At 70.3% G+C, this 56201-nt stretch carries 52 protein-coding genes (1 of these 52 running past the window's edge); 27 read left to right on the forward strand and 25 right to left on the reverse strand.

All coding sequences use genetic code 11. The features are described 5' to 3' along the window. Positions 1-281 precede the first annotated feature (281 nt). Both ABTX78_RS21650 and ABTX78_RS21655 read left to right on the forward strand, forming a co-directional pair. Entirely contained in the window at positions 282-2240 is a 1959-nt protein-coding gene (locus ABTX78_RS21650; RefSeq protein WP_352208415.1) for a GTP-binding protein, read from the forward strand. Positions 2241-2408: 168 nt separating this feature from the next. Continuing rightward, the gene (locus tag ABTX78_RS21655) at positions 2409-3914 is read left to right on the forward strand and encodes a glutamate synthase subunit beta (RefSeq protein WP_352208416.1); all 1506 of its coding nucleotides are present in this window, start codon (positions 2409-2411) and stop codon (positions 3912-3914) included. Between the two features lie 93 nt (positions 3915-4007). Here the strand turns inward: ABTX78_RS21655 and ABTX78_RS21660 are convergent, their stop codons facing one another. Both ABTX78_RS21660 and ABTX78_RS21665 read right to left on the reverse strand, forming a co-directional pair. Further along, a complete protein-coding gene (locus tag ABTX78_RS21660; RefSeq protein WP_352208417.1) occupies positions 4008-5393 on the reverse strand; it encodes a diacylglycerol/lipid kinase family protein in 1386 nt (461 codons plus the stop codon). 16 nt (positions 5394-5409) lie between these two features. Further along, positions 5410-6024: a histidine kinase gene (locus tag ABTX78_RS21665; RefSeq protein WP_352208418.1), complete on the reverse strand. Its 615-nt coding sequence runs from the start codon at positions 6022-6024 to the stop codon at positions 5410-5412. 221 nt (positions 6025-6245) lie between these two features. Between ABTX78_RS21665 and ABTX78_RS21670 the strand changes: the two genes are divergently transcribed. Further along, positions 6246-7214 (forward strand): zinc-binding dehydrogenase, encoded by a 969-nt coding sequence (locus tag ABTX78_RS21670; RefSeq protein WP_352208419.1) that lies wholly within the window; start codon positions 6246-6248, stop codon positions 7212-7214. A 130-nt stretch (positions 7215-7344) separates the two neighbouring features. Here ABTX78_RS21670 and ABTX78_RS21675 read toward each other — a convergent pair whose 3' ends face one another. After that, the gene (locus tag ABTX78_RS21675; RefSeq protein WP_352208420.1) at positions 7345-7923 is read right to left on the reverse strand and encodes a YdeI/OmpD-associated family protein; all 579 of its coding nucleotides are present in this window, start codon (positions 7921-7923) and stop codon (positions 7345-7347) included. A gap of 145 nt (positions 7924-8068) precedes the next feature. On the opposite strand from ABTX78_RS21675, the gene ABTX78_RS21680 reads away from it, so the two are divergent. Beyond that, positions 8069-8791 (forward strand): DUF2470 domain-containing protein, encoded by a 723-nt coding sequence (locus ABTX78_RS21680; RefSeq protein ID WP_352208421.1) that lies wholly within the window; start codon positions 8069-8071, stop codon positions 8789-8791. Between the two features lie 24 nt (positions 8792-8815). Here ABTX78_RS21680 and ABTX78_RS21685 read toward each other — a convergent pair whose 3' ends face one another. Both ABTX78_RS21685 and ABTX78_RS21690 read right to left on the reverse strand, forming a co-directional pair. Beyond that, positions 8816-9787, reverse strand: a complete 972-nt coding sequence (locus tag ABTX78_RS21685; RefSeq protein ID WP_352208422.1) for a TIGR03557 family F420-dependent LLM class oxidoreductase — start codon at positions 9785-9787, stop codon at positions 8816-8818. 126 nt (positions 9788-9913) lie between these two features. Beyond that, positions 9914-10849, reverse strand: coding sequence for a lytic polysaccharide monooxygenase auxiliary activity family 9 protein (locus ABTX78_RS21690; RefSeq protein WP_352208423.1), 936 nt, complete (start codon positions 10847-10849; stop codon positions 9914-9916). Between the two features lie 191 nt (positions 10850-11040). Here ABTX78_RS21690 and ABTX78_RS21695 point away from each other — a divergent pair, with 191 nt between their 5' ends. Then, on the forward strand, positions 11041-11487 hold the full coding sequence (locus tag ABTX78_RS21695) for an SRPBCC family protein (RefSeq protein WP_352208424.1): 447 nt from the start codon (positions 11041-11043) through the stop codon (positions 11485-11487). A gap of 125 nt (positions 11488-11612) precedes the next feature. Continuing rightward, positions 11613-12572, forward strand: coding sequence for an endonuclease/exonuclease/phosphatase family protein (locus ABTX78_RS21700; RefSeq protein WP_352208425.1), 960 nt, complete (start codon positions 11613-11615; stop codon positions 12570-12572). Between the two features lie 331 nt (positions 12573-12903). Here the strand turns inward: ABTX78_RS21700 and ABTX78_RS21705 are convergent, their stop codons facing one another. After that, positions 12904-13344, reverse strand: coding sequence for an SPW repeat protein (locus ABTX78_RS21705; RefSeq protein ID WP_352208426.1), 441 nt, complete (start codon positions 13342-13344; stop codon positions 12904-12906). 173 nt (positions 13345-13517) lie between these two features. Here ABTX78_RS21705 and ABTX78_RS21710 point away from each other — a divergent pair, with 173 nt between their 5' ends. From ABTX78_RS21710 to ABTX78_RS21735, 6 genes are all read left to right on the forward strand, one after another. Continuing rightward, complete coding sequence (locus tag ABTX78_RS21710; RefSeq protein WP_352208427.1) at positions 13518-14510, forward strand: aldo/keto reductase; 993 nt, start codon at positions 13518-13520, stop codon at positions 14508-14510. A 242-nt stretch (positions 14511-14752) separates the two neighbouring features. Further along, positions 14753-15499 carry a hypothetical protein gene (locus ABTX78_RS21715; RefSeq protein WP_352208428.1) on the forward strand — a complete coding sequence of 249 codons (747 nt, stop codon included), beginning with the start codon at positions 14753-14755 and terminating at the stop codon, positions 15497-15499. Continuing rightward, a complete protein-coding gene (gene cseB, locus ABTX78_RS21720; protein WP_352208429.1) occupies positions 15499-16212 on the forward strand; it encodes a two-component system response regulator CseB in 714 nt (237 codons plus the stop codon). Before ABTX78_RS21715 ends, cseB begins: the two co-directional genes overlap by 1 nt. 1 nt (position 16213) lies before the next feature. Then, positions 16214-17458 (forward strand): sensor histidine kinase, encoded by a 1245-nt coding sequence (locus ABTX78_RS21725; protein ID WP_352208430.1) that lies wholly within the window; start codon positions 16214-16216, stop codon positions 17456-17458. Positions 17459-17527: 69 nt separating this feature from the next. Further along, entirely contained in the window at positions 17528-19435 is a 1908-nt protein-coding gene (locus tag ABTX78_RS21730) for a transglycosylase domain-containing protein (RefSeq protein WP_352208431.1), read from the forward strand. Between the two features lie 188 nt (positions 19436-19623). Continuing rightward, the gene (locus ABTX78_RS21735) at positions 19624-20229 is read left to right on the forward strand and encodes a hypothetical protein (protein WP_352208432.1); all 606 of its coding nucleotides are present in this window, start codon (positions 19624-19626) and stop codon (positions 20227-20229) included. 511 nt (positions 20230-20740) lie between these two features. Here the strand turns inward: ABTX78_RS21735 and ABTX78_RS21740 are convergent. Then, positions 20741-21211, reverse strand: coding sequence for a GlcG/HbpS family heme-binding protein (locus ABTX78_RS21740; protein ID WP_352208433.1), 471 nt, complete (start codon positions 21209-21211; stop codon positions 20741-20743). Between the two features lie 166 nt (positions 21212-21377). Continuing rightward, positions 21378-22589: an MFS transporter gene (locus ABTX78_RS21745; protein WP_352208434.1), complete on the reverse strand. Its 1212-nt coding sequence runs from the start codon at positions 22587-22589 to the stop codon at positions 21378-21380. A gap of 337 nt (positions 22590-22926) precedes the next feature. On the opposite strand from ABTX78_RS21745, the gene ABTX78_RS21750 reads away from it, so the two are divergent. The 4 genes from ABTX78_RS21750 (at position 22927) to ABTX78_RS21765 (ending at position 29165) form a co-directional block, all read left to right on the forward strand. Further along, complete coding sequence (locus ABTX78_RS21750; protein ID WP_352208435.1) at positions 22927-24207, forward strand: ricin-type beta-trefoil lectin domain protein; 1281 nt, start codon at positions 22927-22929, stop codon at positions 24205-24207. Beyond that, positions 24204-25589: an RICIN domain-containing protein gene (locus ABTX78_RS21755; protein ID WP_352208436.1), complete on the forward strand. Its 1386-nt coding sequence runs from the start codon at positions 24204-24206 to the stop codon at positions 25587-25589. Before ABTX78_RS21750 ends, ABTX78_RS21755 begins: the two co-directional genes overlap by 4 nt. 142 nt (positions 25590-25731) lie before the next feature. Beyond that, positions 25732-27900, forward strand: coding sequence for a pectate lyase-like domain-containing protein (locus ABTX78_RS21760; protein WP_352208437.1), 2169 nt, complete (start codon positions 25732-25734; stop codon positions 27898-27900). Between the two features lie 35 nt (positions 27901-27935). Beyond that, positions 27936-29165 (forward strand): ThuA domain-containing protein, encoded by a 1230-nt coding sequence (locus ABTX78_RS21765; protein ID WP_352208573.1) that lies wholly within the window; start codon positions 27936-27938, stop codon positions 29163-29165. Between the two features lie 54 nt (positions 29166-29219). On the opposite strand, the gene ABTX78_RS21770 is transcribed toward ABTX78_RS21765, so the two are convergent. After that, positions 29220-30110 (reverse strand): LysR family transcriptional regulator, encoded by an 891-nt coding sequence (locus ABTX78_RS21770; protein WP_352208438.1) that lies wholly within the window; start codon positions 30108-30110, stop codon positions 29220-29222. A gap of 143 nt (positions 30111-30253) precedes the next feature. On the opposite strand from ABTX78_RS21770, the gene ABTX78_RS21775 reads away from it, so the two are divergent. The 4 genes from ABTX78_RS21775 (at position 30254) to ABTX78_RS21790 (ending at position 34017) form a co-directional block, all read left to right on the forward strand. After that, positions 30254-31189 carry a DMT family transporter gene (locus tag ABTX78_RS21775; RefSeq protein ID WP_352208439.1) on the forward strand — a complete coding sequence of 312 codons (936 nt, stop codon included), beginning with the start codon at positions 30254-30256 and terminating at the stop codon, positions 31187-31189. A gap of 239 nt (positions 31190-31428) precedes the next feature. Beyond that, the gene (locus tag ABTX78_RS21780; RefSeq protein ID WP_352208440.1) at positions 31429-31713 is read left to right on the forward strand and encodes a DUF485 domain-containing protein; all 285 of its coding nucleotides are present in this window, start codon (positions 31429-31431) and stop codon (positions 31711-31713) included. Further along, positions 31710-33326: a sodium/solute symporter gene (locus tag ABTX78_RS21785; protein ID WP_352208441.1), complete on the forward strand. Its 1617-nt coding sequence runs from the start codon at positions 31710-31712 to the stop codon at positions 33324-33326. Before ABTX78_RS21780 ends, ABTX78_RS21785 begins: the two co-directional genes overlap by 4 nt. Positions 33327-33504: 178 nt before the next feature. After that, entirely contained in the window at positions 33505-34017 is a 513-nt protein-coding gene (locus ABTX78_RS21790) for an SRPBCC family protein (protein WP_352208442.1), read from the forward strand. Between the two features lie 339 nt (positions 34018-34356). Here the strand turns inward: ABTX78_RS21790 and ABTX78_RS21795 are convergent, their stop codons facing one another. The 3 genes from ABTX78_RS21795 to tdh form a co-directional block, all read right to left on the reverse strand. After that, on the reverse strand, positions 34357-35271 hold the full coding sequence (locus ABTX78_RS21795) for a LysR family transcriptional regulator (protein WP_352208443.1): 915 nt from the start codon (positions 35269-35271) through the stop codon (positions 34357-34359). A 22-nt stretch (positions 35272-35293) separates the two neighbouring features. Next, entirely contained in the window at positions 35294-36475 is a 1182-nt protein-coding gene (locus ABTX78_RS21800) for a glycine C-acetyltransferase (protein ID WP_327677729.1), read from the reverse strand. Positions 36476-36672: 197 nt separating this feature from the next. Continuing rightward, the gene (tdh, locus tag ABTX78_RS21805) at positions 36673-37701 is read right to left on the reverse strand and encodes an L-threonine 3-dehydrogenase (RefSeq protein ID WP_352208444.1); all 1029 of its coding nucleotides are present in this window, start codon (positions 37699-37701) and stop codon (positions 36673-36675) included. A 313-nt stretch (positions 37702-38014) separates the two neighbouring features. Here tdh and ABTX78_RS21810 point away from each other — a divergent pair, with 313 nt between their 5' ends. Next, a complete protein-coding gene (locus ABTX78_RS21810) occupies positions 38015-39013 on the forward strand; it encodes an ArsR/SmtB family transcription factor (RefSeq protein WP_352208445.1) in 999 nt (332 codons plus the stop codon). Positions 39014-39256: 243 nt separating this feature from the next. On the opposite strand, the gene ABTX78_RS21815 is transcribed toward ABTX78_RS21810, so the two are convergent. After that, positions 39257-40132, reverse strand: coding sequence for a glycosyltransferase family 2 protein (locus tag ABTX78_RS21815; protein ID WP_352208574.1), 876 nt, complete (start codon positions 40130-40132; stop codon positions 39257-39259). Positions 40133-40361: 229 nt separating this feature from the next. Between ABTX78_RS21815 and ABTX78_RS21820 the strand changes: the two genes are divergently transcribed. Then, positions 40362-40679 carry a hypothetical protein gene (locus ABTX78_RS21820; protein WP_340476984.1) on the forward strand — a complete coding sequence of 106 codons (318 nt, stop codon included), beginning with the start codon at positions 40362-40364 and terminating at the stop codon, positions 40677-40679. Between the two features lie 13 nt (positions 40680-40692). On the opposite strand, the gene ABTX78_RS21825 is transcribed toward ABTX78_RS21820, so the two are convergent. The 8 genes from ABTX78_RS21825 to ABTX78_RS21860 form a co-directional block, all read right to left on the reverse strand. Beyond that, positions 40693-41175: a response regulator gene (locus ABTX78_RS21825; protein WP_352208446.1), complete on the reverse strand. Its 483-nt coding sequence runs from the start codon at positions 41173-41175 to the stop codon at positions 40693-40695. Between the two features lie 513 nt (positions 41176-41688). After that, on the reverse strand, positions 41689-42630 hold the full coding sequence (locus ABTX78_RS21830; RefSeq protein ID WP_352208447.1) for a DUF6397 family protein: 942 nt from the start codon (positions 42628-42630) through the stop codon (positions 41689-41691). Positions 42631-42749: 119 nt separating this feature from the next. Further along, complete coding sequence (locus ABTX78_RS21835) at positions 42750-43154, reverse strand: roadblock/LC7 domain-containing protein (protein WP_313942622.1); 405 nt, start codon at positions 43152-43154, stop codon at positions 42750-42752. 78 nt (positions 43155-43232) lie between these two features. Beyond that, positions 43233-43838, reverse strand: coding sequence for a GTP-binding protein (locus ABTX78_RS21840; protein ID WP_352208448.1), 606 nt, complete (start codon positions 43836-43838; stop codon positions 43233-43235). Between the two features lie 499 nt (positions 43839-44337). Continuing rightward, on the reverse strand, positions 44338-44745 hold the full coding sequence (locus tag ABTX78_RS21845; protein WP_352208449.1) for a DUF742 domain-containing protein: 408 nt from the start codon (positions 44743-44745) through the stop codon (positions 44338-44340). A gap of 39 nt (positions 44746-44784) precedes the next feature. Further along, positions 44785-45207 (reverse strand): roadblock/LC7 domain-containing protein, encoded by a 423-nt coding sequence (locus ABTX78_RS21850; RefSeq protein WP_352208450.1) that lies wholly within the window; start codon positions 45205-45207, stop codon positions 44785-44787. After that, positions 45204-47855 carry a nitrate- and nitrite sensing domain-containing protein gene (locus tag ABTX78_RS21855; RefSeq protein ID WP_352208451.1) on the reverse strand — a complete coding sequence of 884 codons (2652 nt, stop codon included), beginning with the start codon at positions 47853-47855 and terminating at the stop codon, positions 45204-45206. The genes ABTX78_RS21850 and ABTX78_RS21855 overlap by 4 nt, the downstream gene beginning before the upstream one ends. A 55-nt stretch (positions 47856-47910) precedes the next feature. Further along, positions 47911-48795 (reverse strand): MHYT domain-containing protein, encoded by an 885-nt coding sequence (locus tag ABTX78_RS21860; protein WP_352208452.1) that lies wholly within the window; start codon positions 48793-48795, stop codon positions 47911-47913. Positions 48796-48957: 162 nt separating this feature from the next. On the opposite strand from ABTX78_RS21860, the gene ABTX78_RS21865 reads away from it, so the two are divergent. Further along, the gene (locus ABTX78_RS21865; RefSeq protein ID WP_352208453.1) at positions 48958-49557 is read left to right on the forward strand and encodes a class I SAM-dependent methyltransferase; all 600 of its coding nucleotides are present in this window, start codon (positions 48958-48960) and stop codon (positions 49555-49557) included. Here the strand turns inward: ABTX78_RS21865 and ABTX78_RS21870 are convergent. Then, a complete protein-coding gene (locus tag ABTX78_RS21870; protein ID WP_352208454.1) occupies positions 49548-50309 on the reverse strand; it encodes an alpha/beta fold hydrolase in 762 nt (253 codons plus the stop codon). The genes ABTX78_RS21865 and ABTX78_RS21870 overlap by 10 nt on opposite strands. Before the next feature lie 140 nt (positions 50310-50449). On the opposite strand from ABTX78_RS21870, the gene ABTX78_RS21875 reads away from it, so the two are divergent. The 3 genes from ABTX78_RS21875 (at position 50450) to ABTX78_RS21885 (ending at position 52374) form a co-directional block, all read left to right on the forward strand. Continuing rightward, a complete protein-coding gene (locus tag ABTX78_RS21875; protein WP_352208455.1) occupies positions 50450-50977 on the forward strand; it encodes a PadR family transcriptional regulator in 528 nt (175 codons plus the stop codon). Between the two features lie 163 nt (positions 50978-51140). Next, entirely contained in the window at positions 51141-51389 is a 249-nt protein-coding gene (locus ABTX78_RS21880) for a hypothetical protein (RefSeq protein ID WP_352208575.1), read from the forward strand. Positions 51390-51564: 175 nt separating this feature from the next. After that, a complete protein-coding gene (locus ABTX78_RS21885; RefSeq protein WP_352208456.1) occupies positions 51565-52374 on the forward strand; it encodes a hypothetical protein in 810 nt (269 codons plus the stop codon). A 245-nt stretch (positions 52375-52619) separates the two neighbouring features. Here ABTX78_RS21885 and ABTX78_RS21890 read toward each other — a convergent pair whose 3' ends face one another. The 3 genes from ABTX78_RS21890 to ABTX78_RS21900 all read right to left on the reverse strand — a co-directional run bounded on the left by ABTX78_RS21890 (position 52620) and on the right by ABTX78_RS21900 (position 54653). Then, positions 52620-53162, reverse strand: a complete 543-nt coding sequence (locus ABTX78_RS21890; protein ID WP_352208457.1) for an MOSC domain-containing protein — start codon at positions 53160-53162, stop codon at positions 52620-52622. A gap of 72 nt (positions 53163-53234) precedes the next feature. Next, positions 53235-53417, reverse strand: coding sequence for a tail-anchor membrane protein (locus ABTX78_RS21895; protein WP_352208458.1), 183 nt, complete (start codon positions 53415-53417; stop codon positions 53235-53237). A gap of 129 nt (positions 53418-53546) precedes the next feature. Continuing rightward, positions 53547-54653, reverse strand: coding sequence for a fatty acid desaturase family protein (locus ABTX78_RS21900; RefSeq protein ID WP_352208459.1), 1107 nt, complete (start codon positions 54651-54653; stop codon positions 53547-53549). A gap of 322 nt (positions 54654-54975) precedes the next feature. Between ABTX78_RS21900 and ABTX78_RS21905 the strand changes: the two genes are divergently transcribed. After that, positions 54976-56201, forward strand: partial view of an SCO1167/SCO6262 family helicase gene (locus ABTX78_RS21905; RefSeq protein ID WP_502993930.1) — the beginning only. It continues 1606 nt past the right edge of the window; 1226 of the gene's 2832 nt are visible here — the first part of the coding sequence; it begins with the start codon at positions 54976-54978; its stop codon lies beyond the right edge, outside the window.

Raw genomic sequence — 56201 nt, forward strand, 5'->3', positions numbered from 1 at the left:
GAGAGCACCGTTCCGGGGTGCGTGATCTGACGGTGTCACGGGCACGCGAAGTGTCATGGGACATCTGAAGCGGTGGGAACAGGCCCCCGGGCCACTTCGTCCTGTGCCCGTGGCGCCACCGCGTAAATCGGTTGCCCGACGACACCGGCCGCTGCTGGAATTGCCCGGCGAACGACGGTCGAACGGCCGTCGACACCGAACGACCGAGGAGACGGTTATGCGCGGAACTCTCATGTCCATCGAGAAGGGAATTTCCATCTACCCAGAGGGCATGACAGTTCGTGCGTACGTTGAACTTGGGAATTCTGGCGCATGTCGACGCAGGTAAGACCAGCCTGACCGAGCGGCTTCTGCACGCCGCCGGTGTCATCGACGCCATCGGCAGCGTGGACGACGGCAGCACCCAGACCGATTCACTCGACCTGGAACGGCAGCGCGGCATCACCATCAAATCCGCCGTCGTCTCCTTCGCCGTGGACGACATCACGGTCAATCTGATCGACACTCCCGGCCACCCGGACTTCATCGCCGAGGTCGAGCGGGTGCTGAGCGTGCTCGACGGAGCGGTGCTCGTCGTCTCCGCCGTGGAAGGGGTCCAGGCGCAGACGCGGGTGCTGATGCGGACCCTGCGACGGCTGTGCATTCCCACCCTTGTCTTCGTGAACAAGATCGACCGCGGTGGCGCGGCTCCCGGGCGGGTGCTGCGGGACGTCTGCGAGAAGCTGACCGAGGCCGTGATCCCGATGGGGGTCGTCGGGGCTGCGGGCACGGGTGACGTCTCCTTCACCCCGTGCACGGCGGCCGACCCTGCCTTCACGACCCGGCTGGTCGATCTGCTCTCCGGGCAGGACGACGCACTGCTCGCGGAGTATGTGCGAGACGAGACAGCGGTGTCCTACGACCTGCTCCGTACAGAACTGGCCGCGCAGACCGCACGGGCACAGGTCCATCCGGTGTTCTTCGGATCGGCCATCACGGGCACCGGTGTGGACGCGCTGATCGCCGGGGTGCGCGAGCTGCTGCCGGCCGGCGAGGGCGGCGGCGACGGGCCGGTGTCCGGCACGGTGTTCAAGGTGGAGCGCGGCCCGGCAGGCGAGAAGATCGCGTACGTCCGGATGCTGTCGGGCACCGTGCGGACGCGGGACCGGTTGCCGGTCGGGTCCGGCGCGGAGGGCAAGGTGACCGCGATCGAGGTGTTCGACCGAGGGCCGGCCGTACGCGGCCCTGCCGTCACGGCCGGGCAGATCGGCAAGCTGTGGGGTCTGCACGACGTCCGCATCGGTGACGCGATCGGCTCCCCGCCCGCCTCCCCCGCGAGCGGCCACCACTTCGCCCCGCCGACGCTGGAGACGGTTGTGGTGCCGGTCCGGGCCGCGGACAAGGGCGCGATGCACGCGGCGCTCAGCCGGCTCGCCGAGCAGGATCCGCTGATCGGTCTGCGCCAGGACGATCTGCGCCAGGAGGTCGCGGTCTCGCTCTACGGTGAAGTGCAGAAGGAGGTCGTCCAGGCGACGCTGGCCGCCGATTTCGGCGTCGACGTGACCTTCCGCGAAACGACCACCATCTGTCTCGAACGACCGGCCGGCGCGGGCTCCGCACTTCAGATCATCGACAAGGATCCCAACCCTTTCCTGGCGACGATCGGTCTGCGGATCGACCCGGCGCCGATCGGATCCGGTGTGGAATTCCGGCTGGAGATCGAACTCGGATCGCTGCCCTATTCCTTCATCACGGCGGTCGAGGAAACCGTTCCTGAGACATTGCGGGAGGGGATTCACGGATGGGAGGTCACCGACTGCACGGTCACGATGACGCATTCCGGCTACTGGGCGAGGCAGAGCCATTCCCACGCAGTTTTCGACAAGGGCATGTCCAGCACGGCGGGGGATTTCCGCAATCTGACGCCGCTGGTTGTGATGAGCGCCCTGCACGAGGCCGGTACGCGGGTGTACGAGCCGATGCACCGGTTCCGGCTCGAATTCCCGGCTGATCTGCTGGGGCAGGTTCTGCCGGTGCTGGGCCGCTTGCGGGCGAACCTGAACACGCCTGTGCCGCGGGGGATGTCCTACGTACTGGAGGGCGAGATCCCGGCGGCGTCCGTGCACGCGCTGCACCGGCAACTGCCCGCCCTGAGCCGGGGAGAGGGGGTGCTGGAGACGGAGTTCGCGCGCCACCAGCCGGTGGTGGGCACCGTGCCGACCCGGCCGCGGACGACTCCGGATCCGTTCGCCCGGGCGTAGCTCCGGCCGAGGCGGTAGATCGCCCCCGGGGCCCGGCCTTCACGGCCGGGCCCCGCGGGCCGTGTCGCCCTTCCGGCTTTCGGGCGGCGGACAGCTGAAAGCGGCACAAAGCAGGCGTACGCTGGCGAGAAGGCCGTAATGCACCGCGTGTGCGCATGGAGGCGGCGCATGACCGATCCTTTCGGCTTCCTCAAAATTCCCCGCCGGCCCGTCCCCCCGCGCCCCGTGACAGAACGGCTGAACGACTGGGACGAGGTGTACGCCGGGCAGTCACAGCTGCCGCTCGTCGCCGAGCAGGCCGGACGCTGCATGGACTGCGGCATACCGTTCTGTCACAGCGGCTGCCCGCTCGGAAACCTGATCCCGGAGTGGAACGCCTACGCGGCCCGCGGCAGCTGGCGCGACGCGGCGGAAAGGCTGCACGCGACGAACAACTTCCCGGAGTTCACCGGACGGCTGTGCCCGGCGCCCTGCGAGGACGCCTGCGTACTGACCATCAACGCCGACCCGGTGACGATCAAGAATGTCGAGAACGCCATCGCCGACGAGATCTGGGCCCGCGGCTACGCCACCCCGCAACCGCCCGAGCGTCTCAGCGGGAAGACGGTGGCCGTGGTCGGCTCGGGGCCGGCGGGGCTGGCGGCGGCGCAACAGCTCACGCGCATCGGTCACACCGTCGCCGTGTACGAGCGCGCCGACCGCATCGGCGGACTGCTGCGCTACGGCATCCCCGCGTTCAAGATGGAGAAGCAGCACCTGGACCGGCGGCTCGGCCAGATGCGGGCGGAGGGGACCAAGTTCCGTACGGGCGTGGACGTGGGCGGCGATCTCGACGCCACCGAACTCCTCAGGCGGCATGACGCCGTGATCCTCGCCGTGGGGGCGCGCGAGCAGCGTGAGCTGCCCGTCCCCGGCCGGGAGCTGTCGGGCATCCACCAGGCGATGGACTACCTCACCTTCGCCAACCGGGTCTGCGAGGGCGACTACGCCGCACCTCCCGTCACGGCCGCCGGCAAGCACGTGGTGATCATCGGTGGCGGGGACACCGGCTCCGACTGCCTGGGCACGGTCCTGCGCCAGGGCGCGGCCTCGGTCGTACAGCTGGACATCAATCCGGAGCCCGGCGAGGCGAGACGTGCCACGGAACCCTGGCCCGTGTACCCGAAGGTGTACCGGATCTCCCACGCGCACGAGGAGGCCCGGGGTCGTGAGGGCACGGACCCGCGTGTCTTCTCCTCCGCCACCCTGCGCTTCGACGAGGGCCGGGCGGGGCAGGTGGGCGCGCTGCATCTGACGGAGGTGGAGCCGACGGCCAGACAGCCACGCCCGGACACCGAGCAGAGGATCCCCGCGGACCTCGTCCTCCTCGCCCTGGGCTTCTCCGGTCCCGAGCGGGGCAGCGGCCTGATCGCGCAACTCGGGCTGACGCTGGACGACCGCGGCAACTTCGCCAGGAACGCCTGCTTCGCGGCCGAGACAGTGGAGCGGACCGAGCCGGCACGCTCACGGGCGGACGGGGTCTTCGTCGCCGGCGACGCGGGGCGCGGGCAGTCCCTCGTGGTGTGGGCCATCGCGGAGGGCCGCTCGGCCGCGGCGGCGACGGACAGCTATCTGAGCGGTTCCACCGTGCTGCCGGCCCCGGTGGCACCTCAGGACCGGCCGCTGGTGGCGTGACGGTGACGAGCCTCGCGCAGAGGCCGGACTCCGCGTCCCCGCAAGGAATCCACAGCGCTACACCGGCGCACCGCCGCGTTCGGCACGCCCCGGCTACGGCTTCTCGCCGCTCCCGTCGGGCGCACGGCCCACGCACACCGCGACGAGCGCGGCGACGGTCGACCGTGAGAGCAGATGGACCGCCCGGCCCGCAGGTGAGACGCCGACCGCGTGCCGGGGCACCCGCAGGCGCAGAGCACCCGGCAGTACGGCGAAGACGACGGGCGGCTCGAACGTCACCGCCTCACCGTCGACTCCGACGTCCAGCGGGCCGTCCGAGCGCACCTCGAACCGGTCCGCGGTCCACTGGCGCCAGCCCGGGAACCGCCGGATCTGCCCGGTCGCCTGGAGGGTGGTGAACCGTACGGCTTCGGAGGCGTCGCGGATCGTCAGCGTCACCACGCCGAGACGCCCGGAATCCATGCGCTCACGCGTGCCGAGGCCTTCGAGGCGGTCGAGCAGATAGGGGCCGTTCGAGACGAGGATCAGCTGCGCGGTGGAGAACTCGGTGCCGTCGGGTCCCGTGAACCGCAGATCAGGCGGGACGGCGTCCGGGCCGAGGACGTCGGGCATCGCCTCGACGGCGGTTCTGAGCTTGGCATCGCGGTAGCGCGGTGTCCGCACCACGTGCGCGTACAGGCCGAGTGAGGCGTTGTTGACGAAGACGCGGCCGTTGACGCTCGCCAGGTCGATCCGCCGCTCCGTCCCGTCGCTGAACGCGTCGAGCGCGCCGACCACGTCGTCACGGTTCAGTCCGAGGTCGAGCGCGAGGTGGTTGCGTGTGCCCGCGGGGACCACGACGTACGGAATCCCGTGCCGTGCCGCGACCTCCGCGGCGACCGCGTGCGAGCCGTCCCCGCCGGCCATGCCGATCGCGTCGGCGCCTCGCGCGACGGCTTCCTCGGCGAGTTCTCGCAGGTCGTCCCCGGGCCGCAGCGGGACTGCCTCGATGCCGCGGCGGCGGCATTCGTCCGCCAGCCCGAACCGCTCGGCCTTGCCGCCGCCGGACCTCGGGTTCATCAGCAGGACCGGCCGGGCAGGCCGCGGCGCGGGGCGGGTGACCGTCGCGGTCCTGGCACGTCGGCGCAGTGCGATGCGCGCCGTCGCCGCGGACAGCGCGATCAGTACGAGGATCACCGCGACGCGCGACAGGTCGAGGTCCGCGAGAATCCCGGCGGCGAGCAGGACGACGAACGCGAGAGCGGCGACCAGGCCGGCTGCGGCGCGCCGCAGGCCCTTGCGTGTGACGACGTGCCAGCCGGCGATCACGGCGACGAGGAGCGCCACGACGGCCGCCAGCAGGGCTGCCCAGTTCCTGAAGGCTCCGACGACGAGGATGATCAGCGCTGCGGGCAGCGCCACCAGGGCGACGGACGCGGCAAGACGCTCGACGGGGCGCGGTCGGCGCGTACCGTCGTCCCGGTCCGCCGCGGTAGGCATCGGGGCGCGGCTGCCGTCAGGAGCCCTGGTGGTGGAAGAGCGCGCCGACCTTCTCCCGGAATTCCGTGCCCCGGCTCTCCCGATGCTGTCTGCGCGCCTCCCGCACCGCCGTGGCGGCGGCGTCCTGGGCGGCTCTCACCTCGGCGGTCACCTCCTCTGCCGGGATCCGAACGACCGTGCCGCCGAGGCGCGCGGCCATGGTGTCGACGACGGCGGGGTCCGGCTCGGTCATGCCGACGATCAGGACGTTGGTGCCGTCGGCGACACCACGGCTGAAGTAGGTGAGGCTGTCGACCGAGTCCGTGGCGTCGTCGTTGTCGGCCACCATTCCGATCATGGTTCCCGCGCCCCAGCCGAACAGCAGCCCGACCGGGCCACCGAGCAGGCCGAGCAGCGCGCCGATCGATCCGCCGAGGAGCGTGGAGCGGCCGGCGGACGACGTATAGCTCTCGGGCACCGACAGAAAGCCGGCCGGGGAGCGCTCCATGATCGCCGCCTGGTCCACCCCGGGAAGCTCGGTGACGAGGTGAAAGGCCTCGTAGGCGTGGCTGGGATCCCCGAAGGTGAGGAAGAGAACCTTGTCGTCGGGGGAATCGGAGGCCTCGGGCGACACGGAGGAGTCATGGGACATGGTCTTTCCTTTCTCGGCGCTCACCCAGCGGATCACGGTCGAGGAGCGCCCACCACTCGCATGCTCATTCTGCTCGCACCCTCCTTTCACCGCCCGGCGTCCGCGTCCCGGATACGGGAGGCGCTGAGAGGGTGCCTTGACCTCAAGCGCGGTTGACGTTCGAGACTCAACCAGACACAGCGCCGGGGCTCCCGGCCGCAACCGAGGTGAGGTGTGACCGCATGCGCGCGATCCGAGTAGACGGGTACGGGGGTCCCGAGGTGCTCGTGCCGGTGGAGCGGCCGGACCCCGTCGCGGGGCACGGGGAGGTCGTCGTAAGGGCCGAGGCAATCGACACCATCTTCGTCGAGACGCAGATCCGTGGCGGCTGGGGCGAGGCGTTCGACATCACCCCGCCGTACGTGCCGGGAGGCGCCGCGGCCGGAATCGTCGTCTCCACCGGCCCCGGGGTCGACCCGTCGTGGACCGGGCGCCGGGTGCTGGCCGGGCCGGGCACGAGAGGTACGTACGCCGAACTCGTCCGCACCGGGGTCGACCGGCTGGTGCCCGTTCCCGACGGCCTCGGCCCGCGAGAGGCAGCCGCGCTCGCCCACGACGGTGTGACCGGCATCGGCATCGCGGAGGTGGCAGGCATGGCGCCGGGCGACCGGGTGCTCGTCCTGGGGGCCGCGGGCGGCATGGGCACACTGCTGGTTCAGCTCGCGCACGCGGCGGGGGCACGGATCGTCGGGGCGGCACGCGGGGAACAGAAGCTGGCGCTGGTGGAGCGCCTGGGGGCCGATACCGTCGTCGACTACACCGGGGACGGCTGGACGGATGAGGTCCGTGAGGCGTTCGGGGGACGGGACGTGGACGTCCTGCTGGACGGCGTCGGCGGCGAACTCGGCGCACGCGCCTTCGCCCTGGTGGCGGACGGCGGCCGCGTGTCGGCCCACGGCGCGTCGAGCGGCGGGTTCGCGGAGCTCGACGAGAAGAGCGCGCGGGCGCGGGGCATCACCCTGCGGGGGATCGCGGATGTGCAGTTCGGACCGCCGGACGTGGTGCGGCTGGCGACGAAGGCGCTGGCCGAGGCCGCGGCGGGGCGGCTGCGCCCGGTGATCGCGCGGGAGTTCCCGCTGTCCCGGGCGGCCGACGCCCACCGTGCGATCGAGGCCCGTTCGGTCCCGGGCAAGGCGCTGCTCATTCCGTGACGGGTACGGCGGGACATCGCCTGTGCCCGCCCGCCGAGGGGAGCGAGCCCAGAGCCGGTGGGCCGGGCACCCGCCGATGCGGTCGGACGCGCGTCGGCCGGTGCCCGCTCAACAGCGCGCGGTGGACGGTCTATTGAGGCCTGCGCTCCGCCTGTAGCTGGGCCATCACCGACTCCAGTTTCGCCGCCCTCGCCGTGGGCGTACGCGCCCGCAGCAATTGGAGGATCACGCCGTAGCGGTCAGTCCTGTTGAGCCGGTCGAAGAAGGCCTTCGCCGTTTCGGCGGCGTCCAGGGCAGCCGCCAGGTCGGGCGGCACACTCGCCGTCTTCTGGGATGCGTACGCCGCCTCCCACCGGCCGTCGGCCTTGGCCGCCTCCACCTGCGCCCGGCCCGGGTCCCGCATCCGCCCGGCCTCTTCGAGCGCCGCGACCTTGCCGACATTGACCTGGGACCACTGGCTCCTCGCGCGGCGAGGGGTGATCTTCTGCAGGTAGTACGACGCGTCGAGCGAGCGGCGCTGACCGTCGATCCAGCCGTAGCAGAGGGCGACGTCGATGACCTGACCGGCCGTCACGGACGGGATCCCCGAGCTCTTCTTGGCGAGCTTCAGCCACACCCCTGCCGCGAGGCCGTGATGCTCGGCGAGCCAGGCCTCCAGTCGGCCGTCGTCCTCGAAGAAGAGGACCTCCACGCCGTCGATCGGCTCCATGCGCCCTCCGTCTGCCCACGCCCGGCCGGGCGTTGCCCCTCGGGCCAAGTTTCGGCCACTCCTGGTCGCGGCGCGCGAGCTTGGCACAGAGCCGGAGAGTGATTAGGTTAGGCAACCCTAAGTACCTTCGACAGCGGAGATCTGGATGCGCCTGTTCACCACCCCCATAGCGCAGCCGACCAGCGCGGAACGAATCCGGTCGATCCTGATGGCAGCCGACTCGATGACCATCGTCACGGACGAGGGGCGTACGGAGGTCTCCCGGCTGTACGGGTCCGGCGCCACCGAGCACATCCACCTCCACCCCCCGACGGGCGCCGGCGGCGGCACGGACGGAACCACGAACGGACACACGCGTGCCACGCTGGAGTTCACCGACGTCGCACCCACTCCGGTACGCGACCGGGTCCGCGCCCGCGTCCTCCTGGCGGGACGGCTGCTGACGGCCTCCCGGCACGCGGCGCCGACGGGCAGCCGGTGCATGGCGCTTGCCCACGCCGTCCTCGACACGGGAGGGGAGCGGATCACCGTCGGCCTCGAAGAGCTGATGGAAGCTGACACCGATCCCCTGGCCACCTGCGAGGCCGGCATGCTGACGCACCTGGTGGACGACCACGGCGACATCGTCCAACTGCTGCTGCGCCTGGTGAAACCGCGCCTGGCGCTGGGCGTGCGGCGGGTCCTGCCCGTCGCCATCGACCGGTACGGCATCATCCTGCGTCTGGAGTACGCGCGCTCGCACCAGGACGCCCGCCTGCCGTTCCCCTCGCCCGTCAAGGACATCGACCAGGCCGGCGTACGCATCCACGCGCTGCTCAACGCGGCACGGCACCGCTCACCGCGGAGCCGGCTGCTGAGCGACTCGTGAACCCGTCAATCCCGCCAAGGCACCTCAGGCGCCGCTCGGCTTCAACTGCCGCATACGGCCGTCGAGTTTCTGACGGTAGAAGTCGATGAACCCGTCCGGGTCCGGGCCCGAGTTCATCATGACCAGCCGGTCGAAGCCGGCGTCGACGTACGGCTGCGCCACCGCGACATGGCGTTCCGGGTCGGAGCCGCAGGCGAAGTGTTCGAGGATGTCCTCCTCGCGCACCGTGCCGGTCGCCGCGTCGAAGTTGACCGGGTTGGGCAGCTCGCTCATCACCTTCCAGCCCGTCAGCGCCCAGCGAGTGGTCTCCAGCGCCGCCTGGGCGGCGGTGTGTTCATCGGGTGCCCAGGCGAGAGGGACCTCCGCGTATCCCGGCCCGCTGCCACCGGCGGCGCGGTACTGCGGGACGATCTCCGGGTCGGGCTCGGTGGCGAACAACGCGTCACCCAGCTCCGCCGCGATCGCCGTCGACGCCTTCCCGCTCACGGCCACCGCGATCGGTGGCAGTTCGTCGGGGAGGTCGAAGACACGGGCGTCCTCGAGGCGCAGGTGCTTGCCCTCGTACGACCGGTAGCCGCCGCGCCACAGCAGCCGGATGATCTCCAGCGCCTCGCGCAGCAGCTCGTGGCGTTCGGCGACAGCCGGATAACCGCGGCCGACGACGTGCTCGTTGAGCCGCTCCCCCGAGCCGACGCCCAGCGTGAAGCGGCCGTCCGACAGCAGGGCGAGCGTCGCCGCCGCCTGCGCGATGATCGCGGGGTGGTAGCGGATGGTCGGACAGGTCACGCCGGTGGCGAGCTCGATGTGCTCGGTTTTGGCGGCGATGGTACCGAGGACGGTCCAGGCGAAGGGTGAGTGTCCCTGGTTGTCCAGCCAGGGGTGGTAGTGGTCGCTGATCTCGACGAAGTCGAAGCCCGCCTGCTCCGCCAGAACCGCCTGCCGTACCAGTTCGGCCGGGCCGAACGCCTCGGCCGCCAGTTTGTACCCGATCTTCATGAGTTCCTCGCCCCGTCGCGCTGTCCGGTCCGCGCAGAGGTACCCCGCCGCGGACATCCCTAACGGGCCGGAGCGCTGAACGGAGGAAGCGCCACCGCACCGATCCCCGGGGCGGCGTTTTTGCCGCTACCTGCGTCGGCGCAGCAGCACGGAGGTGCTCACGGCGAGCAAGGCGAGCACGGCGGCGACGGCGCCGATGAGGACGGTCGAGTTGTCCTTACCCGTGTCCGCCACGGCCTGCGGCCGCGCCGCGCCCCCGACGACGGGGTGTTCCGGTACGGACGGTGGCGTGGACGCCTGCGGCGGCGGGGCCTGCCCGGCCGCCGAAGCGTCGTCCGCAGGCGGTTCGGCGGTGGGCGGCTGCGACTGGGGAGGCGGGGCCGCCGCCTCCTCCGGCGCGGGCCGGGCGGGCGGGGTGTCCTCCTCGCCCCGCAGCACCACGTCGGAGCAGGAGTAGTAGGTGTCCGGCGTATCGGTGTTCCGCCAGATCGTGTACAGCACATGACGCCCGGTCAGCCCGGCGGGGAGCTTTCCTCGGATGCGGTACGCCCCGTCCCTGAGCGGGGGATCGGTCACCCTCGCGAACGGCTCGCTCCGCAGGTCGGACCAGCGCAGCGGAGCAGCCGGATCGTAACCCTCCTCGGTGAGATACAGGCTGAACGTGCCCCGGTGCGGGATCGTCGACCGATAGGTCATCGTGAGGCCGGCCCCCGCCTTCAGCGGTGTGGTGGGCCAGTTCGCACGTGTCGTGTCCAGTCCCCGGTAGTCACGCAGTCCCGCGCTGCACAGCTGCCCGTCCGGGATGACCTGACGGTCCCTGCCCCGTACGTCGGCCACTCGGAGGTTGTCCCATGCGCCCAGGGCCGTGCCGCCGTTGGCCGCGACGGCCGTGCGGCAGGCCGCCGATCCCTGCCGGATCCCCTCGGGACCACACGCGGCGATCCTGCTGAGCGGGTCGGTCGGCGCTCCATGAGCCTGCGCCGGCCCGGCGGCGAGCGCCGTAAGCACGAGCGGCACGACGCCGGCCAGCGCGGCGACGGTGGCGGTGCGATGCGCGGTCATTCTCGGCAGACCTCCTTGGTGGCCCGGCGGCCTGCCGTGTATTACGCGCGGGCCCGCCGCGGTGTTCACCCCGATGGCAGAGCGGATTCTCAGTCACGGCGACGGCCCGCGCCCCTGCTGGGACACTGCTCGTGGGCCTGGAGAGCTGCCCGGAACCCCGCAGCTCGTCACGAGCAGTCAGTGGAGGAATCATGGCCGGTCAGTTCGAGGCAACAGTCGAGGTCAACCGCCCGATCGAGGAGGTGTTCGCCTTCCTCGGCGACGGTACGAACGACCGCGAGTTCAGCCCACGAGTGCAGAAGATCGACAAGACGCCGCCGGGACCGACGACGGTCGGGACCGTCTTCACGAGTACGGTCAAGGACGCCGGACTCACCACCAAGCGTGAGTTCCGCATCACCGAGTTCACGGCTCCCACCAGAATCCGCTGGGCCGAGACGTCGAAGAACCTCGTGACCGCGAAGGAAGGCGGGTACGACCTCGAGTCCACCGGCCCCGGGACCACGAAGGTGCGCATCTTCAATGTGCTGGAGGGCCACGGCATCGGGAAGGCTCTCGCCGGTATCGCCGTGGGCGCGGCCCGCAAGGACGCCGACGCCTTCGGGCAGCGGATCAAGAAGGCCGTCGAAGCGTCCTGACCGACGCTCCCCGACCCGGCCCGTCCGCCCCGAGCGGGGCCGGACGGTCCGCGTCCGTGCACTGGCCGCTCCCGCCCAGCACTGTCACGATGGCAGTCCGGGCAGTCACAGGACGGGAGCCGGCCATGCTCCTCGGGACATGGAACCTCGAGAACCTCTACCGGCCCGGAGGGCCCTACGGGCCGCGTGACGGGGTCGTCTACGAAGCGAAGCTCGCCGCGCTCGCCACCACGGTCGAAGCGCTCGCACCGACGGTCCTCGGCATCCAGGAGGTCGGCGATCCCGAGGCGCTGCAGGATCTGACGGGCCTGCTGCCCGGCACCTGGCACACGGCGCTGTCGAAGCATCATGACGGCCGGGGCATCCGGGTCGGATTCCTCAGCAGGCATCCGCTCGATGTCGTCTCCGACACCCAGACGTTCCCGCAGCGCCTGCGGGCCGTGCAGGGCGACGACAGCGCCGACCCGACCGCCACGATGGGCCGCGGGGCCCTCGCCGTACGCGTCGAGCCGGACGAGGGGCCGCAACTGTGGATGGCCGTCTGCCATCTCAAGTCCAAGCTGCTCACCTATCCCGGTGACCGGTTCCAGCCGCACGACGAGGGCGAGCGCGCGCGATACGCGGCCTACGCGCTGTTCCGCCGCGGCGCCGAGTCGGTGACCATGCGGTCCATGGCCGACGAGTTGCTGGAGGAACAGGGCAAGGAGAGGGCCGTGGTCGTCCTGGGCGACCTCAACGACGAGCCGTCCGCCGCCACGACGCAGATCCTGCACGGTCCGCCGGGCTCCGAGATCGGCACTCCAGGTTTCCTGCGCGAGGACAAGGGTGATGCGGTGCGCCTGTGGAACGTGGCGCCGTGGATACCCGAGGACCGGCGCTACTCCCGTGTCCACGCCGGACGGCCCGAGCTGATCGATCACATCATGATCAGCCATCAGCTCCTCGACCGGGTCGCGGCGGCGGGCACCGGCATCGTCGGCGCCGCCGAACCACCGGCGCTGCCGTCGGTCGACGAGATCCCCACCGAGCGCCGCGATGCCACGGGCTCCGACCACGCGCCGGTCTGGATACGGCTCGGCAACTGATGGTGGACGACTGACGCGGGCCATTGACCGTAGGTGACCTGCCGCCGTGCCACTGGCCCGGTCGTGATGCGACTGACACGGTCCGTCATACGGCATACGCGACGGCCGTCCGAGCCCTTTCTGCCCAGTGCCCCGCGGGTTCGACTGCCAGTCCGGCCCCGAGGAACAAAGCGCCCAGGACAGGAAGCCGAATGGCCCATAACCCTGGCCACTTGGGCTCGTTTCGACTGGGCCATTCGCCGGGAACCCCGGCGCCGTCCACGGTAAAACCGGTCGACCCGCCACGGGGCGGATCGACCGGCGCTCTGAGCACATCCTTCGGGGAGGTGGGTCAGATCGAGGTGCGACTGCTCCTCATCGCGACGACCGTGCAGACCAGCCCCAGCAGGAACGTGAGCCCGCCGAGGATGATGTTGGTCCAGATCACTCCCGCGTCCGGGCTGCTGCCCACGATCCAGGGTGCGATGATCATCCACACGCCCATGGCGCACATCGCCCCGCTCAGGCCGTACATCCTCTCCGGCATGACGGTGAACCCGATCGCGAGCACCGCTATCGCTATGCCCATGATCAGGTTGTGCATCGCGAGTGCCGGCTGGTTGCCCGCGAAGTGGACCACCCAGGGGGACACTGCGCAGGCGAGGCCGACCAGGAACACCGGGCCGTCCACCAGGGCCACATCGCGCCCTCCGAGCATGCGCGCGTAGCGGTCCTGCATTTCGCTGATGTCGGGATGACCCGCGAGGTCTCCCCTGTGTGAGACGTCGGCCATGCGACTCGCCTCCTTCTTCTCGCTGCAAGTCGGACCGCACTGCGCGGGCAGAGCCGCGCTCCTCCAGTTTGCCCTTATCCGTTCCTTATGTGTAGTGATCCGGAGCGGTAGATTCCGATACCCGGTGCCCGCCCACCCCCCGGGACGCTTGACTGCGAAACCGGCTCCATAGGATGGCGCCCATGGAACAGCGCGTCTTGGGCAGGACCGGTCGGAACGTCTCCGTCGTGGGGCTGGGCACGTGGCAGCTCGGCGCCGACTGGGGTGATGTCCGCGAGGAGGACGCCCTTGCCGTGCTCGACGCCGCGGTGGACGAGGGCGTCACCTTCTTCGACACGGCCGATGTGTACGGCGACGGCCGCAGCGAACAGCTGATCGGCCGCTGGCTGCGGGAGCGGCCGGACGCCGGCATCGTCGTCGCCACCAAGATGGGACGCCGCGCCGACCAGCTCCCCGAGAACTACGTCCTCGACAACTTCCGCGCCTGGAACGACCGCTCCCGCCGGAACCTTGGCGTGGACACCCTCGATCTGGTGCAGCTGCACTGCCCGCCGTCGTCCGTGTACTCCTCCGACGCGGTCTTCGACGCGCTCGACACCCTGGTGGCGGAGAAGCGGATCGCGGCCTACGGGGTCAGCGTCGAGACGTGCGCCGAAGCCCTCGCCGCCATCGCACGGCCGGGCACGGCGAGTGTCCAGATCATCGTGAACCCCTTCCGGCTCAAGCCTCTCGAAGAGGTCCTGCCCGCCGCCGCGGAGGCGGGTGTCGGCATCATCGCGCGGGTGCCGCTCGCGTCCGGTCTGCTGTCGGGCAAGTACACCAAGGACACGGTCTTCGCGGCCGACGACCACCGTACGTACAACCGGGACGGTGAGGCCTTCGACCAGGGCGAGACCTTCTCCGGCGTCGACTACGGCACGGGTGTCGAGGCCGCGGCCGAGTTCGCCGCGCTCGCTCCCGAGGGAGCGACACCGGCCGGCACCGCCCTGCGGTGGATCATCCAGCAGCCCGGTGTCACCAGCGTCATCCCGGGCGCCAGGTCCGCGGGACAGGCGCGCTCCAACGCCGCGGCGGCGGCACTGAACCCACTGCCGCAGGTCACGCTGGACGCGGTGCGCGATCTGTACGACCGCCGGATCCGCGCGCTGGTCCACCACCGCTGGTAACCCGGCTCCCGGCCGCCGGCGGTACCGGCCGCACGGCCGCTGCGGCACCCCGTCCACGGACCATCGGGTACTGACGCCCGCAGCCCTCGGCCGCGCGACCTCCGACCGCAGACGGCCGCACGGCCGTCTGCGGCACCCCGTCCACGGACCATCGGCAACCGGCGCCGGCAGCCCTCGGTACCCCGGCCCCTCCCGTACCTACCGGAGGGGCCCGGTGTCCCCGCCGGTAGGGTGATGGGCCTATGCGCCACTCCCCCCGCCGCACCGGCCTCCACCGCTTCCGGCGCCCGGTGCTGGCCGCTCTCGCCGTCTGCGCGAGTGCCGCGGGCATCGCCGGGTGCGCGGCCGACACCGGCGCTCGCGACGACGGCGCCGCCCCCCAGGTGGCGCCGCCCGTCTCCGCTTCACCGCTGTGGCCCCAGTACTCGGGACCCACCCCCGAGGAGGGCGAGAGCACCGCCCCCTACCGGCGCTACGTGAACGTCAAGGGCATCGACGTGCCCGCCGGTGACCTCCGGCGGGTTTCCGTCCTCCGGCTGCTGGAGCAGGACCCGAACGTCCCCCAACTCGTGCGCACCGCCCTCCGGAACTGTCCCGGCGGCAGCTGCGGCCTGCGCACACCCGTGTACCGGGACCTCACCGACGACGGAAAGAACGAGTTGGTGGTGGCCCTCGACGATCCGGTCGGCGGCCTGACGCTGGTCCAGGTCTACCGGGCGTTCGGCACGTCCGTGCGGCCGATCCTCATCAGCTGGAACACCATCGGCGCCACGGGCGTGACCTTCGGCAACGACCTGATCCTCTCCTCGACCGGCAAGGACGGCCGCTTCACCACCCGCTACCGCTGGAACGGCACCGAACTCGTCGCGACCGCACCGCAGGACGCGCTCGGCGACGGTGAGTCCTCCGTGACACCCCAGCCCCCGGCCGATGCGACACCGGTCCCCTCGAACCCCGCGACACCGATCCCCCCGACCAGGACGCCATGATGAGCAGCCCCCACATATCCCCCGGCACGGCCGACGAGGCGCATCTGCTGCTCGTCGAGGACGACGAGGTCATCCGCAGCACCCTCCGCATGCTGCTGGAGCGGTACGGCTTCACCGTCTCCACGGCCGCCGACGGCCTGACCGGCCTGGAGATCTTCCGGGACCGGAAGCCGGATCTGCTGCTCCTCGACGTGATGCTGCCGCACCTCGACGGCATCGGACTCTGCCGCCGTATCCGGGAGTTCAGCCTCGCCCCGATCCTCATGATGTCCGCGCGCGGCGACTCCCTCGACGTCGTCTCGGGACTGGAGGCCGGCGCCGACGACTATGTCGTCAAACCCTGCGAGAGCGCGGTGCTCGTGGCCCGTATCCGCTCCCTGCTGCGCCGTGCCTCCTTCACTCCGGTCCCCGACACGACTCCGGAGACCGCGGTGCTCGTCTTCGGCGAACTGACCATCGACACCCGCGGCATGGATGTGCTCCGCGGCGGGGAGCCCGTCGCCCTCACCCCCACCGAACTGCGCATGCTGCTCGAATTCGCCGCCTCCCCGGGGGTGGTGCTCGAACGCCGGACGCTTCTCAGCCGGGTGTGGGACCACGCCTGGCACGGCGACACCCGGGTCGTGGACCTCCATGTGCAGCGGCTGCGGGCGAAGATCGGGTCCGACCGGATCGAGACGGTCCGCGGTTTCGGCTACAAGTTCCGGCGCTGACATGCCGCTGAGATGGCGTATCGCCGCTCTGGTCGCCGCCGCGATCTGCTCGGTCGCCGCCGCGGTCGGTGTCCTCGTGCATCACGCCTCGCGCGACCGCGAACTCACCCAGGCGCGTGACGCCGCACGCACCACGCTCGACCGGGCCGCGGTCACCTACGCCCGTACGGGCACGGTCGAGGGCACGGGCGCCGTGCTCGACGCTCCCGGGCTGCCCGCCGGGCTACGGGGGATCGCGGACCGAGGCCACCAGGGGACGGAGTTCTCCACCCGGCCCACGGGTCCGGCCATGTGGGCCGCTCGTCCCGCGGGCGAGCAAGTGCTTTCCGTACGGATCGACATGACGACGACACTGCGGGACATCAGCGCGCTGGACACCACGATCGCCTGGGCCGGCGCGCTGACGACCGCGGCCGTGCTGCCGCTCGGCGTGATCATCGCCGGGGGCATGAGCCGGCGGCTGCGGTCCGCCGCCGGCACGGCCCGGCGCATCGCGGCCGGGGACCTCGACGCCCGTATCGAGGCGCCGCCCCGGCCCAGGGACGAGATCGCCGAGATCTCCGCCGCCGTCGACACGATGGCCGCGGCGCTCCAACAACGGCTGCGCAGCGAGCAGCGGTTCACGGCGGACGTCGCGCACGAACTGCGCACCCCGCTGATGGGTCTGGTCACGGCGGCGGAACTGCTCCCCGAGGGCGAAGCAGCCTCCTTCGTGCGCGACCGGGTGCGTGTTCTCGCCGCCCTCGTCGAGGATCTGCTGGAGATCTCCCGCCTCGACGCCGGGGCGGAGGAGGCCGATCTGTCGCCGTGCCGGCTCAGCTGCCTCGTCGAGGACATCACGACGCTTCACGGGCTGCCGACGGAGCCGGTCGAACTTGTCGTGGAGGACGGTGCACCGACGGCCGAGATGTGGACCGATCCGCGCCGGCTGGAGCGCATCCTGACGAATCTGATCGTCAACGGGCACCGGCACGGCTGCCGTCCGGTCACGGTCACCGTCGCCGCGGACGGACGGACCGTGACGGTACGGGACCGAGGACGCGGCTATCCGGACACCCTGCTCGACGACGGTCCGCAGCGGTTCCGCACGGGCGCACGCGAGCGCGGTACCGGCCATGGCCTGGGACTGACCATCGCCATCGGCCAGGCCCATGTGATCGGGGCGGAACTGGCGTTCGCCAACGCTGCCGACGGCGGTGCGGTGGCGACCCTGCACCTTCCTCCGAAGGGGCCGATACACGGCTGATACATCTCCGAGGCAGAGTCGATGGCTCGCTTTGGGTTTCCGAAGATCTTCGGCGCTGAGGATGGCGCCATGCGAACCAGTGGGAGTCCTGACCGGACAGCGGAGTTGCGGAACGCGGGCGAGGTCGACCGGACAGGTTCGCTCAGAGCGGTCGCGGAGGAATCCGGCCGGCGCTCACGGCGGCGCGGCCGGGCGCTCACGCGGCGGTGCCGGAACCGGTCCCCGCGGCCGAAGGAAGGCAAACGGCGCGGGCTGCGCCGGCTCCTCACGTGGCGGAAGGCGCTCGCCGCTCTCGTCACCGTATGCGCCCTGCTCACAGGTGCGTTCGCCGTCCTGTACACCGCGATCGACATTCCGCGGGCCAATGACCTGGCCAAGGCGCAGAGCAATGTGTACCTCTTCAGCGACGGCAGCCGGCTCGCCCGGACCGGCGAGATCAACCGCGAGACGGTCCCGATCGACCGGGTGCCGGAGAACGTCCGGCTCGCCTTCGTCGCCGCCGAGAACAAGGACTTCTACACCGACTCCGGTGTCTCCTTCTCGGGCACGGCACGCGGCATCCTGAACACCGTCACCGGCCGTGGCACACAGGGCGGTTCGACCATCACCCAGCAGTATGTGAAGAACTACTACCTGAGCCAGGAACAGACCGTGACCCGCAAGGTCAAGGAACTGATCATCTCGCTCAAGGTCGACCAGCGGAACTCCAAGTCCGACATCCTCGCCGGATATCTGAACAGCAGCTACTACGGACGCCAGGCGTACGGCATCCAGGCGGCCGCCCGGGCCTACTACCACCGGGAGGTCGAGCGGCTGACGGTGGAACAGGGTGCTTATCTCGCCGCGCTGTTGCAGGCTCCGAGCCAGTACGACTGGGCGATCGCCGGCCCGGAGGGCAAGCGCCTCGTCACCCAGCGCTGGAACTACGTGCTCGACAACATGGTCGGCCAGGGCTGGCTGGACAAAACCGTGCGCGGACAGATGAAGTTCCCCGTGCCCGTGGCGGGTTCTCCGACGGCTGGGCTCTCCGGGCAGACCGGGTATCTCGTGGAAGCGGCCCGGCGCGAACTGATGGCGTCCGGGGTGAGCGAGCAGGAGCTGGCCGGTGGCGGCTGGCGGATCACGCTCACCGTCGACCCCCGCAAGCAGAAGGCCCTGGAGAAGACGGTCTCCGCGGCGGGCGGCGCACCCGGCGGGCCTGCGCTGGACAAGAACATCCAGGCGGGAGCGGTGTCGATGGACCCGAGGAACGGCCATGTCGTCGCCCTCTACGGCGGTCGGGACTACATGCGGCAGTACATCAGCAACGCCACGCGCGCCGACTACCAGGTCGGCCCCCTGTTCGAGCCCGTCGCCGTGGCGGCGTCGATGGAGGCCAAGGCCGGTGAGCGCCCACCGGCGGACGACGATGCGGTCGTGGACACCGCGAACGCCCTCGGCATGGACCTGAAGCCGAGCGATGTCGCCTCGCCGAAGGCCCTGTCCCTCGGTCTCATGGGGGCCAGTCCGCTGAAGATCGCGGGTGTCTACGCCGCCTTCCGGCACGACGGGAAGAAGGTCACCCCGTCCATCGTGAAGTCGGCCCAGCGGGACGGCGAGGTCACACCGCTGCCTGACCCGGTCGGCGGCAGCGCCATCAGCTCACTGGCGGCCGATACGGTCACCGACGTCCTCAGCCGGGCTCCGGGCCGGCGTGATGCCGTGCCGTCGATGTGGACCGAGGACGGCCGGCAGGAGGTCGTACAGAAGTCCGGCCGCAGTGACGACGGCAAGGCCGAGTGGTTCGTCGGCTCGACCGAGGAACTGCTCACGACGATCGGGCTGTTCGGCGAGAACGCCACCACGCACAAGCAGATACCGCTGCCGAACGCCGGGGAGGGACACCCCGCCGGGATGTGGATGACCTATACGCAGACGGCACTCGGCGGAGGCGAGGCGTACTTCCCGGGGGTGGCGCCCGAGCCGACGTTCGGCTGAGCAGCGGGACGGCGGACTCACACGGATGCAGCAGGCGCAACTCGGGGGCGAGCGAATGGAAAACCGCTGGTCAGAGCCTGCCTACGGGCTCGGATCCGCCCGATCGGCGGTACGGTTCGCGGTTGCGCGGGGTCGAGCGCCTTTACACGGTGAGCGAGAGACAGTCCCATCTCTGGAAGGAACCCTGCATGCGTCTCACATCGGTGACCCGCGTTCTGGTGCCGCCCGCCCTGTGTGCTGCACTTGTTTTCACGGCGGTCGGCCCCGCGGCCGCAGTGACCTCCGTACCCGATACCGTCCCCGCCGCGGCCGCGGCCCAGTCCGCCATCCCGGGCGCCACCGAGCTGAGCCGGCAGGTCGAGGTCATGCGTCACACGCACGGCGTGCCGCCGGCGATGACCGACTTCCTCACCGATGTGCTGGCGACCGACGCCGGGCGCATGCCGCTCGCGACGGCCATCAAGCACAAGACCAACCTGCAGGTGGCCATGGCCACTCTGGAGATGAACCGTACGGACCGTGCCGTCCGCGCGGACGCGGTCGAGGACGCCCTGGCCGATCTGCAGAAGACACTCGACGATCTGCTGGGCGCCGTCACGTCCGGCCTCACGGACCTGGTCGGCTCGCTGCTGGGTGTCGTCACCGGTCTGCTCGACACCGTGCTCGGCACGGTGACCGGTCTGCTCTCGGGCATCAGCGCTCCGGCCGCGGCACCGGCGGAGACAGCCGCGCTCCCGGCGACGCCCGCGCTGCCCGCCACCGCGGTCGCCCCCGAGGTCCCGGCCCTGCCGTGACCGCGCGATGGCGGGCCCGGTGACGGGCCCGCCATGCGCCGGCTACCCGGCGGGGCGGCTTCACCCGGCGCGCCCGCAAGGCGTCGTCCGCGCCCCGATGTGACCGGCCCATCGCGGTCCGAGGTGGCCATCCGGCCCGGACGCCCTGTGCGACCTGCTTCTCCTGGGGCCCGGCCCACGACGTCACCCTCGCGGACTGTGCGATGGAGTGGAGCGAGGACGCCGGGACACGGACGCGAATCCGCGAACGGTTCCGCGCCGCCGCCGCTCGGCTTCGACTTCTGGAGCCGCTTCCCCGGCGGGCCCGCGGACGGGACGACCTCACTGCTGAGGCTCGACAACCACCCCTGCGCGTCAGCGGAATGGACGCGCTGCTGGGCAAGAAGCCCCATCTGAACGGGTCCTCGTCAACCGCCGCTCGGAGAACGGTCCGCGACCCGCACCGTTGGTGAGCGGTGCGGCCCGCGACCCCGCACCGGTGGTGCGATGTGCGTACCGCGCGCGACGGCGGTTACCCGCGGGTGAGTGCGTCCACCGCCGCTGTCGAGGCGCGGGCGAGCGTGTCCACGGCCGCCGTCGCGAAACCGTGGTCCTGCTCCGGCGCTCCCCCGCCGACACCGATCGCGCCGATCAGACGACCGTCGCGCTGGACGGGGACACCTCCGGCAATGAACAACAGCGGCTTGTCGAGAGCGGTCGGAAGGGTGTGGAAGAGGCCGCCGGGCCGCACGGCGTCGACGAGGTCCGCCGTCGGGGCGTTCAGCTGGAGGGCTGTGTACGCCTTGCGGGTGCTGGTCTCACCGGCGATGAGGACGGCCCGGTCGTCGCGGCGGAAGGCCAGCGGATGGCCGCCCGCGTCCAGAACGGAGACCGCGACGGTGACGCCGGCGGACTCGGCCGCGCTGCGGGCGGCCTCGACGAGGATCTCCGCGTCCTGCGTGGTCAGCGGCGCGACGGCGGTGGTTGTGGTGCGGGTGGTCATGGGTGGCTCCTTGCGGTGGTGGGCGATGCTGCGGTGGTGGGGACTGTGGTCCAGGGGTCATGCGACCGGCTCAGTGGTGTCCGGCGGCGACCACGGGCGACCGGCGGGGGTCAGGGGCGATCGGCAGCGATCAGTTTGCCTGCCGGCGGCCGGGCGCCCGCGAGGCTCAGTGGCGTCCGGCGGGAACGGCGACCGTCTCCGGGGCGGAGGCCGCGACGACCTGGCCGGTGACGGGTGAGCGGCGTTCGAGGATCTGGGCCAGGACCGCGAGGGCCAGCGCGGAGGCGGCGAGGGCGGCGCCGACCCAGTTCGGGGCGGTGTAGCCGAAGCCGGCCGCGATCACCATGCCGCCGAGCCAGGCGGCGAGGGCGTTGCCCAGGTTGAACGCGCCGATGTTGACGGCCGAGGCCAACGTGGGCGCACCCGCGGCCTGGTCGAGCACCCTCTTCTGCAGCGGGGGCACGGTCGCGAAACCGAGCGCTCCGATGAGGACGATGGTGATCGCCGCGGTGACGGGGTTGTGGGCGGTGAGGGTGAACAGCGCGAGCACGAGAGAAAGCGCGCCGAGCGAGATGTAGAGCAGCGGCATGAGCGCGCGGTCCGCGAACTTTCCGCCGATGAGGTTGCCGCCGACCATGCCGAGCCCGAACAGGACCAGCAGCCAGGTGACGGAGGAGTCCGCGAAGCCGGTCACCTCGGTCATCATCGGCGTGATGTAGGTGATGGCGGCGAAGACGCCCCCGAAACCGAGCACGGTCATTGCCATGGCGAGCAGGACCTGGACGTTGCGGAACGCGGCGATCTCGTGGCGCAGCCGTACGCCTTCGGGCCTGGGCTGTTCCGGTACCAGCTTGGCGACGCCGAGCAGTCCGAGGACGCCGAGGCCGGCGACGATCAGGAAGGTGGCGCGCCAGCCGGCGCTCTGGCCGACGAAGGTGCCGAGCGGGACGCCGACGACGTTGGCGACGGTCAGACCGGTGAACATCATCGCGATGGCGCCGGCCTTCTTCTGGGGGGCCACCAGGTCGGCGGCGACGACGGAGCCGATGCCGAAGAAGGCGCCGTGCGCGAGCGAGGCGACGACGCGGCCGGCGAGCATCACGCCGAAGACGGGTGCGACGGCGGAGAGCACGTTGCCGACGATGAACAGGCCCATCAGCACCATGAGCATCCGCTTGCGGGAGACCTTCGTGCCGAGGACGGTCATCAGCGGGGCGCCGATCACGACACCGAGGGCGTAGCCGGTGACGAGGAACCCGGCCGTCGGGATCGAGACCCCGAAGTCCGCGGCGACCTCGGGCAGCAGGCCCATGATCACGAACTCGGTGGTGCCGATCCCGAAGGCTCCGATGGCGAGGGCGAGCAGCGCGAGTGGCATGGGGAGAACCTCCGGACGATTGCTTCTGCGCCTTACGAGCGTCCACAATAATTGCAACCGCCATTACTTGCAAGCGCGCTATATCGGCGCCAGCACAGACCCGCCTCGTTCCCGTCCACGAGTCGCGCTTCCGTTCATGAATGTGGTCCATACCAAGCCCTTGACAGGGCCTTTGTTCACTTCTTAAATCACGTAGTGAACTAAGCACCCCCCAGCTCCACTTGCTACCCCCCACCCCCGGTCGGCGCAGCAACCACTCGGTTCCACTTGCGCCCCTGTCTGTCATATGCATGCCATAGCAGACACTCCCCTCGTCGTGCTCCCGGAAGGGAGAGTCATGGACTCCCCGCGCTTATCCCGGCGACTGGTGCTGTCCGTCGCCTCGCTCCTCACCTTCGCGTCGCTGTCCACCGGACTCGCGCAGGGGGCGACCTCGCCCGCAGCGAAGCCGCCCGCCCCTCCCGCCGCCGCGGCCTCAGCGGCCGCCGTCACCTTCTCCGACGAGTTCAACGGACCCGCAGGCGCGGCCGTCGACGGCGGAAAGTGGCAGATCGAGACGGGCGACAACGTCAACAATCACGAGCGGCAGTACTACACCGCGGGCAACCGCAACGCCGCTCTCGACGGACAGGGCCATCTGGCCATCACCGCCCGCCGTGAGAACCCGGGCAACTACCAGTGCTGGTACGGGCGTTGTGAGTACACCTCGGCCCGGCTGAACACCGCCGGCAAGTTCACCACGACGTACGGCCGCGTCGAGGCGCGGATGAAGATCCCGCGCGGGCAGGGCATGTGGCCCGCCTTCTGGATGCTGGGCAACGACATCGGTCAGGTCGGCTGGCCGAACTCCGGCGAGATCGACGTCATGGAGAACGTGGGCTTCGAGCCGTCCACGGTCCACGGCACCCTGCACGGCCCGGGCTACTCCGGATCGGGCGGCATCGGCGCCGGGTACACGCTGCCCGGCGGTCAGGCGTTCGCCGACGCCTTCCACACCTTCGCCGTCGACTGGAGCCCGAACGCGATCACCTGGTCCGTCGATGGCAACGTCTACCAGCGGCGCACGCCCGCCGACCTCGGCGGACGGCAGTGGGTCTTCAACAAGCCCTTCTTCCTGATCCTCAATCTCGCGGTCGGCGGCTACTGGCCCGGGGACCCCAACGGCAGCACGGTCTTCCCCCAGCAGCTCCTCGTCGACTACGTCCGGGTCAGCACCGACAACAGCGCTCCGGGTGGCGGCGGTCCGATCACGGGCGTCGGCGGCAAATGCGTCGACGTGCCCAGCGCAAACAACGCCAACGGCACTCCCGTCCAGCTCTACGACTGCAACGGCAGCGACGCGCAGCGCTGGACCGTGGGCTCCGACGGCACCATCCGCGCACTCGGCAAGTGCCTGGACGTGGCGTCCGGAGGCACCGCCGACGGAACTCCCGTCCAAGTGTGGGACTGCAACGGCAGTGCGGCCCAGCAATGGGCCGTCCCCGCGGTCCAGGACATCGTCAACCCCCAGGCCAACAAGTGCCTCGACGCCGCCGGCGGCAGTTCGGCCAACGGCACCCGCCTGCAGATATGGACCTGTACCGGCACGGCGAACCAGAAGTGGGCGGTGACCCGATGACCACAGGACTTCTCCGCAGGCCCGCGATGCGCGGGGTGCTGGGCACGGCCGCGGCCGCGGCCCTGGTCACCGGACTGACCGGTAGTCCCGCGAGCGGCGCCCCCGCCGCGACGGGTCAGATCACCGGTATCGGCGGCAAGTGCGTGGACGTCGCCGGCGCGAGCAGTTCCAACGGCGTCGCCGTCCAGCTCTACGACTGCAATGGCACCGCCGCCCAGCAGTGGAACGTCGGCACGGACGGCACCATCCGCGCACTCGGCAAATGCCTCGACATCACCTCCGCGGGCACGGCCGACGGCACCCGGATCCAGCTGTGGGACTGCAACGGCAGCGCGGCCCAGCAGTGGTCGGTCGGCGCGGCCCGTGACATCGTCAACCCGCAGGCCAACAAGTGCCTGGACGCCACCGGCAACAGCTCGGCCAACGGCACCCGCCTGCAGATATGGACCTGCACGGGCGCCGCCAACCAGAAGTGGACCGCGCCCGGAGGCGGGGAGAACCCGGCGCCCACCGGGCCCATGGCCGTGGCGCCGTACCTCTACAACGGCTGGGGCAGCCCGCCGAGCCCGACCACCGTGATGAACGCGACCGGCGTCAAGTGGTTCACGCTGGCCTTCGTGCTCAGCAACGGCTACTGCAACCCGCAGTGGGACGGCGGCAGGCCGCTGACCGGCGGGGTGGACCAGCAGACGATCAACACCGTCCGCGGCGCCGGCGGAGACGTGATCCCGTCCTTCGGCGGATGGAGCGGCAACAAGCTGGAGAGCTCCTGCGGCAGCGCGGGTGAGCTGGCCGCGGCGTACCAGAAGGTCATCAACGCCTACGGCCTCAAGGCGATCGACATCGACATCGAGGCCGCGGCGTACGACAGTCCGACCGTCCAGCAGCGCACGGTCGACGCGCTGAAGACCGTCAAGGCCACCAACCCCGGCATCAAGGTGTTCGTCACCTTCGGCACCGGCCAGAACGGCCCCGACGACAGTCTGATCCGCAAGGCCGCCGCATCCGGCCTGACCGTGGACAGCTGGGCGATCATGCCCTTCAACTTCGGCGGCGCGGGCCAGAACATGGGCCAGCTCACCGTCCGGGCCGCCGAGGGCCTGAAGAACACGGTCAAGAGTGCCTACGGCTACTCCGACGACCAGGCGTACCGGCACACGGGCATCTCCTCGATGAACGGCATCACCGACAACAACGAGACGGTGACCGTCGCCGACTTCCGCACCATCCTCGGCTACGCCCAGCAACGGCATCTCGCACGGCTGACCTTCTGGTCGGTCAACCGTGACCGCCCCTGCACCGGCGGCGGGGCCGACACCTGCTCGGGCGTGTCCCAGCAGCCGTGGGACTTCACCCGCGTTTTCGCGCAGTACAACGGCTGACCTTCCCCTCCCCTGATCGACCCCCCACCCACGCCGTGCAGTCGGCACAGGAGAAACCGTGCTCCGATCCCTGCGAACGCCCCGAGCGGATCGCCGCAGTCCCGTCCCGGCCCGTGTCACGAGACCCTGGGTCGCGGCCTTCGTGGTCGCGGCTTCGGCCGCCTCGGTCCTCACCGCGGTCCAGCCCACCCAGGCCGCCACTCCCCGCGCCGCCGAGGCGGCCGCCGCACTGCCGGCCGGCTGGTCCACGGTGGTCAACGGCGGCAGCGGCAAGTGCCTGGACGCGCGCTCGGCCGCGACCGTGAACGGCACCGCCGTGCAGCAGTACGCCTGCAACAGCAGCACCGCGCAGCAGTGGAGTTTCACACCCACGAGCGACGGCTTCGTGCGGATCAACCACCGCAACGACGCCGGTCAGGTCGTGGACGTGAGCGACACTTCCTCCGCCGACAACGCGGCCGTGCACCTGTGGACGTACGGCGGCGGCAACAACCAGCAGTGGCAGGCCGTCGATGAGGGAGCCGGCGCCTACCACTTCGTCAACCGGCACAGCGGCAAGTGTCTGGACGTCCCGTCCGCCTCGACGGCCGACGGCGTTCAACTCGTGCAGTACACCTGCAACGGCACGGCCGCACAGCGCTTCCAGGTGGCACCTGTGAGCACCGCGCCCGGTGATGTCGATCTCGGTCCGAACGTGGTCGTCTTCGACCCGTCCATGCCGTCGTCGACGATTCAGAGCAGGCTGAACTCGATCTTCCAGCAGCAGGAGAAGAACCAGTTCGGACCGCAGCGCTACGCGGTGATGTTCAAGCCGGGTACGTACAGCAACGACGTCAACGTCGGCTTCTACACCCAGGTCCTCGGTCTCGGCCAGTCGCCCGACTCGGTGACCATCAACGGCGCGGTGCACGTCGAGGCCGACTGGTTCCCGCCGCAGAACGCCACCCACAACTTCTGGCGCGGCGCCGAGAACCTGTCGGTGAACCCGACGGGCGGCACCGACCGGTGGGCGGTGTCCCAGGCCTCCGCCTACCGGCGCATGCACGTCCGCGGCAATCTGGCGCTGGACGACGGCGGCTGGGCCAGCGGCGGATTCATGGCCGACAGCAAGGTCGACGGCCAGGTGCGGTCCGGCACCCAGCAACAGTGGCTGACCCGCAACTCCCAGCTCGGCAGCTGGAACGGGTCGAACTGGAACATGGTCTTCGTCGGCAGCCAGGGTGTGCCGGGCAACAGCTTCCCCAACCCGCCCTACACGACGGTGAACCAGACCCCGACGGTCCGGGAGAAGCCGTTCCTGTACGTGGACAGTGCGGGCGCCTACAAGGTGTTCGTCCCCTCCCTGCGGTCCAACTCCTCCGCCACCACCTGGGCCGGCGGAAGCGCCGGAGGCAGCTCGCTCGGCATGGACCAGTTCTTCGTCGTCAAGCCGGGAGCGACCGCCGCGCAGATCAACGCCGCACTGGCGGAGGGCAAGAACCTCCTGGTCACCCCCGGTGTCTACCACCTGAACCAGACGCTTCGGGTGACCCGTCCCGACACCGTCGTCCTCGGTCTGGGCCTGGCCACGTTCATCCCGGACAACGGCATCACGGCGATGACGGTCGCCGATGTCGACGGGGTGAAGGTCGCGGGTGTCCTCTTCGACGCCGGTACGACCAACTCGCAGACCCTGATGGAGGTCGGCCCGGCCGGCGCCGCGGCGAACCACTCCGCCAACCCCACCTCCCTGCACGACGTCTACTTCCGTGTCGGCGGAGCGGCCGTGGGCAAGGCGACGACGAGCCTCGTGGTCAACAGTGACCACGTCATCGGCGACCACATGTGGATCTGGCGCGGCGACCACGGCAGCGGCATCGGCTGGAACACCAACACCGCGGACACGGGACTCGTCGTCAACGGCGACAACGTGACCATGTACGGCCTGTTCGTGGAGCACTACCAGAAGCACCAGACCATCTGGAACGGCAACGGCGGCCGGACGTACTTCTACCAGAACGAGATGCCGTACGACCCGCCCAACCAGGCGGCCTGGATGAACGGTTCGACCCAAGGCTACGCGGCGTACAAGGTCGCCAACAGTGTCACCAGCCACCAGGCCTACGGACTCGGCAGCTACTGCTTCTTCAACGTCAACAACAGCGTGACCGCGGAGCGCGCCTTCGAGGTTCCCAACAACCCCAATGTGCGGTTCCAGAACATGGTGACCGTCTCGCTCGGCGGCACCGGAACCATCCGGCATGTCATCAACGACAGGGGCGGCCCGTCCAACTCGTCCACCAACGTGGCCAACCTGGTGAGCTACCCGTGAGGCGGCTCGGAGCGAGGCTGCTGATTCTGCTGGCGATGCTGGCCGGGGTCACGACCGTCCCGGCACACGCCGGCCCCCAGGCCCCCGCCTTCAAGGTGATCGCCTTCTACAACGGCACCTGGGACGCGGCACACATCAACTTCGTCAAGGAAGCCAACGAGTGGTTCCCGCGCACGGCCGCGCAGAACAACTTCAGCTACACGGCCACCACCAACTGGGAACTGTTGGCGAACGGCGGGGTCAATGAGTACCAGGTGGTGCTGTTCCTGGACGACGCACCCCAGTCGGCGGCCCAGCGGGCCGGCTTCGAACGCTACATGCGTGCGGGCGGCGGCTGGATGGGCTTCCATGTCTCGGCGTTCACCACGAACGCGGCCGCGTGGCCCTGGTACTACAACCAGTTCCTCGGGAGCGGGAACTTCCGGTCGAACACCTGGGGTCCGACGACCTCGGTGCTGCGGACGGAGGACCGGACCCATCCTTCGACCACAGGGCTGCCCGCGACGTTCACCTCGTCGGTGAGCGAGTGGTACAGCTGGTCGAACGATCTACGCAACAACCAGAACATCAAGGTCCTGGCATCGGTGGACCCGTCGAGCTTCCCGCTGGGGACGGACCCCAACCAGACCTGGTACAGCGGCTACTACCCAATCCTGTGGACCAACACCCAGTACAAGATGCTGTACGCGAACTTCGGGCACAACGCGATGGACTACGCCACCAACCAGCCGTTGTCGTCGACGTTCGCGAGCGCCACACAGAATCGCTTCCTGATCGACGGGCTGAAGTGGCTCGGCGGCGCGGGCGGCGATCCGGCACCGACCGATCCGATCTCCGAGACGGCGTGGTACTCGCTGACCAACAACGCGAACGGCGCCTGCGCCGACGCGCGGTCGGCCGCCACGGCCAACGGGACCGCGATCCAGCAGTACACCTGCAACGGGACCGCGGCTCAGCAGTTCCAGTTCCGTACGACGGACAGCGGCTACACGAGGATCGGGATACGGGGCAATCCCCAGCAGGTGATCGACGTGACGGGTGTGTCGGTGGCGGACAACGCGCCGGTGCAGCTGTGGTCCTACAGCGGCGGCGGCAATCAGCAGTGGCTGCCGGTGCGGGAGGCGCCCGGGCGCTACCACTTCACAGCCCGGCACAGTGGCAAATGCCTGAGCACGACGGGCGGTTCAGCGAACAGTGTGCAGTTGGTGCAGCGTGCCTGCGACAACTCGGCGGCGCAGAGTTTCCAGCTGACCGCGCAGCCTTGACGCTCCGACAGCTCGCCCAGTGGGCCCGGGTCCCCTTCGGAGGGGTGCCCGGGCCTACTGCTGCGCCGCCTGCCGCAAGGCGTCGAGCAGGGCACGAAGGGCGGGCTGGGACAGTGAGCTCTCCCGTACCGCCGCGTGGATCGCCCGTACTGGTTCGGGCCTGCGGACCTTGCGCACGACGACGCCGGGGTGGCGGTTGCCGAGACCGATGAGCGGCATGAGCCCCACGCCGAGGCCGGCGGCGACAAAGCCCTGGGCGGTGGCGTAGTCCTCGCTCTGCACCACGATGTCGGGCGTGAATCCGGCCGCTGCGCAGGCTCCGAGGACGACATCGAGGCAGGGCCCCGGCCATTCGCTGCCGATCCACCGTTCCCCTGCGAGGTCGGCCAGATCAATGACCCTCCGGGCCGCGAGCGGGTGCCCTTTGGGCAGGACGGCACGGTAGGGGTCGTCGAGGAGATGGACGAGCCGGACGTCCTCGCGCGGTTGGCCCGGCAACTGGACGACGACGGCGAGGTCCGCGCGACCGTGTTTCACCTCGGGCAGCGGGTCCTCCGGGTCGATCAGCTTGAGGTCGATCTGCACCCCCGGATGCGTACGGCGCAGGTCGGCGAGCGCCGGCGCGACGATCGTGCCCCCGGCGGTGGCGAAGTACCGCACGGCCAGCCGCCCCGTGCGACCCTCCCGCAGATCGGCGAGAGCGGTCTCCGCCTCGGCGATGTTCCTGCTGATGACGTCGGCGTGCTCGGTGAGCAGCCGTCCGGCGGCAGTCGGCCGGACTCCCCGGCCGACGCGTTCCAGCAGCGCGGCACCGGCCTGCTTCTCCAGGGCCGCGACCTGCTGGCTGACGGCGGACGGCGTGTAGCCGAGGTTCGCGGCCGCGGCAGTGACCGAGCCACTGGTGACGACCGCCCTGAGGACCTGCATCCTGCGCACATCGAGCATGTAGCAGAGCTTAACGCTGACCCCACAACTTTTCACTGGTGCTGCCAGGTCGGGTGCGGCACGGTGTTCGGGAGGGCCTCGACGGGAGGGCCTGACGAGGCCTGGAGGAGACGGACGTGGTCGGTGGCGGAAGAGGAACTCTCATGCGTATGGGCGTACTCGCCCTGCTGTGGGGATCGGGATTCCTCTGGATCAAGGTGGCGCTCGACCACGGCCTGTCCCCCGCGCAGATCACCTTCGCGCGCTGCGCGCTCGGCGCGCTGGTGCTGGTCGTGATGGCGGCCTGGGCCCGTAAGCGCCTGCCGCGCGACCGCACGACCTGGGGTCGTCTCGCGGTGGCGGCCTTCTTCTGCAACGCCTTGCCGTTCGCGCTCTTCAGCATCGGCCAGCAGACGGTCGACTCGGGGATGGCGGGCGTGCTCAACGCGACCACTCCCCTGTGGTCGCTGCTGATCGGACTTGCCATCGGTACAGAGCGGAAGATCCGCCCGGTCCGCCTCGCCGGACTTCTTCTGGGCTTCGCCGGCACCCTGTTGATCTTCGCGCCGTGGCAGCAGGGCGGGCTGACCAGCTGGGGCGCGCTCGCCATCCTTGCGGCGGCGGCCAGTTACGCGGTGGCGTTCACCTACATGGGACGCAAGCTCACCGGGAAGGGCTCGGCACCCATCGCGCTCTCGGCGGCCCAGCTCCTCGCCGCGACGGGTCTGAGCACCCTCGCGCTGCCCGTGGCGGGTACGTCGACCTCGGACATCACGCTCGTCGGGGTGCTGGCCGTCATCGCCCTCGGGGTGTTCGCCACCGGGTTCACGTTCGCGCTCAACTACCGGCTCATCGCGGACGAGGGCGCCACGAACGCTGCCACGGTCGGCTATCTACTGCCGGTGGTCTCCCTGACCCTCGGCGCGCTCGTCCTCGACGAGTCGCTCACTCCGCGCGTCGTTATCGGAATGTTGGTTGTCCTCATCGGCGTCGGCCTGACACGCAGACAGAAAGGGACAAATTCGCTGTCGCCGCTGGTCGACGCGCCGCCCGCGGGTACCACGCGAGAGCCGCGACTCCGGACAGACCGGGTCAACTGACCGACCGATCAGTCCAGATGTGAATGCCGCGACACTTCTACTGGCGGGTAACGTGTGCCGCTCCATCGGCAGGCGCCGGCCGTCACAGGCCGACCGCGAAGGCATTCGAGGACCAGAACGCGATGTCGTACCACCGCTCACAGCCCTCATATCCCGAGTTCCCGGACTTCCCCGAGCAGCCGGGACATCCTCACCCGACCCCACGGCCCCAGCAGTCCGCTGCCGACCATCGTCGTGACGTGCGCGCGCTGAGCACCGCCTACAAGAGGCTGCGCCGCGTCGCGACGCTCTCCGCCCTCGGGTACTTCGTCGTCTTCCTCGTGCTGTGCGCCTACGCCCCCGACCTCATGTCGAACAGGGTCACCGGCGGCCTCACCACCGGCCTCCTGCTGGGCCTGCTGCAACTCCCGGTGACCGCACTGGCCGTCGCCTGGTACGAGCGCACCGCACGCCGCCGGGTCGACCCCCTCACCGAAGCGGTACGCCGCAACGCCGCCTCGTCCCCGCAGGGAGCCCGACGATGACCGGATTCAGCACCGAAGCCCAGACCATGTCCTTGGTCGCGTTCATCGCCGTGATCACCGTGACCCTGCTCCTGTGCGTGATGACGGGGCCGGACCGGGAGGACCTGGACGAGTTCTACACCGGCTTCCGCTCCCTGTCGCCGATGCAGAGCGGACTCGCCATCGCCGGCGACTACATCTCCGCGGCGAGCGTCCTCGGCACCATCGGCGTCATCTCACTCGTCGGCCAGGACGGGCTCGTACTCGCACTCAGTACCGCGCTGTCCCTGGTCCTGCTGATGTTCCTGCTGGCCGAACCACTGCGCAATGCGGGCCGGTTCACCATGGGCGACGTCCTCACCCGCCGCGCGCCCAGCCCCGCCGTACGCATCACCGCCTGCATCGTGACGCTGGTGGCTCTCTTCCCGCTGCTGATCTTCCAACTCGCCGGCGCGGGCGATCTGCTGGCTTTCGTCCTCGGCATCGACGCCGCCGGCTTCAAGACCGGCTCGATCGTGCTCCTCGGCCTGCTGATGATCATCTATGCGGCCATCGGCGGCATGAAGGGCACGGCGTTCATCCAACTGGTGAAGACCGTGGTGCTGCTGGCCGCGGCCGTCGCCATCGCGGCCCTCGTGCTGAACCGCTTCGACTTCAGCGTGCCCTCGCTTCTGGACGCCGCGGCACGCGGCAGTGGGGCGGGCCAGGCGTATCTCTCCCCCGGTCTCCAGTTCGGCGGCGACGGGCTCGACCTCATCAGCTCGCAGCTGACCGTCGTCCTGGGCGCAGCGTGCCTCCCGCACATCACCATGCGCATGTTCAGCTCCCGCAGCGCGCCCGCCGTACGCCGCTCGATGAGCTGGGCCGTCTCGACCGTCGTCGTCATGGGTCTGCTCAGCGCCGTGATCGGCTTCGGGGCGGCGGCGATCGTCGGCCGCCAGCAGATCATGCTCGGCGACCCGCAGGGCAAGACGTCGATCCTCCTCGTCAGCCAGGCCGTCATGGGCGAGTCCGTGTCCGGCTTCGAGACGCTGCTCTTCACGTCCATGGCCACGGCCGTCTTCCTGACGCTGCTGGCCTCCGTCGCCGGCATCACGCTCGCCTGCGCCAACTCCCTGGCCCACGACCTGATCACGAACGGCCTGCGGCGCAGGCAACAGCTGCGCGCAGGTACCGAGATGATGCTCGCCCGTGCGACGGCGGCGCTGGTCGGCCTCGCGGCGATCGTCCTCGCGGCAGCTTCCCGGCACTGGAACCTCCAGGCGATGGTCACCCTGTCGTTCTGTCTGGGCGCCTCGGCGATCGCCCCGGCGCTCGTCTACAGCCTGTTCTGGCAGCGCTTCAACCGCGCGGGTCTGCTGGCGTCGATGATCGGTGGCGCGGTCAGTGTCCTGATCCTCATCACCGGCACCACACTGGTCTCGGGGTCCCCCCAAGCCATTTTCCCGGACCAGGACTTCACCTGGTTCCCGTACACCACCACGGGCCTCGTCTCGATACCCGTCGGATTCCTCGCGGGCTGGCTCGCCACCCGGCTGACGAACAGCCGTACGGGTGTGCGCCGGCAGGAGGACTTCGACGACGAGGCGGCGGAGGCGGCGATCCTGGTCGACACCTCGGCGGCGCGGTACTGATACGTCCGGGCAGCAGCCCCGCGGCGTGGTCGCGGGGCCGTCCGCCCGAGCACGATCCGCACATCCGGCCACGACAACCGAGTGCACAGAGAACTGCGTGCACAGCGAACGGAGCGACCTCTGCAGCGAGATGATCGCGCGCGGAGTCCCGGGCACCCACGAGAGCGGAGCCGTACCCATGAAACGCACCATGACGGTCTCGGACAGCATCGTCGTCGACGCCCCGCCGGCGACGATCTACGACCAGGTCAGCGATCCGACGCTGATGGGGCGTTGGAGCCCGGAGAACCGGGGCGCGACGGTGGCGGACGGCAGCCGCGTCGCCCATGTGGGCATGGTCTTCGACGGCCACAACAAGCGCGGCCCCATTCGATGGACGACGCGCTGCACGGTGACGGCCGCGGAGCCGGGCGAGCGCTTCGCATTCCGGGTACACGCCATCGGCTGGCGCAAGCCCGTGCTGAAGGCGCCGATCGCCTCCTGGGAGTACCGCTTCGAGGCCGTCGACGGCGGCACGCGGGTGACCGAGACCTGGACCGACGACCGTCGCTCGTGGCCCGACGCGATGGCCGGTGCCTTCGACAGGGTGGCGACACGGGGCCGGACGTTCGCCGACTTCCAGCGCAGGAACATCGCGATCACGCTGGGCAACCTCAAGAAGGTGATGGAGTCGGCCCCGGCCGGCTCCTGAGAGTTCCCAAGCACACATGACTGTGCCCGTGTCGCGGCAGCGGCGGACGACGAGGAGTGCGAGTCGTACGAGAGCGCATACCAACGGGGCCTTACCGCCGACCCGGCCGTGGCGCTGAGCAACTCCGATGGCGGCGCGCTTCGGCTGACCGCGGGATCCCGGTTCGTGAGCGGCGCCGGGGCCGGTGCTTTCGCGGCGCGGGTCCGAACCGTGTCGGGGCGGCCGAGGCCCGGTGCTTTCGCGGCGCGGGTCCGAGCGCCGTCGGGGCGGCCGAGGCCTGGTGCTTCCTGGCACGGGTCCAGGCGATGTGCGGGTGCCGGTCTGCGGTCCGTACCGTCGTCAGTCGGTGGAGAGGCCGTCCGCGGCCGCGGCGAGCGCATCGAGCACCGGGCTGATCAGCGGGTGCTGCTCGGCTCCCCGTCGTACGGCGGCGAACACCCTGCGGGTCGCGGCAGGACCGGAGACGGGCAGGACGACGGCGTCGGTCAGTTCCATGCCGCGCAGCGCGGAGCGGGGCACCAGCGCCACTCCCGCGCCCGCTCCGGCGAGAGCCACGACGGCGCGGAAGTCGTCGGACCAGTGCACGAGACGGGGCTGGAAGCCGGCCAGTTCACACGCGAGCAGCACCATGTCGTGGCAGGGGTTGCCGGGGTAGGGGCCGATCCAGTCGCTGTCGGCGAGCTCGGCCAGTTCCACCCGGGTCGCCGTACCGAGGGGATGGTCGGCGCGCAGCACGGCGTCGAACGGCTCCGCGTACAGCGGCACCCGTGCCAGCCTGCGGTCGCCCTCACCCGGAGCTCCGCGGTACTCGACGGCGACGGCCAGATCGGCCTCGCCGTCCAGAACGAGCGGCAGGCTTTCGTCACCCTCGGCGTCCCGGACGCGGACCCGGATTCCCGGGTGATCCGCGGCGAGACGGCGTATGGCGGGGGCGACGACCTCGGCGATGCCGGTGGCGAAAGCGGCGACCGTGACCTCACCGGCGGCGCCGCCCGCGTACGCGGCGAGCTCCGCCTCGGCCCGCTCCAGCTGGGCGAGCACGGCATGGGTGTGCGCGAGCAGGATCTCCCCGGCGGCCGTGAGCCGTACCCCCTTGCCGCTGCGGATCAGCAGGGCGTGGCCGGTCTCCTGCTCCAGCGCGATGAGCTGCTGGGAGACGGCCGAGGGGGTCAGATACAGCGCGGCGGCCGCGGCGGTCACCGTTCGGTGGTCCGCCACGGCTCGCAGGATGCGCAGCCGCCGAGGGTCGATCACCCGGCCATTTTGCCAGGTGGGGTCAGCCCTTCAGCGCCTGGCGTGCGTCGATGAACGCCGCGACGGCCCGCTCGACGTCTTCGGTGGAGTGCGCGGCGGACAACTGGACGCGGATACGGGCGGCGCCCATCGGCACGACGGGGTACGAGAAACCGATGACATAGACACCGCGCTCCAGCAGCAGCTCTGCCATCCGGCCGGCCTCGGCGGCGTCGCCGATCATGACGGGCGCGATGGGGTGGTCGCCGGGCAGGATCTCGAAGCCGGCCTCGGTCATCTTCGACCGGAAGAGCGCGGTGTTGGCGGTGAGCTTCTCGCGCAGGTCGCCCGCGGACTCCAGCAGGTCCAGCACCGTGAGCGAGGCGGCGGCGATGACGGGCGCGAGGGAGTTGGAGAAGAGGTACGGGCGGGAGCGCTGGCGCAGCAGGGCGACGATCTCGGCGCGGGCCGCGACGTAGCCGCCGGAGGCTCCGCCGAGCGCCTTGCCGAGGGTGCCGGTGATGATGTCGACGCGGTCCATCACACCGGCCAGCTCCGGGGTGCCCCGGCCGCCGGGACCGACGAAGCCGACGGCGTGCGAATCGTCGACCATGACCATGGCGTCGTAGCGGTCGGCGAGGTCGCAGATCTCGCGCAGCGGGGCCACGTAGCCGTCCATGGAGAACACGCCGTCGGTGACGATGAGCCGGCGACGGGCGTCCTGGGTCTCCTTGAGCTGCTGCTCCAGCTCGGTCATGTCGCGGTTGGCGTAACGGTGACGGCGGGCCTTGGAGAGGCGGATGCCGTCGATGATGGACGCGTGGTTCAGGGCGTCCGAGATGACGGCGTCCTCCGGGCCGAGCAGTGTCTCGAACACGCCGCCGTTGGCGTCGAAGCAGGAGGAGTAGAGGATCGTGTCCTCCTGGCCGAGGAACGCGGACAGGCGGGCCTCGAGCTCCTTGTGCACGTCCTGGGTGCCGCAGATGAAGCGCACCGAGGCCATGCCGTAGCCCCAGCGGTCCAGCGCTTCCTTGGCGGAGGCGACGACCTGGGGATGGTCGGCGAGGCCGAGGTAGTTGTTGGCGCAGAAGTTGAGCACCTCACCCGAGGGGACGGAGACGGACGCGCTCTGCGGGGTGCTGATGACCCGCTCGGGCTTGAAGAGGCCCGCGTCGCGGATCTCGTCGAGGGTGACGCGGAGGTCATCGCGGACGGACTCGAACATGAGGTGGGCTCCCTTGGGCGGTGGCTGCGGGCTGTTGGGCGGGGCGGGGGGCGGTGCCCCGGGGCGCAGAGGGGTGGTAAGCGGGTCGGCGGTGTCGTCAGCGGGCCGACGCGGCGGCGGACGGCGGGCCGGCCGGCTGCTGGCCGGCGGTCAGCGACTCCGGGGCCAGCGGTCCAGCGGGTCAGCGGGTCAGCGGGTCAGCGGGTCCAGTCGAGGATGATCTTGCCGCTGCGGCCCTGCGCCGCCTCGTCGAAGGCCGCGTCGAAGTCCTGGTACCCGTAGCTGCCGGTGATCACAGGGCTGAGGTCGAGGCCGCCTTCGAGCAGGACCGTCATCGCGTACCAGGTCTCGAACATCTCCCGGCCGTAGATGCCCTTGATCGTGATCATCGACGTGACGATCTTCGACCAGTCGACGGCGAACCCCTGTGTCGGCAGCCCGAGCATCGCGATACGGCCGCCGTGCGTCATGTTGTCGACCATGTCCCGCATGGCCTCGGGACGGCCGGACATCTCGAGACCGATGTCGAAGCCCTCCTTCAGACCGAGTCGGCGCTGGGCCTCCGCGATGTCGTGCTCGGCAACGTTGAGTGCGAGCGTGGCACCGACCTTGCGGGCGAGGGCGAGGCGCGGCTCGCTGACGTCGGTGATCACGACATTGCGTGCGCCGGCGTGACGGGCGACCGCCGCGGCCATGATGCCGATGGGACCCGCGCCGGTGATCAGTACGTCCTCACCCACGAGCGGGAAGGACAGCGCGGTGTGGACGGCGTTGCCGAAGGGATCGAAGATCGCCGCGATGTCCAGATCCACCTCCGTGCGGTGCACCCACACGTTGGAGGCGGGCAGGGTGACGTACTCGGCGAACGCGCCGTCCCGGCCGACCCCGAGGCCGATCGTGCTGCGGCACAGGTGACGGCGGCCTGCGAGACAGTTGCGGCACTTGCCGCAGACGAGGTGCCCCTCGCCGCTCACGATGTCACCGACCGCGATGTCCGCGACTTCGGTACCGACCGCCGCGACCTCGCCGACGAACTCGTGGCCGAGAACGCGCGGCGTGTCGACCGCCTGCTGGGCCCAGCCGTCCCAGGACCGGATGTGCAGATCGGTGCCGCAGATGCCCGTCCGGAGCACCTTGATCAGCACATCGCCGGATCCCGTCTCCGGCTCCGGCACGTCCATGAGCCACAGGCCGGGCTCGGCATGCTGCTTGACAAGGGCCTTCATCGGGGCGGCTCCAGTGCATGGTGTCGAAAAGACCGAGGACAGCTGCGACGACTGCGACAGTTGCGGCAACCAGGACAAACAATGACAGCGTACGTCCATGGACCTGCACCAATCTGCCCAGCTCGGCCCGCGGAGTCCATCGAGGATTTCTTCAGCAGGGCAACAGGAGAGCTTCATGCGGCGTGTGTGAACAGGCGTCCAGGATGGCCTGAAGTGGTTGAACCGGCATGAAGTTGTCCCGCGTCCCCACCCATGAAAGAACGGCCCGTCACACGGCTCGGCACGGCACGTTGTACGGCAGGGGGACCGCACAGTGCACGGCTTCACCGAACTCCGGCTCGGCCCACTCGACCAGGTCCGGGTCTCCGTCGCTCCTCATCCGGGAGCCACACTTCTGTCGCTCGTCGCGGACGCGCTTGGGGGACGCAACCAGGGCGTTCCGGCGCACTGGCAGCGCATCGTCCGATCCGCCGCTCCCCGGGCCGCGCCGGGAGTGGTGCGCCCGCTCTTCGCGCCCGACTACTCGATCATTCCGGACTGCCTGACCCCGACGGCGTGTATGCCGGACGGCGACGCGACCACGCAGTTCGAGCAGCTGGCGGATCTGTCGCCGGACACGCTGCTGGCCGAAATGGAGACGGAGTTCGCCCAGAGTGTGCCGCGGCAGTGGCAGCCGGTCGTGGACCGCCCGCGCGACTGGCTTCAGGCGTACGCCGGGCTTCTGGCCGAGGTGTGGCAGGAGTTCCTGCCGGTGTGGAAGCAGGCCGACCGGCTGTTCCACCGCGAGGCGGAACGTATCGGCAGCGCGACGGTACGGGGATGCCTGGACAGCGTGCTTCCGGGGATCAGCCCGCGGTTCAAGCTGCGGGGCACCAGCCTCTATCTGCCGGATCAGCAGGCCGGGACCTTCGACCTCGGCGACCGCCGGCTTGTCCTCGTCCCGATTGTCTCGGGAATGGGTGCCTCGATGTTCGCCTTCGACCGGCCCGACCTGGTGTGGATCGGCTATCCGTTGCCCGGGATCGGGCAGTTGTGGGACGGCGGCACGGCGACCGGACAACCGGCCGAAATCAGCCGTGACCCCCTGACGCTGATCGCGGGCCGGCTGCGTGCCGCGATCCTGCGGGCGTCGGCGACCCCGATGACGATGGGCGAGCTGGCGTCACATCTGCGCTGCAGCCCGGCCAACATCACCTACCACTGCACCCAGCTCCAGGACGCCGGCCTCCTCGAACGCGAACGGCGCGGCCGCCATGTCGTGCTCACGCGCACGGAGCGAGGGCACGCGGTCGTGGACCTTCTGTCGGAGTGAGATGACAGCGGGTGGAGGGGGGCAGGCGTGACATCGGGACGGTAGAACGGGACCGGGGGCGGTGGGTCGGGCGGGCGTGGGCCGCTGGGCGGGTGACGGAGGGCCGTTGGGGGGCGTGGGCCGCTGGGCGAGTGACGGAGGGCCGTTGGGGGGCGTGGGCCGCTGGGCGAGTGACGGAGGGGCGTGGCGGGCCAGGGGCGAGAGATCCGAGCCGGAGCCGGGCCCGGTCGGCATCCTCCAGCGCTAGACGACCGGCGGGCGGCCGAGGCGTGTCATGCGCCAGACCGTCCGCCACCGCATGGGGCGGCGGACCCCGCACGGTCTGCGAACCCCTTCGGCGAAACCGCCGCACCAGGCCCGCAGGCCGGGCAGAGAACGAGTACGGGCCACCGTCAGCGCGATCCACGTCGCCAGATAGACCGGCACGAGCAGCGCGGGCAGATGACGCCGGGCCATCCACACCCGGTTGCGGGCGGTCAGCCGGTAGAAGTTCGCATGCCGGGCAGGCGAGGTGCGGGGGTGCTGAAGGACCAGGGCGGGCTCGTAGAGGATCTTCCAGTCCGCGTCGAGCGCCCGCCAGGCCAGATCCGTCTCCTCGTGGGTGAAGAAGAAGTCGTCGGGCCAGTCCCCGATCTCGTCGAGCATCCGCATCGAGATCCCATGGCCACCACCGAGGAACGTGGTCACGAGCCCCCGCTGCATCGGGTCTCCCGCCCGCAGCCGGGGAATGTGCCGCCGCTGGGTGGCGCCGGTCTCGTCGGCGATGCGGAAGCTGACGATGCCGAGCCGCGGATCGGCGGCGTACAGGTCGGCGATCCTGGCGAACACGTCGGCGTCGATCAGCAGGCCGTCGTCGTCGAGGTCGACCAGGATGTCCACATCCTCTGTCGCACGGAGCCTGGCGAGCGCGACATTACGCCCGCCGGCCACGCCGAGGTTCTCCTCCAGCTCCACCCCGATCACGCCCTCGGGCAGCTCCGGCAGAACCGACCCGTTCCCGACCACCACCACGTGCGCTGCCGGCTCCTGCTGCTTGACCACGGAGTCCAGCAGGGCCCGCAGCTCGGCGGGCCGGGTCCCCATGGTCAGTACGGCCACACCTACGCGCGGTCGGGACACGTCCACATCACTCCAGTCCTCAACAGCTGAGCCGGCGGCGGCAGCGGCAGCGGCAGCGGCAGCGGCAGCGGCAGCGGCAGCGGCAGAAGAGGGTGATGCTAGCGGTCCGCCCGGACAAGCGGTTCCGGGCATATAAACGCCAACGGCTCGAGGGGCAATTCGGGCACCCGCCACATGGATCATCGCCGCAACAGTCGCGCTTGCGGATCCGGAGTGCGAGCCTGGGAGGATGAGCTGGGCATCATGGACGACCGCCGGCGTGTTTTCCGGCCGTGGAGGAGTGCTCACCGACGAGGTGGGCGTGCTGAGCGGTGACCTCACCGTGCACACCACCTGGGCGGGCGGAGAGGCCCGCGTCGCGGTGCAGTACAGCGGGGCCTCCGACTGGTTCACGATGACAGGGAGTCCCGCGCCCTGTCAGTCCGAGGACGACAGCCGCAGCCTGCATCAGGCCGCGGTACAGGCGGTGCAGGAGGGCGGACCGGCCACCGTCCCTTCCTTGCCGCAGAGACCTCGTAACGTGCGAGGGACGCAGAACGCCTCCTGAGGCGCGAAGATCATCATCGACGCACGTGCGGCGCCCCTCCACCGGGCTGGCGGGGCACGTGCGCGCCGATCAGATTCGCCGCTGATCCCTCGGCACCATGGCGTGGCAGCGCGCCGAGCTGAGCTCGAAGACTCTGGTTCTCGACGTACAGGTCGGCGAGCGCCCTGACCTTCGTCCGGACGACCCAGGGGTCGACGGGCTTGAACATGAAGTCGGAGACGCCCAGTTCGTAGGCACGGGCGGCAAGATCGTCGTCCCGGCCGAGACCGGTCATCAGCACCACGGGCAGATTGCGTGTGTGGTCCAGCCGCTTGAGGTAGGCAAGAACTTCGAGACCGTCCATGCGAGGCATCACCACGTCGAGGACGACCACCGCGATGCCGCCACGCATCACGGTCTTCAGGGCTTCGTCCCCGCTGTGCGCACGGACCACCGGACGCCCCACGGGGCGTAACAGACTCTCGATCGCGAAGAGGTTGTCCTCACGATCGTCCACCACAAGGATCTTCAAGGCACAACCCGTGTCCCCATTGGTGCCCCCGTCAGCGGGGGGCCACGTCGACGTACGCCGCCATGCTGCGGCGAGAAGGCCCCGCCCTCCTCCTCTTGCTCCACCGGGGCTTTGTGCGTAGAGGAATTATGAAGCCTGTGAGGGTCTGGCGCACAGCCCTGGATGCGCCGCTCTGGCCGAACTGCCCCTGGCACGTACCGTCTTCACCACCTGTCGTAACAGCGGTCACTACCGCACCAGTCACCCCGGCCGTCTTCGGTCGCAACTGCCGTCCCCGCCGTCCTTGGTCGCAACTGCCTCCCCCAACCGCAACCTCAGCCTCATCTCAGTCTCAGCTCAAGCGATGGCCCACGAAGCGCCCCCACCGCTTCCCGTTCGGATCTCGCCGGGCTTTTGTGCGCCTGAGGCGCAGCACACGCGGCACCCACTGACGGTAGGGCGAGTCCGCACCCATGCCCCGCCCGGTGTCCAAGCCCGCCTTCCTGGACGCCGCCGGCCTCAGCTCACGGCTCCCGGTCGACGCAAACGGAGCCGCCGGAGCAGTCCGCGCCCGTACGGACTGCGGCGCTTCGGCAGCGGATGCCCGCCTCGCGGAACGGCCTGCCGAGGCCGTCCGGCCTGCCCCGCCTGCCCCGTCCTGGCGGCCGGCCGGGGTGCGGGGCAGCTCTCCCGCGCCTCTCGCAGAGCCTGCGACAGGTTGACCCGATGCCACAGGATCTCGTCGGGGTGGTCCGCCAGCAGCAGGTGCTCGACCACCGCATGCGAAGCCGGCGATTCCGGCCGCGCGGGGACGAGTTCGGGTCGCAGCACCCTCAGCCGCGATCGTTCGTAGGGATCCGGGACGACCTCTGCCACCGTGACCGCGTCGAGCACAGAAGCGATCGCCGCCGCCCGCTCCCATGGATCGGCTGTCACCCTCAGCAGCATCCCGAGGCGCCTGCCGCCCCAGTTCCGCGCTCGCCGGTCCTCGCCCTCTTCGAGCAGCGACCGGAGAGCCGGTGGTGTCCTACCGGTCAGCAGCGCGGGATGTGCCCGGGCGAAGCCCAGTAGCTCTTCCGCGAGATAGAGCCACACCACGGCCCGGTAGCGGTTGAGGTAGAAGCGGATCGGCGTGACGTGGCCCGTGCGCGCGAGACGGGTGAAGCGGGCCGGGCTGATCGAGAGGAGTTCCGCACCCTCCACCGTGCCCACCGTCCGTACACGCTCGCGCAACGTCTCCGGGAAACCCTCGGCCGCCCGCAGCCGCGCGATCTCCTCCTGGGCGACCCGCGGCGGCCCCTCACTCGCCCCGGCCGTGGTGCGGATGTGTCCCAGCTGAACGGCAAGCTCGAACTCGGTCCGCTTCAACTCCAGTTCGCCGGCGGCGCGGCCCGGAGCGACGGCGCGCGTCCTCGTTTCCTGCGTCACCGTGTCCTGCGTGGTCGTGTCCTGCATGGTCATCTCGGTCTCCCCGTGAGTGCGAATACTCTCGGTGACGACCGTAGCCCGAAGCTGTGACATCCCGCCCGGCCTGTGGACAACCATCCGCGCCGGGTCCGGCTCAACAGAATCGGCGCAGGTCAGATGCCGTTCACGCCGGACTGCCTGGCCTCGACGCCGAGGTGCTCACCGACACGGTTGACCATCAACGTCATCTCATAGGCGATCTGGCCGACATCCGCCTCGGCGTCGCTGAGCACGCACAGACAGCTGCCCTCGCCCGCCGCTGTGACGAAGAGCAGGGCCTCGTCGAACTCGACCATGGTCTGACGGGCCTTCCCCGCCCTGAAGTGCCGCCCTGAACCCCGAGCCAGGGAGTGCAGGCCTGACGAGACCGCGGCGAGGTGCTCGGCGTCCTCGCGAGCCAGGCCGGTGCTGGCGCCTGTCACCAACCCGTCGTTGGACAGCACCAACGCGTGCCGTATGTGCTCGATCCTCTTCGTGAGGTCGTCGAGCAGCCAGTCAAGTCCCTTGTCCAACGACATCGTTGATCCTTCCCCGCTCATGCGTTCCCCGTGTGGGCCGTAAGCCTTTCGTACACAGGACCGCTCGGCAAGGTGCAACTAGCCGACGGAATCGAGCAGACGTGCTGTGTGCATCCGTCCGGCATATTCGACGAGCCGCACCAGCACCTCCTTCCCTGAGTCACGGTCACGCGCGTCGCACAGGACAACCGGTGTTCCACGTTCCAGATCGAGGGCGCGGGAAACCTCGTGAGCGCCATATGTTCGCGCTCCGGCAAAACAGTTGACCGCCACCACGAAGGGGATCTGCCGGTGCTCGAAGTAGTCGACGGCGGGGAAGCAGTCGCCGAGTCGCCGCGTGTCGGCGAGAACCACCGCCCCGAGGGCTCCTTGAGACAGTTCGTCCCACAAGAACCAGAAACGATCCTGCCCCGGGGTACCGAAAAGGTAGAGGGACAGACCAGAACGAATAGTGATACGCCCGAAATCCATCGCGACCGTCGTGGTGGACTTCTGGTCGACGCCTCCGGTGTCGTCGACCCCGGTGCCCGCCTGGCTGAGCAGTTCCTCCGTGCGCAGGGGTCTGATTTCACTCACCGCGCCGACAAGCGTGGTCTTTCCGGCACCGAAGCCGCCCGCAACCAGGATTTTCAATGCCAGAGCCGCGTTGTCCCCTTCGGGGGCGGCAGAGCTTTGGGAGACCATCTTTCACTTCTCTCTCAATCGTTCCGGAGTCGTACGCGAGCAGAGGAAAACGTATTGCGGGCCATTCCCGCCGATCGGCCCATGCCCTTCTCCGGGTGATTTCCCGCGACCGGACGGCGGCCACGATTCGTGGGCGCGCGAGGACCACAGCGAGGGGGCGGCACGGAGCCGTGCTCCTGGGCCGCAGCCCGGGTCCTGCGTCTGGGCACACAGACCCGCGCGCGGGCGTCGATCAACGGCCCTCCGAGCTCATCGCCTTCGTCGCCAGGAGCAACTGCGGCCCCTCGTGAGGCGGCTGGAGGAAAGTCCAGTCCCCCATCTCCTCACCAAGCCTGTTCGACCCGTCCCGGCCCCTTCTTCGGAGACTGGCCGAATGTCGTCGGAGGTTCCCGAAACGCGGTCCCATCGAATGCGCCCGGCCAGGACCGGCCGACGGCGAAATGGGCGCCGCGGCAACCGGCGGACCGGCGCCCGGACATGGCGTACGGCCATAGCGCGGTCACAGAGCCCTGAGCCCATCGATGACTTCTCTCAGAATGCGCTCGTCGGGGAGTTGCGCGGGAGGTACCGGGCGGCTGACCCTGACGAAGCCGGCTTCGAGGAGATCACCGAGCAGCACACGGACGACGCCCACCGGCAGATCGGCATCAGCGGCCAGTTCCGCCACGGACTGCGTCTCCGTGCGGCACAGGCCGAGCAGCGAGCGGTGTTCGGGCCCGAGGAGTGATTCCTCTGTCTCGTCGGGTGCGTCCGCTGCGATGTCGACGAGCGCGATGAGGTCGAACCGCACATGAGTGGGGCCCGGTTGGGTGCGCCCGCCCGTCATCGCGTACGGGCGAACGAGAGGACCGGCGTCGGCGTCGTACCACTCGCTGCCCGGGATGTCGGTGTCTACTGCCTCACTCATGGGCTGTCGCCCCCTTCATGGCTGTCGCCCGGCCGTTCGTCAGGGCGCGGCGATGCGTGGCGGGGTCCGGAGGTGCTCGCCCACACGCTTGACGAGACGGGCCATCTCATAGGCGATCAGCCCGATGTCGGCCACGACGGAAGTGAGGACGGCGAGACAGGAGCCGTCCCCCGCGGCCGCCACGAAGAGGAAGCCGTCGTCCATCTCCACCATCGTCTGGCGTACGCCCCCGGCGCCGAAGTGACGCCCCGCCCCCTTGGCGAGGCTGTGGAACCCGGACGCGACCGCGGCGAGGTGTTCGGCGTTCTCGCGGGTGAGTCCATGGGAGGCACCGACCGGCAGGCCGTCGTTGGACAGCACCACGGCATGGCGTACCTCTCCGACGTGAAGGACGAGATCGTCCAGAAGCCAGTCCAGATCCCCCGTGAAAGGGCCCGCAGCGGCTGCCTCGTGCATGGTCATGGTCTTTCTCCTTCGTGGCCGGGTTCTGGTGTGCCGGACGCGGACGTTCCCGTGGGCGTGCCGCCGCCGGGGCTCACGTCGCGCCGCGTGGGCCGCGGAACGGGTCCCCGGCCGGACGGGCCTGTCACGGACCCTCGGGCGGACGGTCCGGTCGCGGCTCCTTGGGAGGAGCCGGGCGCGCCGCCGCCGCCTCGGGTCCAGCCGTTGCGGTACGCCGTCATACGGTCCCGCACCTGCTCGGGGGAACGCTCCGGGTTGTCCTCGCGACCTTCGTAGGAGTCCTCGGCCTCGTCCGGCGACGGGGCTTCGCGGAGCTGCGGGGCGAGGTGCGACTGCCTGACCCGGCGCGGGAGTTCCCCGTCCGGGGGCAGCGGAGGCGCGCTGCGCAACCGCACGGCGCTCACCCCCGGAGGCGAAGAAGGCCCTTGCGGCTGTGCCGAGAGCACGGGGCGCTGGGCGGGGGCTGCCACGGGCGCGCCGTTCGCGGGCTGCGCCGCATCGGTCGGTGGCTTCTGGCGCCTGCTGCGCGGGTCCGGTTCGGGACACGCGCCCGCCGGTGCGGTCAGTGCGCTCTGCAGCAGAGTGGTCGGCAGCAGCACGACCGCGGTGGTGCCGCCGTACGGAGACGTCCGCAGATGGACCTTGATGTCCCGGCGTGCGGAGAGCCGGCTGACGACGAACAGACCGAGCCGCTCGCTGTCGAAGAGGTCCAGGGCCTCGGACTCACCCAGGCGGCGATTGGCCTCTGCCAGTGCGTCCTTGCCCATGCCGAGGCCGCGGTCCTCGATCTCGAGGGCGTAGCCGTTGCCGACGGGTTCGCCACTGACCCGCACTTTGGTGTGCGGCGGTGAGAACTGGGCTGCGTTCTCCACGAGTTCCGCCAGCAGATGCGTCACGTCGGCGACAGCGGCACCGACGACGGCTGTCTCGGGCAGTTGCCGGACCTCCACGCGCGTGTAGTCCTCGATCTCCGAGACAGCGGCCCGCACGACACTGGTCAGCGGGACGGGCATGCGCCATGCGCGGCCGGGCGCGGCGCCGGAGAGGATGATCAGGCTTTCGGCGTGTCGCCTCATACGGGTGGTGAGGTGGTCGAGACGGAAGAGGTCACCGAGTTCGCTCGGGTCGTCGGCGCGGCGTTCCATCGTGTCGAGCAGGGTCAGCTGGCGGTGGACGAGGACCTGGCTGCGGCGGGCGAGATTGACGAAGACACCGGAGATACTGCCGGCGAGTTCGGCGCGTTCGACGGCTGCCCGCAGGGCTGCCCGGTGCACTGTGCCGAGCGCCTCCCCGACCTGGCCGATCTCGTCGTCGGTGGGTCGTCCGTGCGGTGCCTCCGCCTGGATGTCGATCTCTTCGCCGCTACGGAGCCGGCGCATCGCCTGGGGCAGTCGCTGCCGGGCGATCGTGAGAGCGGTGTTGCGAAGACTGGTCAGCTCGACGACGAGACCACGGCCGATGCGCACCGAGATGGCCAGGGACGTGACGACGGCCGCGAGGCCGAGGAGAACGGCGGCACCCGCGGAGGTGAGGAGCCCGTCCTCGACGGGATCGGCGCGCTCGGCCGCGCTGCGGCGGGCGTCGCCGGCAATGGCGAGCATGCCTTCGCCGACGGCTGCGCGGGCCGCGTCCCAGTCCGAAGCCGGAACGACCGACGCGGCCTTGCGCCCCGGGGACGCGGCCACGACCTTGTCCTCGGCGGTCTCCAATCGCCGGTACGCGGGCTGCTTGGCGAGCTCTCGCCAAGCAGCCGCCTCGGGCTCCCGCAGGTCGGTCCCGGCGGATACGGTGAAGGTCCTACGGGTCGCCACGGCTCCGGTGAACATCCGAAGCCGTTCTGTGGCGATCGACTTGCTGAGATGTGCCGAGCTGAGGAGAGCGTCCTCCTGGGCGAGCATCTCGCCGGCCCGGGCGAATTCCAGGAGTACACGGGCGTCGGAGGCGGGTCCGGCGTCTTGGATTCCTGCGAGTGCGCCCGAGACGTCGAGGGCATCGGCGACGACAGAGGTGTACTGCGCGTAAGTGGCGTCCCATGCGGCCTTCCCGCCGAGGACCGCGGTGCGGAGTTCACGCAGCTTCTCCGCACGGGTGACGAACTGCTCGACGCGCACCCCCACTACGTGCGGGGCGCTGTCTCCGGTGGCCACGGTCGTCGTGCCGTCCAGACGGAGCTTGCGCACGGCTTCGTCGGTGCGACGGCCCTCTTGCTCCAGAGCGGTTGCGCGTTCGTCGGACGGGGCCGCCACCTGACGCATCGCGGCGCGCCGCTCGGCCTGGACGGCGGCGACGGCGGCGGTCACCGGAGCGCCGACCAGGGTGTCGAGTGTCTGCAGCTGCCGCAGCCGCGCGACGTCCTGAGCGGTGGAGACGGTGGCGAAGCCCCAGAGGGCGAGCAAGGAGACGACCGGAACCATCAGAAGGGAGATGATCTTCGCGCGTACCGTTCGGGGACGCAGCAGTCGGCCGCCGTTCGCGGTGCCCGAACCGGCGGACGGTTGCGGTATCTCCTCGGGGCGCGGTTTGTGACCGGTGTGTTCGACAGCGGGCGGCCCTGCGTGGGCGCGCCGTCCGCGGGGTGGCTTCGCGGCTGGGGGAGGCAGCGGGTGCGGCGGCGGGGCTGCGCCCTGGTTCCTGCGGGGTGTGCGCATGGCCTCCTCGTTCCGGGTACGGGGCTGGTGGTGCGACAGCCGTGCGATCGGGCGGCTAGGCCGTGGCGGCCGGGGTCGGATGGACGGCCTCACCGGCAGGAGCCGGCTCACCGAGCAGTGTCGGATGACCCTGGGCTGCGGACTGGTCGGCCGACCGGTCCGCAGGATGCCCGTCGGACGGCTCGACCACCTGCTCGGCGACGGTGTACGCACCGCGTTCGTCGGCCGTCGGAGAAAGCGCGACGAAGGCGGAGGTGACGAAGAGATAGGAGCCGAGACCGACCGCGAGGGGGAAGATGAACTGCATCGTCGTCGCCCCGGGCAGATCCCCGCCGGACGGGGCGATGTGCACACGGACTGCCAGCATCCCGGTGTAATGCATGCTGCTCACCGCAGCGCCCATGAGGAGCGAGGCGCCGGCGACCGCGACGGGCGACTTGATGTTGAGTGCCGCCCAGAGGGCAGCAGTTGCGGCGACCACCGCGATGGCGACGGAGAGCGCCACGAGCAACGGGTCGTAGTGCACCGAGCCGTGGAGCTTCAGGGCGGCCATGCCGAGGTAGTGCATGCTCGCCACGCCCAGGCCGGTGGTGAGCCCGCCGATCAGCAGAGACCGGACACGGTCACGTCCGTAGCCGACGCAGAAGACACCGAGACCGACGACAAGCATGGCGACCAGGAGGCTGAGGATGGTGAGAGGCACGTTGTAGCGGATGTCCGTGCCGCGGACGGAGAAGCCGAGCATCGCGACGAAGTGCATCGTCCAGATGCCGGTGCCGATCGAGGAAGCGGCGGTGATCAGCCAGTTGCGGCGGGAGCGCCCGCTCGTGGCGAGCGCACGTACGGTGCAGCGCAGTCCCAGGGCAGCCCCGATGACGGCCATCGCGTACGACAGCGCGGGGGTCAGCAAGCCGAAGGAGGCGTGGTCCAGGTGTCCCATGGGTCAGGGACGCTAGACCTGCTCGGGGCGTACGCCAGGGGCGCAGTTCGAAAGCTGATGGAATATGACAGAGAGAGGTTTCTGCACGATCGTGCCGAGTTCGAACGTGTGCACAGCCCGGTCGCCTACGCGACGGATACGACGCTGAGGGATCATGTCCCCATGTCCGACCACCACACACATGTGCAGGATTTCTTCGGCGCTCGCGCCGCCGACTGGGACTCGCGGTTCCCGGACGACGGCCCGGGGTACGCGGCCGCCGTCGCCGAGCTCGGTCTGACGGAGGGAGACGCGGTACTGGACGCGGGCTGCGGTACGGGGCGTGCACTGCCTGCGCTGCGTTCCGCCGTGGGAACAAGCGGCACCGTCCTCGGGGCCGACCTGACGCCCGCGATGCTCGAAGCGGCTGTTCGTGCGGGACGGGACTCGGACGGAACCCTGCTGCTCGCCGATGTGGCGCGGCTGCCGTTGCGCGACAAGTCACTCGACGCCGTGTTCGCCGCGGGGCTCATCGCGCATCTGCACCAACCTGAAGCCGACGTGTTGGAGTTGGCCCGCGTGGTGCGGCCGGGCGGTGTGCTGGCGCTGTTTCACCCCATCGGGCGGCATGCGCTGGCAGCCCGGCAGGGCCGGCAGATCACCGAGGAGGATCTGCGCGCCGAGGCCAACCTCCGCCCGCTGCTGGAGGGTTCGGGCTGGCAGCTGACGTCGTACGTGGACGAGGACAGCCGCTTCCTCGCGCTGGCCGTACGTCAGGACTGACCTGCCGCCAGCAGACTGATAAAGGCCGCGGGGTTGTCGAACATGACGTTGTGGCCGGCGCCCGGGACCGTGACGACCTTGACCCCGGAGGCCGTCAGTTCGTCCCGGCCGGACAACTCGCCGCTCAGCGCGCCCTGCACAAAGGTGCGGTGCAGCGACAACTCCATCAGCATGCGCCGCATCGTGGGACGTGTGCCGCGCACCAGGCCCGTCGCGCTGCGGTGCAGGGCGAGCGGGTCGGCCAGGCGCATGGTGGCGGACCAGGTCGGCCCCACGCGAGCGAGGACACGGGCGAAGCCGCCACCCGTGACGAACTCCTCCTCGCCGTACGACGCGATGCCGCTGCTGCCCGCGGTGAGGGGAGGGTCGGGATCCAGGTTGGCCTCCGTGACGACCAGCCGTGCCACAAGGTCCGGGCGGCGGTCCGCCAGCACGATGGCGACAGCACCGCCCATGCTGTGCCCGACGATCTCGCCGCCCTTCACGCCAGCCTTGTCGAGAGCGGCCGCGAGGGCCGCGGCGTGGTCCTCGAGTGTGTAGCCGAAGTCGGCGGGCCGGTCGCTGAGTCCATGGCCCGGGAGGTCCACGAACAGTGAGCGGCGCCCGGCCAGTTCCGGGCCGGCGGCGATATGGGCGTGGTAGGCCGCGGAAGCGGCACCCAGTCCGTGCAGAAAGATCCGCGGCGGACAGGCGCCGGCCGCTTCGGTCCAGCGTATGAAGCTGCCCTGTTCATCGAATCGAGCCTGCCGCACAAGCCTCTCCCCCTGTTCGCCTGCTCACCGTCCCTGTACGCCCCTGATCGCGAGCGACCGCGAACGACGCGAAGCAGCATACATCGTAACCGATGTATAGCGGCTAGGCGGTACCACTGTGCTGCGGCACAATGGATGGCATGCTCGAGCTCGCCATCCTCGGTTTTCTCTGCGACAGCCCGCTGCACGGCTACGAACTGCGCAAACGCATCACCGCCCTCACGGGACATGTGAAGCCGGTCGCCGAGAGCACGTTGTATCCGGCGATCAAGAGGCTGGAGAAGGCGTCGTGGCTGGCCCGGGAGACACAGCCCGGCGCGATCGCGGCGCCGCGCCATGTGCTGACGCTCACCGACGAGGGCCGGCAGGAGCTGCGGCGCCGCCTCGCGGAGCCCGTACGTCAGGACATCACCGACGAGAACCGGTGGTTCACGCTGCTGGCGTTCCTTCGGCACCTCGACGACCATGGCCTCCAGGCGAAGGTGCTGCGCCGTCGGCTCATGTTCCTGGACGAGCCTGCCAGCTTCTTCTACGAAGGCGACCGGCCTCTGCGTGCCGAAGAGCTGGACGATCCCTTCCGGCGCGGCATTCTCACCATCGCCCGCGCCACGAGTGAGGCCGAACTGTCGTGGCTGCGGTCGACCCTCCGCAGCCTTGACCGCATCTGAGGCGGGTGGTGCGGAATGTCCCGTTCTCCTCGCCGACGCCTTGGAGCCAACAGAGCGCAGGAATGCCAGACTTGAAAGATCGGCGGCAGATGCCGCACTGGGGAAGGTGGTCCGGGTGATCGACAGAATCAGCAGACTCCGCAAGTTCCTCGCCCACCGGCCGGTGGAGACGACGACCGCGCCGGCCCCCTCGCGCCAGCACAACATATTCGAGGCCGCGGCGTCCTATGTGTCCGGGTGCGCGCAGGACGACCAGGACCAGATGGACGAGGCGGTCGGCTGGGTGTCGCCGGAGGCGCTGTCCTTCGGGATCAGCGAGCTCGCCTGCCGCGCGGTCATCGCCCTGGCCCGTGAGCGGGACGAGGATCCGCACACCGTGGCCCGCAGCCTCCTCGGCCTGCCTGCGGCCTGACGGCACAAGGCCCCGGCGCCTGCCGAGACGAGCCACGGTCGTATGCGGCCCGGGCCTCCGGGCGACGCCGGCGTCGATTCCGCGGCGATGCCTCTCGACGTGCGGGTTACCCACTGGTTAAGGTGCGCCGACGAGCGATCGGCCGGGACCGACGATCGGACATGGGGAGGGTGATGTGACCGGGACGGAAGAAGCCGTCGACGAGGACGCGCTGTTTGTGCTGACCGCCGTGCTCCTGACACCGGCGCAGTTCCCGAGCGTGCTCGGCGACGACTTCCCGGCCGCCTGCGCGGCGCTGGACCTGGAACCGTACGCCGAGGGATACGGGCTGGTCCTGGGCCAGGACTCCGACGGTGCTCGCTGGACGGTCGTCGTCGACGACGTGTCCCTCGTCGCGGTCGCCATCGCCTCGTGGGACTGCGGCATGGAGTACGACCTCTCCCCCGACGAACGCAGCGTCGTGGCGGCCCTGCCCGGCTGGCCCCTGGCCGTCGCGGTCGCTGCTCCCGGAGTGCCGGCACCCCATGACCCGGCCCCGGAGGACAGCATGGACCTGACGCCGCTCGCGCCGCCCGACACCGAGAACTGGGGGCCCGCGCAGCGCCGGCTCGGAGCGGACGAGATCGCGCTCCAGTGGGCCGAGTGGCGGCAGCAGATCAAGGACGAGGAGGCCTTCCCCTCCACGGACGCACAAGCCGAGGGCGAGCCGAAGAAGAGGCACCCCGGTATCCGGCGTGCGTTGGAGTCGGCCCGCACCTACGTGGAGTCCCCGCCGCCCGCCGGCCGGGTCCGCTCCAGCTTCGCGCCGGGCGGCGCACGGACCCTCCGCGCCGACGGCCCCGGCTGGTCGATGGTCGCGAGGACGGACGACATCGCCTTCCTCCTGCTGGACGAGGAGCCGGGCGAGGTCCTGCCCGTCGGACGCGGGCCCGAACTGCCGGGACTGCTCGAAGCTCTGGAGAAGATGGCCGTGCGGCCGGCGTAAGGCACTGCCGTCGGCGTTCGCGATGGTCGGGGGCTTCCCGCTCAGGACGCTACGGCCGACCGCGGCGGACGCAACGGCCCAGGCGGTCCTGACGGTCTTCGCCGAGCGGGCTGTTCGCCAGATCGCACACACCGAGCCGTATCGGCAGGGGTGCCCGGCGAGCCGGGCCCTCGTATGTGGAGAAGGTCAGTTCCTGCCGGGGACCACAGGCACCGTGACCACGACGCCACCCCGTTCCCGGCCGCTCACACCCGCTCCAGCCGCTTGTGCGGACCCGCCGGGAGCTCCACGCCGATCGGGTCGCCCGGCCGGACCACCCCACCCGTCCGCACCACGCTCATGATTCCGGCTTTGTGTACCACCCGGCCGTCGGCGTCCCGGCCGACGACCTGCTTCAGCAGGCCCCGCCGGAAGGCTTCTATCTGCAGGCACGGGTTGCGCAGACCCGTCACCTCGACGACTGCTTCGTCCCCGAGCCTCAGCAGGGTGCCGACCGGCAGCGCCAGCAGGTCGATCCCCTCCGTGGTGATGTTCTCGCCGAGGTCTCCGGGGGCGACCTCGAAGCCGGCCCCGGCGACCTCGTCGAAGAGTTCCGCGTGGATCAGGTGCACCTGCCGGAGGTTCGGCTGGGTGGGGTCCTGGGCGATGCGCGAGCGATGCTTCACGGTGACGCCGGCGTGGATGTCGCCCTCGACCCCGAGTCCGGCGAGCAGCGTGATGCTCTCGCGGTTGGGCTTGGTGAAGGAGTACTCCGTGTTGCTGCTGACCGTCGTGACTGTTCCGCTCATCGCGCGGCGCTCCCCTCGTCCGTGCCGGTGATCATCTGCGACCCTACTCCGGCACGGAGGAGAGCTCCGGGCTCAGCGGCCGATCTCCTTGCGGGACACCCGCCGCAGCCTGCGTCGCTGGCCGGGGTCGAGCATCAAGTAGGCCACCGCGGGCACCCCGATGACGACCAGCAGCGCGAACCAGAATCCGATCAGCGGCATCAGGAGCAGGCCGACGGCCACTCCCCCTATGACAAGCTTCGTACGTGTCGACATGACGCCTCCTCCGCGGCCTGGGCCGCTCCTGCTGTGGGAACGCGCAGGCGCGCTGCACGGTTCCTCCGCGCGTCGGATCCGCCGTGCGTCCGTTCCGCCGTGCGTCCGTGCGTCCGTGCCTCCGTTCCACTATGCGCCGGTGCGCAGCGGTTCGCCGACGTCGTGCATATGGTTCAGCGCCTGCCGGTAGGACTCGACCAGCCCCGTCTCGGTGTAGGGAAGGCCGAGGGAGCGGCAGTGGGCGCGTACCAGCGGCTGGGCGAGCTTCAGGTGGGGGCGCGGCATGCTCGGGAAGAGGTGGTGCTCGATCTGGTAGTTCAGGCCCCCGAGGAACCAGTCCGTCACCGGGTTGCCGCGGACGTTGCGGGAGGTGAGGACCTGACGGTGCAGATGGCCCCAGCGTTGCCCGCTGCCCTCGTCCGGCATCTCCATGCCCTTGTGGTTCGGGGCGAACGCCATGCCCAGATGAAGACCGAGGAGCATCTGGTGGATCAGGGCGAAGACGAGTGCCTGGCCGAGCGGCATGGCGATCAGCAGCAGCGTGGCGTATCCGGCGACGTGGGCGAAGAGCAGCGCGGCTTCGACGGCACGTGAGCGTGCGGACCGGTGCGGGCCGCCCCGGGAGAACACGGCCCTGAATCCGTAGATCTTGAGCGCTATGCCTTCGAGGGTGGTCAGCGGGAAGAACAGCCAGGCCTGGTGCCGGGTGAGCCAGCCGTGGAATCCGTCGCGCCCCACCGCCTGCTTCTGGGTGAAGACGAGGATGTCGGCGGCGACGTCCGGGTCCTTGTCGATGTGGTTGGGGTTGGCGTGGTGGCGGTTGTGCTTGTCGTTCCACCATTCCTGGCTCATGCCGAGCAGCAGATTGGCGTGGACGAGCTGGATGAGCCGGCTCCTGCCGCGGTCCGCGGTGATCTGAGCGTGTCCGGCGTCGTGGCCGAAGAAGGCAGTGCGGGTGGAGAACACGGCCAGCGGCACGGCCAGCAGGAGTACCCACCAGGAGCCGCCGACGAGGGCGATGGCGGTGATCACGGCGGCGAGAGCGAGCAGATTGACCGCGATCCCGCGGGCGTACCAGCCGGGACGGCGCTCGAGGAGCCCTTGTTCTCTGACGGTCCGCAGGAGAGGCGCGAATGCGCTTCCCGCGTGGTCGCCCCCCGCTCTCCGCTGTGCGCCGGCTCCCGGGGGAGCCGGCGCGGACGACGGGTCCGCGAGGGTGGCGGTGGCCTGAGGCATGTGGGTCTCCGGTCTGTGGGCCGTGGGCGGGCTGCGACTGCGCTGACCTGAGAAAACGTATGTACGCGGGGCCCGCGCGGACCATGGCGCCACCACCCGGACCGCTCTGGGGACAGCCCACCGCCGGCAGTGCTGCCAGCTACACCCTTAAGGGTTGATGCGAGGGGGGTCACAGCGGGGGAAGCGACGTTGTACGACTTCGTGGGGTACCCTCGGCGACTCCCGGCCCGCAGTAGTCAAATTTGAGGAATGCGTCTTCGCTGTGCACCGATCCTCCGCGGCAACGTCCTCCCCGACCCTCTCACCCTGCTCCCCCTCCACCCTGGTCCCCGGTTCCGTCACCGCACTCGCACGCTGCTCCGCGGTGTTCGTGCCCGCCGATCCGGCCCGCGCGGGACACGTCGTGTTCTGGGATCCGGACGGCGCCGATCTGCCCGACATCCCCGGAACCGCCGAGCCGATCGTCCTGGTGGGGGACGACTCCCGCCTGCACACCGTCCCCGCCGTCCTCCTGCCCGTGCGCACGGCGTTGCCCGTCCTGACGAGGGCGCGCGCCGGCAGCGAGGCGTCGCCCGCCGCGGCGTTCTGGGGCGCGGCCACCGTGCTCGCGCTCCAACTCGTCGCCCGTGGGCTGCTGTTGCCGGGGCTCACCGCGACCGATCACGACACCTGGCGGGTCGGGCCGCTGACGCCCGAGGATCTGGAACGCATCCGCCGACTCGCCGCGTCGATGCCGCCTTCCGCCCACGCCGTGCCACTGGACACCGCGGCCGAACCTCTCCTGCTGCACGAGCCCGAGCGGCTGTTGCGCTCGTTCCTGGACGCCGTCGCGGACGGTCTGCCGCGCACCCCTGCCGCTCCGCAGGCCGTCGGCGGTCCCGCCTTCTCCGCCGACAAGGCCGAGCGGTTGCCCGCCGCGCGGACCTGGGCCGCCGACGTCGCCGCGGGTCACGACGCCGGCGTCCGCCTGTCCCTTCGTATCGAACTCACCGAGCCCGATTCGGCGGAAGGCCCGGCCTTCCGTGCCGTGCTCCAGATGCACCGCGTCAGTGATCCAACCGTCGTCGTGGACGCAGCCGAGGTCTGGGCGGGCGGCAGATCGAGCACGGAGTTCGGACCGAGGGCCCGGATGGACGCCCTGCTCGCGCTGCGACGGGCCGCCCGTGCCTGGAGTCCCCTCACGCCGCTGCTCCAGGCCGCCGTGCCCGACGCCATCGAGCTCGCCGACGAGGAGATCACCGAACTCCTCGGCGAGGCCGCACGCGCGCTCGCGGTCGGCGGCGTCCAGGTGCACTGGCCGAAGGAGATGGCGCACCGGCTCACCGCACGTGCCGTCGTCGGCCCGCCCGACGACGGGCCCAGCATCCCCCGCGCCGAGGGCTCCGGAATGCCCTCGTTCCTGTCCGGCGACTCCCTCCTCGCCTTCAACTGGTGGTTCGCGCTGGGCGACAAGCAGCTCAGTCGCGAGGAGCTGGACCGGCTCGCGGAGGCCGGCAGACCCGTGGTGCGGCTGCGCGACCAGTGGGTCCTCATCGACCCCGAAGAGGC

The organism is Streptomyces sp. NPDC096193 (assembly GCF_040302905.1).
GTDB lineage: Bacteria > Actinomycetota > Actinomycetes > Streptomycetales > Streptomycetaceae > Streptomyces.

Excerpts from the sequence above, each read along its gene's own strand:
- ABTX78_RS21705 (WP_352208426.1), bottom strand. The coding sequence starts at position 13,344 with ATGGCCGACGTCTCACACAGGGGAGACCTCGCGGGTCATCCCGACATC.
- ABTX78_RS21865 (WP_352208453.1), top strand. The coding sequence starts at position 48,958 with ATGTCCGACCACCACACACATGTGCAGGATTTCTTCGGCGCTCGCGCC.
- ABTX78_RS21750 (WP_352208435.1), top strand. The coding sequence starts at position 22,927 with ATGGACTCCCCGCGCTTATCCCGGCGACTGGTGCTGTCCGTCGCCTCG.
- ABTX78_RS21735 (WP_352208432.1), top strand. The coding sequence starts at position 19,624 with ATGCGTCTCACATCGGTGACCCGCGTTCTGGTGCCGCCCGCCCTGTGT.
- ABTX78_RS21690 (WP_352208423.1), bottom strand. The coding sequence starts at position 10,849 with ATGACCGCGCATCGCACCGCCACCGTCGCCGCGCTGGCCGGCGTCGTG.
- ABTX78_RS21730 (WP_352208431.1), top strand. The coding sequence starts at position 17,528 with ATGCGAACCAGTGGGAGTCCTGACCGGACAGCGGAGTTGCGGAACGCG.
- ABTX78_RS21890 (WP_352208457.1), bottom strand. The coding sequence starts at position 53,162 with ATGAGCGGAACAGTCACGACGGTCAGCAGCAACACGGAGTACTCCTTC.
- ABTX78_RS21900 (WP_352208459.1), bottom strand. The coding sequence starts at position 54,653 with ATGCCTCAGGCCACCGCCACCCTCGCGGACCCGTCGTCCGCGCCGGCT.
- ABTX78_RS21700 (WP_352208425.1), top strand. The coding sequence starts at position 11,613 with ATGCTCCTCGGGACATGGAACCTCGAGAACCTCTACCGGCCCGGAGGG.
- ABTX78_RS21725 (WP_352208430.1), top strand. The coding sequence starts at position 16,214 with ATGCCGCTGAGATGGCGTATCGCCGCTCTGGTCGCCGCCGCGATCTGC.
- tdh (WP_352208444.1), bottom strand. The coding sequence starts at position 37,701 with ATGAAGGCCCTTGTCAAGCAGCATGCCGAGCCCGGCCTGTGGCTCATG.
- ABTX78_RS21775 (WP_352208439.1), top strand. The coding sequence starts at position 30,254 with ATGCGTATGGGCGTACTCGCCCTGCTGTGGGGATCGGGATTCCTCTGG.
- ABTX78_RS21835 (WP_313942622.1), bottom strand. The coding sequence starts at position 43,154 with ATGTCGTTGGACAAGGGACTTGACTGGCTGCTCGACGACCTCACGAAG.
- ABTX78_RS21770 (WP_352208438.1), bottom strand. The coding sequence starts at position 30,110 with ATGCTCGATGTGCGCAGGATGCAGGTCCTCAGGGCGGTCGTCACCAGT.
- cseB (WP_352208429.1), top strand. The coding sequence starts at position 15,499 with ATGAGCAGCCCCCACATATCCCCCGGCACGGCCGACGAGGCGCATCTG.
- ABTX78_RS21665 (WP_352208418.1), bottom strand. The coding sequence starts at position 6,024 with ATGTCCCATGACTCCTCCGTGTCGCCCGAGGCCTCCGATTCCCCCGAC.
- ABTX78_RS21845 (WP_352208449.1), bottom strand. The coding sequence starts at position 44,745 with ATGAGTGAGGCAGTAGACACCGACATCCCGGGCAGCGAGTGGTACGAC.
- ABTX78_RS21860 (WP_352208452.1), bottom strand. The coding sequence starts at position 48,795 with ATGGGACACCTGGACCACGCCTCCTTCGGCTTGCTGACCCCCGCGCTG.
- ABTX78_RS21675 (WP_352208420.1), bottom strand. The coding sequence starts at position 7,923 with ATGGAGCCGATCGACGGCGTGGAGGTCCTCTTCTTCGAGGACGACGGC.
- ABTX78_RS21800 (WP_327677729.1), bottom strand. The coding sequence starts at position 36,475 with ATGTTCGAGTCCGTCCGCGATGACCTCCGCGTCACCCTCGACGAGATC.
- ABTX78_RS21660 (WP_352208417.1), bottom strand. The coding sequence starts at position 5,393 with ATGCCTACCGCGGCGGACCGGGACGACGGTACGCGCCGACCGCGCCCC.
- ABTX78_RS21755 (WP_352208436.1), top strand. The coding sequence starts at position 24,204 with ATGACCACAGGACTTCTCCGCAGGCCCGCGATGCGCGGGGTGCTGGGC.
- ABTX78_RS21820 (WP_340476984.1), top strand. The coding sequence starts at position 40,362 with ATGAGCTGGGCATCATGGACGACCGCCGGCGTGTTTTCCGGCCGTGGA.
- ABTX78_RS21715 (WP_352208428.1), top strand. The coding sequence starts at position 14,753 with ATGCGCCACTCCCCCCGCCGCACCGGCCTCCACCGCTTCCGGCGCCCG.
- ABTX78_RS21695 (WP_352208424.1), top strand. The coding sequence starts at position 11,041 with ATGGCCGGTCAGTTCGAGGCAACAGTCGAGGTCAACCGCCCGATCGAG.
- ABTX78_RS21895 (WP_352208458.1), bottom strand. The coding sequence starts at position 53,417 with ATGTCGACACGTACGAAGCTTGTCATAGGGGGAGTGGCCGTCGGCCTG.
- ABTX78_RS21740 (WP_352208433.1), bottom strand. The coding sequence starts at position 21,211 with ATGACCACCCGCACCACAACCACCGCCGTCGCGCCGCTGACCACGCAG.
- ABTX78_RS21855 (WP_352208451.1), bottom strand. The coding sequence starts at position 47,855 with ATGCGCACACCCCGCAGGAACCAGGGCGCAGCCCCGCCGCCGCACCCG.
- ABTX78_RS21830 (WP_352208447.1), bottom strand. The coding sequence starts at position 42,630 with ATGACCATGCAGGACACGACCACGCAGGACACGGTGACGCAGGAAACG.
- ABTX78_RS21655 (WP_352208416.1), top strand. The coding sequence starts at position 2,409 with ATGACCGATCCTTTCGGCTTCCTCAAAATTCCCCGCCGGCCCGTCCCC.
- ABTX78_RS21790 (WP_352208442.1), top strand. The coding sequence starts at position 33,505 with ATGAAACGCACCATGACGGTCTCGGACAGCATCGTCGTCGACGCCCCG.
- ABTX78_RS21850 (WP_352208450.1), bottom strand. The coding sequence starts at position 45,207 with ATGACCATGCACGAGGCAGCCGCTGCGGGCCCTTTCACGGGGGATCTG.
- ABTX78_RS21785 (WP_352208441.1), top strand. The coding sequence starts at position 31,710 with ATGACCGGATTCAGCACCGAAGCCCAGACCATGTCCTTGGTCGCGTTC.
- ABTX78_RS21710 (WP_352208427.1), top strand. The coding sequence starts at position 13,518 with ATGGCGCCCATGGAACAGCGCGTCTTGGGCAGGACCGGTCGGAACGTC.
- ABTX78_RS21670 (WP_352208419.1), top strand. The coding sequence starts at position 6,246 with ATGCGCGCGATCCGAGTAGACGGGTACGGGGGTCCCGAGGTGCTCGTG.
- ABTX78_RS21680 (WP_352208421.1), top strand. The coding sequence starts at position 8,069 with ATGCGCCTGTTCACCACCCCCATAGCGCAGCCGACCAGCGCGGAACGA.
- ABTX78_RS21685 (WP_352208422.1), bottom strand. The coding sequence starts at position 9,787 with ATGAAGATCGGGTACAAACTGGCGGCCGAGGCGTTCGGCCCGGCCGAA.
- ABTX78_RS21765 (WP_352208573.1), top strand. The coding sequence starts at position 27,936 with ATGCTGGCCGGGGTCACGACCGTCCCGGCACACGCCGGCCCCCAGGCC.
- ABTX78_RS21745 (WP_352208434.1), bottom strand. The coding sequence starts at position 22,589 with ATGCCACTCGCGCTGCTCGCCCTCGCCATCGGAGCCTTCGGGATCGGC.
- ABTX78_RS21875 (WP_352208455.1), top strand. The coding sequence starts at position 50,450 with ATGCTCGAGCTCGCCATCCTCGGTTTTCTCTGCGACAGCCCGCTGCAC.
- ABTX78_RS21840 (WP_352208448.1), bottom strand. The coding sequence starts at position 43,838 with ATGGTCTCCCAAAGCTCTGCCGCCCCCGAAGGGGACAACGCGGCTCTG.